This window comes from Micromonospora sp. WMMA1923, from assembly GCF_049179195.1.
Classification (GTDB): domain Bacteria; phylum Actinomycetota; class Actinomycetes; order Mycobacteriales; family Micromonosporaceae; genus Micromonospora; species Micromonospora yangpuensis.
The window spans coordinates 1541582-1597133 of sequence record NZ_JBMHLZ010000001.1; the positions used below are offsets into that span (position 1 = coordinate 1541582).

Genomic DNA, 55552 nt, shown 5'->3' on the forward strand with positions numbered 1-55552 from the left:
GGTGGGCGGCGATGTCGGCGACCGTCGGCGAGCGGCCCAGGGTCTGCAGCAGCTGGCTGTTGGCGTCGGAGATCGCCAGGCGCAGCTCCTGCAGGCGGCGGGGGACCCGGATGTCCCAGGTGCGGTCCCGGAAGTGCCGCTTGAGCTCGCCGATGATGGTGGGGATCGCGTAGCCGGCGAAGTCGACACCACGGGTGGGGTCGAACTTGTCGATGGCCTTGATCAGCCCCACGGCGGCGGTCTGGGCCAGGTCGTCGGTCGGCTCGCCACGCCCGCTGTAGCGGTGGGCGAGGTGGTTTGCCAGCGGCAGCCAGGCCTCGATGGCCCGGTCCCGCAGGGACGTCCGGGACGGGTGGCCCGCCGGCAGCGCGGCCATGGCGTTCAGCAGGTCGCTGGCGCTGTCGGTGAGCGACCGGGGGTCCAGCTTCTCCGGCCGGGTCGCGGTGGCTCTCGTGGCCTGCTCGTGAATCGTTGGCGCGGTCATGGTGGTCCTCCCTGCACCTCGTCCGCGGATAAAGACGTGACGCGTTTGGTTTAACTTGAGATGTCCGTTCGGGAGCAACCTTAGCCTGATCGGGCCCGTGAAATCCAGCCGAAAGGCTGATGTACTTAAGTGATTTCAACTCACTAAGCGGTCATATCGGGCGTTTGGCTTCGGATGGTCACCAGGTTCCGGCGAGTCGAGCCCGGAGCGGACGGCCATCCGGGTCGTAGAACAACCGGTAGGCGGGCAGCGCCCAGGCCCGGGTGTGCCAGGGCAGTCGCCGCGGGCGGTGTGGCCGCAGCCGGCCGGGTGGACGGGGTCCGACCCGCCCGCCGTCGTACCACCGTTGCAGGGCCTCGGCGGCCTCGCTGATCGCCCGCACCGCGCGCTCCGGGGCCAGCAGGTCGGCGTCGTCGGCGCCGTCCGGGTCCCGGTCCAGGTGCTCGCGCCACAACCGCAGCCGCAGGTCACGGGCGAAGGTCCGGGCTCCGTCACCCCGCCCGGCCGGATCGTGAGGACTGCGGGTGTCCCGGGTGTCGTCGAGCACGGCACAGGACAACTCGCTGTCGTGGGTCCAGGATCGGCGGTTGAAGTTGTCACTGCCCACGCTGGCCCAGACGTCGTCGACCACGCAGACCTTCGCGTGCACGTAGACCGGGGTCCCCTCGTGGTTCTCCACGTCGAAGACGTGCACCCGGTCCGGGGCGGCCTTCTCGCACAGCGCCAGCGCCTGCTCGCGCCCCACCATGTTCGGCGGCAACGCCAGCCGGCCGTCCACGTCCGGATGGCGGGGGACCACCGCCACCAGGTGCAGCCTCGGATTGTCCCGCAGGGCGTTGGCGAACAGGTCGGCCACCTCGGTGGACCAGAGGTACTGGTCCTCCAGGTAGATCAGCCTGCGGGCCCGGCGGACGGCCTTGGTGTAGCCCCGGGCCACGGTGCGTTCCCCGTCGGGGGCGAAGGAGTACCGGGGGCGCACCGCCGGATAGGTGCGCAGCACCTGGACCTGGTGCGGGCCGCAGGGCGGCGGGTCGGCCGGCTGGTCGGGCAGCGGGTCGGGGCGCAGGTCCGCCCCGCGCAGCCGGTCCCGTAGATAGGCCATCGGGTTCTCCGAGTCCAGCGGCATCGGGTCGGTCCACCGCTCCCGGAAAGCGGTGTCCAGCGCGCCGACCGCCGGCCCCCGGATCGCCAACTGCACGTCGTGCCACGGGGGACGGTCGCCGTAACGGGGCGACATCCGGATCGCCTGTGGGTCGCCGTGGTGCTCCGCGTCGTCCCGCCGGCTGTGGCAGAGGTCTATCCCACCGGCGAACGCGATGTCCCGTTCCGGGGCGTTCGGATGGCGCAGCACCACCAGTTTCTGGTGGTGCGACCCGCCGCGGCGGACCCGCTGGTCGAGCAGTACCTCCCCACCGGCGGCCGAGACCGTCTCGCTGAGGCTGCGGTTCTCGTGGTGGCTGTAGGCCAGGACGTCCAGGTGCGAACGCCAGATCAGGCCCTTGACCACCACCTGGCGCTGGGCGGCCCGGGCGAACACCTGGGCCACCGTCGGGCCGTCCGGGCGTAGCCGCTGGTCCGGGTCGCCCCGCCAGTCGGTGAAGAAGAGGTGGTCACCGGCGGTCATCGCGTCGACCGCACGGGCCAGGCGATCGAAGTACGCCGCGCCGTGAATCAGCGGCTCGGCCAGGTTTCCGCTGCTCCAGACGGGTAACCCAGAGGCCGGGTTGGCGCGTTCGGCAGCAGTGAGAAACCAGTCCTGCGTCGGCACGTTCCAGCCTCCAGAGGTCGACACCGTCCTCACGGTAGGACCCCCGCCGTGGGCCCGCACGCTGACCGGCGTCTGCGCCTGATCGTGCCCGCCCGTCGGCGGCCACCCGACGCGACAACCGAGGAGGCCCCACCATGCCCATGGAAACCACTCCCAACCCGACGACGGCGGTGACCGAGGAGCCCGAGCAGGCGGTGGAGAGCGAGGGCGGCGCCCTGGTGGCGGTGCTGCTGATGGTGATCCTCGGGGTGGCCGGGATCTTCGCCGTCTCCTGACCCCAGCCGGCGGGCGCCCCGGGGATCCGGGCCGCCCGCCCACGCAGATCGGCAGGTCAGGGGCGGGAACCCTGGCCGCCGGTGTGCGGCAACCGCTCGGCGGGCACCACGCCGAGCTTTCCGGCCTGGAAGTCCTCGACGGCCTGGATCAGCTCCGCACGGGTGTTCATCACGAATGGCCCGTAGTGTGCCACCGGCTCCCGGATCGGCTGACCGCCCATGATGTACAGGTCCAGCGCCGGGGTGTTGCCGTCCTGCCGGTCGTCCGCGGTGACCCGTAGTGCGTCGCCTGGGCCGTGTACCGCCAACTGTCCGGTGTGCACCGGACGACGGTCGGTGCCGACGGTGCCCCGACCGCCCAGCACGTAGACCAGCGCGTTGAAGTCGGCGCGCCAGGGCAGGTCCAGCTGCGCGCCGGGCTGGAGGGTGACGTGGGTGATGGTGATCGGGGTGTGCGTCGAGCCCGGCCCCCGGTGCCCGGCGATCTCCCCGGCGATCACCCGGATCAGCGCGCCCCCGTCCGGCGTGGTGAGCAGTGCGGACTCCCGGCCCCGGATGTCCTGGTACTTCGGTTGGCTCATCTTGGCCACCCGGGGCAGGTTGACCCAGAGCTGGAGGCCGTGGAAGAGGCCCCCGCTGGTGACCAGGTGCTCCGGCGGCGCCTCGATGTGCAGCAGGCCGCTGCCGGCGGTCATCCACTGGGTGTCGCCGTTGGTGATGGTGCCGCCGCCACCGTGGGAGTCCTGGTGGTCGAAGACGCCGTCGATGATGTAGGTGACCGTCTCGAACCCGCGGTGCGGGTGCCAGGAGGTGCCCTTGGGCTCACCAGGGGCGTAGTCCACCTCGCCCATCTGGTCCAGATGGATGAAGGGGTCCAGCTCGTGCATGGGCACGCCGGCGAAGGCCCGGCGGACCGGGAAGCCCTCGCCCTCGTAGCCGCTGGGCGCGGTGATCAGCCGGGTGACCGGCCGGTAGTCGGTGGCCTCGTCGAGGCGGGGCAGCCGGGGCAGGACGAGGACGTCGTCGACGGTGACAGCGGGCATCGTGATCACTCCTGACGTGTGGTGGTCGACGCGTCGCGGGCGGCGCGCAGGCGGTTGCCGAGTCGGGTGAAGACCCGGGTGAGGCAGGCGATCTCGGCGTCGTCGAGGTCGTCCATCAGGTGGTGCCGGACCGAGGCCAGGTGGTGCGGGGCGGCCTCGCGCAGGGTGAGCAGACCGGCGGCGGTGAGCACCGCCTCACTGCCCCGACCGTCCTCGGCGCAGGACTGCCGGGCCACCAGGCCGCGCCGGGACATGGTGGAGATCTGGTACGTCAACCGGCTGGGTGAGAAGACCAGCCGGCTGGCCAGGTCACCCATCCGCAGGCGTTGCCCGGGTGCCTCGGAGAGCAGCACCAGCACGTGGTAGTCGGCGAAGCTCAACCCGCTGTCGGCGCGCAGATCCTCCTCCAACTGGGTGGAGAGTCGCTGGCTCGCCTCGATGTAGGCGCGCCACGCGGCCATCCGCGCACTGTCCAGGCTCTCGGTCATGTGGGCTACAGTAGCACTCTTTCAAATTTTGACAACCCCGCTGCCGTGAGCGTGAGCTGGGCCACGGGAAGATGACGGGGAAGCTTTCTTGCACTTTGAAAGGTGCCGGCGGACCCCGGGACATCCGAGGTCCGCCGGCCGGTCGGGCGCGGGTCAGCCGGTGGGCTGCTGGTGCAGCCGGCCCAGCAACTGCCGGGCCTGGTCGGCAACCTGCGCGTCGACGGTGACCGCGTACTGACCGGCACGCAGTGAACTGGCCGAGGTGAAGTCGCGCTGCCCACCGGACATCGCGTGCGCCACCGCGCCGAACACCGCGCCCCAGATCGCCCCGATCACCAGCCCGACCAGGATCACCGCCAGCCAGTTGCCGACCGTGAAGATCCCGAAGAGCAGGCCGATGAAGAGACCGAACCAGGCGCCGGTACCGGCGCCGATCAACGCCGCCCGGCCGGTGTTCAGCCGCCCGAGCACCGTCTCCACCAGGGTGAGGTTCGTCCCGACGATGGCGGTGTGCTCCACCGGGAACCGATTGTCCGCCAGGAAGTCCACCACCCGTTGGGCGGACGGATAGTCCGGGTACGAACCGATCGTCACCGCCGGTGCGCCGACGTCGGGTCCGTGCCCGTTCCCACTGGGCGCGCTGGGCCAGCCCGCCGGCCCGGACGGAAGGTTGGTGCCGCCGGGCTGCCAGGCCGTTCTGGTTGTCGGGCCACTGGTCATGAGCAACCTCCTTCGGTCCCGCGTCGCCTTCCCGCCCGGCCCGACGGGGTAACCCGGGGCCGGGGTCGGATGTCGGCCCCCGACCGGGGAATGCTGCCCCGGCGGCCCGGGTAGCCACGCACGTGGACAGCGGACGAATCAGCGAACACGGCTTCCTGGCCGACGGCCGCAGCGCGGCCCTGGTGGACCGGGCCGGGTCGGTGAACTGGTGGTGCCCGGAGCGCTTCGACGCCCCGTCGGTCTTCGGGCGGATCCTGGACGACGACGCCGGTCACTGGTCGATCCGGCCGGTCGACGCCTTCAGCGTGGACCGGTCCTACCTCGACGACACGCTCGTGCTGCGTACCGTCTTCACCACCCGGCACGGGGCGGTCGCGGTGACCGACGCGTTGGCGCTCGCGCCGGACGTACGTGGACACGAGATCGGCCTACGCTCGCCGGGAGTGCTCGCCCGGGTCGTCGAGGGGCTCTCCGGTGAGGTGCCGATGCGGCTGCACTACCGGCCCCGCTTCGAGTACGGCCGGGTCACCGCCTACCTGGTCGGCCGGGACGAGGGCGTGGACCGGCACGTCGCCGGTGCGGTGGGCGTCGCCCGGATCGACGCCACCGCGGGGGCGGCCCGCCTGACGCTGCGTGGCGAGGTGCCGATGACCTGCGGCGAGGGGGAGGCCACCGCCGAGTTCACCGTCTCGGCCGGACAGCGGTACCGGTTCAGCCTCGGCTACGCGCCCACCTACGACGGTGGGCCGCCCCCCATGCCGGACGCCGGGCAGGTGGTCGCGAACGCGACGGCCGGCTGGCGGTCGTGGGCCGGGCTGCACGACTACCGTGGGCGCTACCGTGACCAGGTCCGGCGCAGCGCGATGGTGGTGCAGGGAATGACGTACCAGCCCAGCGGCGCGGTGGTGGCCGCCGCCACGACCAGCCTGCCGGAGCAGCTCGGCGGGGACCGCAACTACGACTACCGCTTCGTCTGGGTCCGCGACTTCAGCCTCACCCTGCAGGCGCTCTGGCGGGCCGCCTGCCCGGACGAGGCCAACCGGCAGTTCTCCTGGGTCGCCCGGGCGATGGGCCGCATCGGCGACGAACCGGTGCCCATCATGTACGGCGTCCAGGGCGAACGCGACCTCACCGAACACCGGCTGGACCACCTGCGCGGGTACGCCGACAGCCAGCCCGTCCTCGTCGGCAACGACGCGTGGCGGCAGCGGCAGACCGACGTACTCGGTGAGGTGCTCGACGCGGCCTGGTTGATGCGGCACTACCTGGACCCGATGGAGCCCGAGGTACGGCAACTGCTGCGGGCACTGGCCGACCAGGCGACCCGGGCCTGGCGGGAGCCGGACGCCGGCATGTGGGAGGCGCGCGACGCCAACCGGCACTACGTGTCCTCGAAGGTGCAGTGCTGGACGGCGCTGGACCGGGCGGTACGTTTCGGTCCCCGGCTCGGCGACGCCGGTGAGGTCGCGGGCTGGGCGGCGGCGCGCGACGAGGTTCGCGACGCGGTGCTGACCCGGGGGTGGCACGCGCCGCTCGGCGCGTACACCGGGGCCTTCGACTCCGCTGAGCTGGATGCCTCGGTGCTGCTCATGCCGCTGGTGGGTTTCCTGCCCGCCGACGACGACCGGATGCTCTCCACCATCGAGGTGATCGAGCGGCGACTGTCCCACGACGGCTTGCTCCGACGCTTCGACGGCGATCCGGCCGGCTTCGTCATCTGCTCGTTCTGGCTGGTGGGCTGCCTGGCGCTGGCCGGTCAGCGGGACCGGGCCGGCCGGCTCTTCGAGCAGTTGGCCGCCCGCACCAACGACCTGGGCCTCTTCGCCGAACAGATCGACCAGGTCACCTCGGAACAGCTCGGCAACTTCCCGCAGGCGTTCAGCCACATCGGGCTGATCAACGCCGCGGGCCGACTGACCGAGGCGGACGAACAACCCGTGCCGGTCGGTGCGGGTCGGAGGGAAGGAGCACGCCGATGACCGGACGACTGGACGGACGGACCGCGCTGATCACCGGTTCGGACTCGGGGATCGGGCAGGCGACGGCGATCGAGTTCGGCCGGGAGGGCGCCGACGTGGTGGTGCACTACCTGCACGACCACGACGGTGCCAACCACACCCGGCAGCAGGTGGAGGCCGCCGGCCGGCGGGCCACGGTGATCCAGGGTGACATCAGCGACGAGGCTCAGGTGGAGGCGATGTTCGACGAGGCGTTGGACTCCTTCGGCAGCCTGGACATCCTGATGAACGACGCCGGGGTGGACGCCTCCGGCATCCAGGTGGCCGACCTGGACACCGAGACCTGGGACCGGGCCATCCGGACCAACCTGTACGGCACGTTCTTCTGCTCGCGGCGGTTCGTACGGCACCGCCGGGACCAGGGCGGCCGGGGCAAGATCATCAACATCACCTCGGTGCACCAGGAGGTGGCCCGGGCCGGTGGTGCGGACTACGACTCCAGCAAGGGTGCGATGCTCGAGTTCGCCAAGAGCCTGGCCCTGGAGGTCGCCCCGATGCACCTGAACGTGAACAACATCGGTCCCGGGATGGTGCTGACCCCGTTCAACCAGGAGGCCATCGACAACCCGAAGTACCTGGACGAGCAGGTGCAGAGCATCCCGTGGAAGCGGGCCGCGCAGCCGCAGGAGATCGGTAGGTTGGCGGTCTTCCTGGCCAGCGACGACGCCGACTACGTCACCGGCTCGACGTACTTCATGGACGGCGGGCTGATGCAGAACCAGGGTCAGGGCGCCTGAGGGCGGCCCCCTGTCGTCGCGACCGCGACGACAGGGGGCCGACGGTCAGCCGCAGGTGCTGCCGTTGAGGGTGAAGCTGCTCGGAATGGGCACGTTGGCACCGGACTGGTTGCCCTGGAAGCCGATGGAGACGGTGCCGCCGGTGGGCAGGCTCCCGTTCCAGGCCACGTTGCGGGCGGTGATCCGGTTGCCCGACTGGCTCCACTCACCGTTCCAGCCGCTGGTCAACTGGACCCCGGCGGCGACGTCGAAGGCGAGCGTCCAGCCGTTGATCGCGGCGGACCGGTTGGTCACCCGCAGTTCGGCGGTGAACCCGCCGTTCCACGAGTTGGGCGTCCAGGTCACCGCGCACCCACCCGCCGCCGGCGGGGTGGTCGGGGGAGTCGTCGGCGGCGTCGTGGGTGGCGTGGTCGGGGGCGTCGTCGGCGGCGTGGTGACCGGGCCGGCGGCGACGGCCAGGTCGTACGCCCGCTGCGGGACGAACTGGCCGGCCGGCCCGATGCAGCCGTCGGACTCGCCGGGCAGCTTGATCCAGAGGAACGCGTCGATCGCCGAGTCGCCGGTGGCGGTGGTGCTCGGCGTGCCGATCGCCCGGCCCGGCGGGTCGCACCACTCGGAGCCGGCCGGCCCGTTGCCGTTGCGGCTGGTGTCGATGACGGCCTTGAGCCGGTTCACCCCGGTCGCCGCGATGACCTGCCTGGCCCAGGAGACCGCCTCGGCGGTGGTGCGGTAGTTCGACACGTTCACCGAGATGCCGTCGGCGCTGTTGGCGATGTCGGCGCCGTTGAGCCGGTTGGCGGCCTCCGAATGGGTCAGCCAGGCCGAGTGGCCGGCGTCGAAGTAGACCTTCGCCTGGCCCGAGCCGGCCTTGAGCTTCTTGCCCGCGTACGCCATCGACGCTCGGGTCTCGGTCTGCTGGGCGGGCGTCTGGCAGCTGGTCATCAGCGGCAGCACGTCCGGTTCCAGCACGATGGTCGCCGGTCGGCCGGCCAGGCCCGCCGCGACCTGGTCCACCCACTGCCGGTACGCGTTGTGGTTGGGCGCGCCGCCGCTGCTGGCCCCGCTGCAGTCGCGGTTGGGGATGTTGTAGACCACCATGATCGGGATCTTGCCGGCGGCCGCTGCCGCGCCGACGAAGGCGTCCACCTGGGACCGTACCGTGCTGGTGTTGGTAGTGGTGTACCAGCGGGCCTGCGGCACGTTGGCGATCCGGTCGCGGATCACCGCCGCGCGGGGGTCGTTGGGGTTCTGCGCCACCCAGGTGGCGGCGCCGGTCTGCGGGTCGACGTAGAAGGCGGAGTCGGCGGCGGCCGCCGCCGGTTGGCCGAGCGCGACCGCACCGGCGGTCGCCAGCACGGCGACGGCGCTGGACGCGACGGCCGCGACCAGCCCTGACTTTCTCCTCATCAGTGCTCCTCGTTCGAGTGACATCGACGTTCGCCCTTGGAAGCGCTCCCACGCCCGCGAGGTCAAAACTACGGGCCGGTTGCGGACATGTGAAGACCTCGGCCGGATCCGGTGGCCCGGGCGGACCCCGGCGGCGGGGCGCACCACCGCATACGATCACCGGGTGACGGCGGAGCGGGCGGGTGTGGTGGTGGTCGGGGCGGGCATCGCCGGAACGGCGTGCGCGGCCGAACTGCTCCGGGCGGGCGTACCCGTGGAGGTCCGGGACCGGGCCCGGGTGCCCGGCGGCCGGATGGCGAGCCGACGCCTCGACGACCGGCCGGTGGACCTCGGCGCCGCCTACTTCACCGTCGACGACCCCGACTTCGCCGTGGTGGTGCGACGCTGGCAGGCGGCCGGACTGGCCCGGGAGTGGACCGACACCTTCCTCGCCTACGGACCCGACGGCCGGCGGGAGGTGCGCGGGCCGACCCGCTGGGCGGCGCCCGGTGGGCTGCGGTCCCTGGTCGCCCAGGCGGCGGGGGAGTTGCCGGTGACCCTCGAACGACCGGTCGGGGCGGTCGGACCGGGGCCGACGGTCGACGGTCACCGGCATCGCGCGGTGGCCCTGGCCATGCCGGGTCCGCAGGCGGCGCGGCTGCTCGACCCGGCGCTGACCGAAGCCGGCCGGGTCGCCCGGGGGCAACGGTTCGCGCCGGTGCTCGCGGTGGTCCTGCGCTATCCGGCCCGGTGCTGGCCGGACTTCCACGGCGCGTTCGTCAACGACCATCCGGTGCTCACGCTGGTCTGCGACGACGGTGACCGGCGCGGTGACCAGGCACCGGTGCTGGTCGCGCACACCACCAGCGACTTCGCCGCCGCACACCTGAGCGGGCCCGAGGCGGCCGGGCCGGCCGTCGCCCGGGCCACGGCGGAACTGCTCGGCCTCACCGGAGCCGCCGAGCAGGTCCACGTGCACCGGTGGACCTACGCCAAACCGGTGGCCGGCCCACGGCTCGACGGCCCCGGGTACCACCTCGACGACGAGGGCGTCGGGCTGGCCGGCGACGCCTTCTCCGGTCGGCCCCGGGTGCAGAGCGCCTGGCTCTCCGGCCGCGACCTCGGCCGGGCCCTCGCCGACCGGCTCACCGCCGTCGGGTGACTCCGGCCGCGCCGGTGTGGTTTAGCCGGCCGGCAGGAGGATCTCGAACCAGACGGTCGAGCCCCGTACCGTCGGGTCGGTGCCCCAGGCGTCGCTGAGCTGCTCGATCAGGCCGAGGCCCCGGCCCCGGCTGCTCAGCGTGTCGGTCTGGGCCCGGGTCACCGTGCCCCGGGTGCCCGAGTCGGAGACCGAGACCAGCAGCCGCTCGGCGCTCAGGTCGATCTCCACCCGGGCGGCCGTCCCGGCGTGCAGCAACGCGTTGGTGGTCAGCTCGCTGGTGCACAACACCGCCGCGCCGACGATCGTCTCCGGCACCTGCCACTCGGTGAGCTGCTCGGTCATCCAGTGCCGTACCCGGCTCGGGGCGGTGGGCTCCGCCGGCATCTCCATGGCGGCCGAGCGGCTGGGCCGCACCGCGTACTCCACGGCCAGCACCGCCACGTCGTCCTCGGTGGCCCCCGCGACGGCGGCCGTGGCCACGGCGCAGAGTGCCCGGGGGTCGCCGCTGGTCGCCTCGGCGACAACGTCGGCGAGGCGGGCCAGCCCCACCGAGAGGCTCTGCTGACGTCGTTCCACCACCCCGTCGCTGAACAGCAGCAGCGTGTCGCCGGGGGCGAAGGCCATGGTGGCGGTGCGGGGCCGGCAACCGAGGCCCAACGGTGCCCCGGTCGGCAGGTCGAGGTACTCCGCGCGGGGCTGTCCCGGGGGCGAGCGGCGCAGCAGCGGCGCGGGGTGTCCGGCGCTGGCCAGGGTGATCGACCGGCGGTCGGCGTCGATCACACCGAAGACCACGGTCACGAAGAGCTCGTGGGTGCCGGCCTCGGCACCCAGGCTGGCGACCAGCCGGTCCAGGCCGGTCAGCACCGCGTCCGGACGCGGATCGGCCAGCGCCAGAGCGCGCAGCGCGGCGCGGACCTGCCCCATCCGGGCCGCCGCCTGTACGTCGTGCCCGGCGACGTCGCCGAGGACCACGCCCAGCCCGCCCGTGGGCAGCAGGAACGCGTCGTAGAAGTCACCGCCGGCGGCGTTGCCGTCGACGCCGGGATCGTAGCGGGCGGCGATCCGCAGCCGGGGCAGGTCCGGCAGGTGCTCCGGCAGCATGCTGCGCTGTAGCAGTTGGGCGGTGCCGTGCTGGGTCTCGAACCGACGGGCCCGTTCGGTGGCCTGACCGACCAGCTCCGCCGAGGCCGACAACAGCGCCCGCTCCGCCGCCGACCAGGGATGCGCCTGGTGGTAGCCGACGGCCAACCCGCCCCGGACCACCGCGCTGCGCAGCGGCACCGAGGCCAGGGCCCGTACCTTCTGGTCGTGCCGGTCCACCGCGTGCTCGCGCATCGGTTGACCGTCGGGGGTGAAGATCGGCACCCCGCTGCGCGCGGTCACCGCCAGGGGGGCGGTGGAGTCGCCGGAGACCCGTCGCCACAACGGCGGCAACCGCTCGTCGGCCTCGTCGAGCAGCTCGCCACGGACCCGGCGGACGGTCCGCCAACCACCGGGGTCGTCCACGGCGAACGCCACCCGGTCGGCGTCGAAAGCGTCCAGGGCGTACCGCAGCGCGACCCGGGCCACGTCGTCGAGGGTGAGCGTGCCCGCGAGCGCGGCGGCGAAGTCGCTCAGGCTCTCCAGGTGGTTGGTCACCTGGGTGGTCTGCGCGGCGACCGTCAACACGCCGACGACCCGGCCGGCGCTGTCGCGTACCGGGGAGTGCCCCCGGGTGAAGGTGGCCTGCTCGGCAGCATGGCCGTCGCGTCGGTCGACCGGTAGGACCGCCTCCTTCTCCAGCACGGACTCGCCCTGCCGGTAGGTGCGCTCCAGCACGTCGCCCACCCCGGGCAGATGCCACACGTCGACGAAGACCTCGGCGGCCGGACGGCCGATCGCCGCCGGGTGCCGGTCGCCGATCAACTCGGCGTAGCCGTCGTTGTAGAGCAGCACCAACTGGTCGCCGTAGGCCAGCGCCATCGGCACCGGGGAGGAGAGCACCAGGTCCACCACGGCCCGTACCGCCGGGTCCCAGGAGTCCGGCGGACCGAGCGCGGTGCCGCCCCACGGGTGGCCGAGGATGGCCGACGCCGTGCCGTGGGCGCTGCGGGCCCCCGGAACGGCAGCTGCGGAAGTGGGCACTCGCCCGACCATGCCTGGCATGACCGCAGCCTAGCCCCAGTCGCCCACCGCTGTTATCGATCATGGATGCCGCGGCGCTACCGCACGCGACCTGCGACCTCTTCGCCCTGGTCGGTGTCGATCTGGCGGGCCATGTCCGGAAAAACGGATCAGCCTCTCCGGCGTGCTGCCCCGGCGACCGGGTATGCGGCCGGCGCTAGTTCATGCGACAGGAGGGACATCATGCAGGAAAGCCTCGCGGTCGGGCGACAGAACGCCGTTGGTGACGCCCTGGCCGACATGTGGAGGTCGGTGCTGCTCTTCGTACCGCGGGCCGTCGCGTTCATCGTGATCCTCGTGGTGGGTTGGCTCATCGCCCGAGCCGTCCTCAAGATCGTCGACGCGGCACTGGAACGGGTGGGGTTCGACCGGGCGGTCGAACGCGGCGGCATCCGCCGCGCACTGGAACGCACCAGGTACGACGCCAGTGACATCCTGGCGCGGTTGGCCTACTACGCGGTGCTGCTGTTCACCCTGCAGTTCGCCTTCGGGGTGTGGGGGCCGAACGCGATCTCGGACCTGATCCGAGGGGTGGTCGCCTGGCTGCCCCGGGCGTTCGTGGCGATCGTCATCGTGGTCATCGCCGCGGCCATCGCCAACGCGGTACGGGACCTGGTCAGCGGTGCGCTGGGCGGGCTGTCGTACGGCCGGGTGCTCGCCGACGTGACCGCGATCTTCATCCTCGCCCTCGGCGTGATCGCGGCGCTGAACCAGGTGGGTATCGCCACCACGGTGACCACGCCGGTGCTGATCGCGGTGCTGGCCACGATCGCCGGCATCCTGATCGTCGGGGTCGGTGGTGGTCTGGTCCGGCCGATGCAGAGCCGCTGGGACGGCTGGCTGGACCGGGCCGCCGAGGAGTCCCGGGCGGTCCGGGAACACCGGCAGGGCCGCTCGATGGGCCGCAGCGACTACGAGCGGCAGATGGCCGACCGGGCCGGGGAACCGACCCAGGCCTTCGGGCGGGCCGAGGAGCAGATGACCGGCTCCCGGGGCGGTCCGGGCTACGGCTCGGCCGGTGTCGGCGACGAAACCCAGCAGTTCCGCCGCTGACCGCAGCGGTCCCGGCACCGGGGGCGTCCGCGATCGTCGCGGGCGCCCCCGGCCGTCGACCAGACGACCGGCCGGTGGTCCGTGCGGTCTCAGGCCGGTGCGGGTGGGAGCGGGGCCGTCGGCAGGGAGCGGGCCAGCGCGCAGACCGCGAGCAGGCGGGTGAGCAGCCAGTCCGGCTCGGCCCAGTCGACCGGGCCGGACGACGGCGACCAGCCCGCCTCCCGCGCGGCGTCGCGCAGCCCCTCGGCGTAGCCGGCGAGGGCCGCCGGGGTCAGCGGCTGCCGGTCACCGTCGAGGCTGTCCCGGATCGCCGCGGCGTGCTGGTCGACCACGGCCAGCAGGGCAGGCCGGAGACCGGCCTCGGTGAGCCCGACGGTACCGACGGAGGCGGCGAGACCGGTCAGGGTGGACCGGGTCGACCCGATGGCGGTACCGGTGCTGACCCGGTCGTTCGACGGACGCATGAGCACCGAGGCTAACCACTCGGGCACCGGGGCGCCCTCGGCCACTCGGTGGGTACGGCATCCGCCAGGTCACCGACCCTACCCCGGCCGTGCGACCCGACGGCTAGTCGCCCGAGCGTGCCTGCGCCGGCCGACGGCGCCGACCGGCGTCGTCGGCGATGATGACGGTCGCCACCATCAGCGCCACGCAGAGGCTGAACAGCCACGAGTCGTCAGTGGCGAACCGTGCCGAGACCGGCGCCTGGACGGCGGCGAGCAGGAAGCCGAGCCAGGCCAGCCGACGCTGACGAGGGGTGAGAAATCCGGAGCCCTGATGCATCCCGAAAGTCTTACTCGCCACGCCCATGACGCCGTCCCCCGATCGGCCGATTCTGGATGGGCTGTCCGTTCTTGTGGCCGTCCGGGCGCGGAAAACTGCCGATTAGGGGGAGTCGAAACCCGCTTCCGGTCGTTCCAACGGATGCGGCAGGATGGGAGACCGTGTCCCACTCCACCCCGGTCCGCCCCCGCCCCGCCCTTCTTCTGCTCGCCTACCTCGCCTTCGTCAGCCTCGGCCTGCCCGACGGGCTGATCGGCGTCGGCTGGCCGTCGATCCGGACCGAGTTCGGCGTGCCCACCGAGGCCGTCGGCGTGCTGCTGACCGTCGGCACCATCGGCTATCTCAGCTCCAGCGTGCTCGCCGGGTTCACGCTGGCCCGGCTCGGCGTCGGCCGGCTGCTGGCCGGCAGCACCGTGCTGGCGAGCCTGGCGCTCACCGGGTACGCGCTGTCACCGGGGCTGACCCTGATGGTCGGCTGCGCGTTCCTGCTCGGACTGGGCTCGGGCGCGATCGACTCGGGGCTCAACGCGTACGCCGCCGGCGCGTTCGGCCCCCGGCACATGAACTGGCTGCACGCCTTCTTCGGCCTCGGGGTGGCGATCGGGCCGCTGATCATGACGGCCGCGGTCAGCGTCGGGCCGGGCTGGCGCTGGGGCTACGGCATCGTCGCCGCCGCGCAGCTCGTCCTCGCGGTGGCCTTCGCCCTCACCGTCCGGGCCTGGCTCGCCCCCGTGCCGGTCACCGCCGGCCAGGACGACCGGGACGGGACGAAAAAGCCGGCTCCGGCCGTGGTCCCGGTGTGGCACACGGTGCGGCTGCCGGCGGTGTGGCTCAGCGCGTCGGCCTTCGCCGTCTACGTGGCGATCGAGATGGGTGCCGGGCTCTGGGCGTTCCTGCTGCTGACCGAGGGACGCGGGCTGAGCGCGGCGGCGGCCGGCCTCTGCGTCTCCGGGTACTGGGGGAGCCTCTTCCTCGGGCGGGTGGTGCAGGGTGTGGTCGCGGAGCGGTGGGGCGCGCCCCTGGTCCTGCGGGGGAGCCTGCTCGCGATGGCGGCCGGCGCGGCACTGATCGCGCTGCCCGCCCCGGCCTGGGTCGCGGTGCTCGGCCTGGCGGTGCTCGGGTTCGCGGCTGCCCCGGTCTTCCCGCTGCTCACCCTCACCACCGTCGACCGGGTCGGCCCGGTGCACGTGGACCGGGCCATCGGTCTGCAGATCGGCACCGCCGGGCTGGGCGGTGCCCTGCTGCCGGCCGGCATCGGCGTCCTGCTCAGCCGGATCTCGGTGGAGGCGCTGGGGCCGGCGCTGCTCGTGCTCGCCCTCGGGCTGATCGCCCTGCACGTGGCGGCCCGACGCCGGCCCGCCCCCGCCTGACGGTCACATGTTGTCCGGGCCGGTCCGTCCGGTGGTGGAGGGACGGTAGGCGCGCTCCTCGTCGGTCAGCTCACGGCCGCGTCCGGTCGGGGAGGCACCCCGGTCCACCGCCTCGGGGCCATGGCCGAACATGGCCTCCGCCCCCGCGTCGTTGCCGGTCACGTCGTCGGACTGGCCGTCGCCCGGAGACCGGGCGATCGCCCGGTCCAGCTCCTCCAGCGATGTACGGTCCTCGTCGCGCCACGCGTGGCTGTCGTTGTCGGTCATGTCGCAGCGGTACCCGGCCCCGGAAGTCGCAAACGACGGTAGCCGGCCCGGAAAGCCGCAACCGGCCGCATCGGGGCGACACCGCAGCGCCCGACGGCCAGTCGCCCATCGGGCCGGTCGCCGGGCCCGCCGCACCCCCGACGCGCGAGGGCCGCCGGCGGGATGCCGGCGGCCCTCGTCGGGTCGGTACCGCGATCAGGGCTGCGGCCGGTCGACCTGGCCACGCCAGGCGCCGGTCTCCTGACCGCGTCGCTCGATGAACTGCTTGAACCGGTCCAGGTCGCCCTTGGCCCGGCGCTTCACCACGCCCAGCTTGTCGCCGGCCTGCTCGACGACCCCCTGCGGCTCGAACTCCAGCTGCAGGGTGACCCGGGTGCTGTTCTCGTCGAGGCGGTGGAAGGTCACCACGCCGGCCTGCTGCGAACCGTCCACCGACCGCCAGGCGACCCGCTCGTCGGGCAGCTGCTCGGTGATCTCGGCGTCGAACTCGCGCTTGACCCCGGCGATCTCGACCCGCCAGTGGGTCGTCTTGTCGTCGATCTGCCGGACCTCCTCGACCCCCTCCATGAAGTGGGGGAACTCCTCGAACTGGGTCCACTGGTCGTACGCCGTCCGGATCGGTACGGACACGTCCACGTGCTCGGTAACGCCACTCATCGGGCTTCCTCCTCCTCGTGGGGGTGCGCTCGGCGGGTCGGGGGTGACCCGGTCACCAGCGCGTCGTCTCGTTCTTGTGGCCGAGTGCGGCCCAGACCTCGGAAACCGTCCGGTACGTCGTACCAGCGGGCAGACCTTCCAACGCGGCCACGATGTCGTCGGGGGCGTCGTTGTCCCGGGCGTTGCGTACCAGGGTGTCCCGGTCACCCGGCAGGGCGGACAGCCCGATGAACCGGCCGAGGCGGCTGCGCTCCTCGACGTCACCGGAGGTCATCCCCTGCGGGGAGCCGCTGCGCAGGTCACCCGCCGGTGCCGTGGTGGGCTCCGGCTGGTCCTCGCCGGCCGGCTCCGCCTGGCGGAACTCGTCGACCCGGGACCCGGCGGCGCCCGGCCCCTGGACCAGGCCCTCGACCTCCCGGCTCAGCTGTTCGTCGAGCCGGGGTCCGTGTTTGCTGCTGCCACGTTCCATGCCTTCTGCGCTACCCGGGGCCGACCGCGATAAACCGGAGAAGCGGAGGACGTCGGGGTGCTTTCGATCGACGGGCTTCGCGGGGGCGGCCGGCCAGCTCAGGCGTCGGCCGGCGCGCGGGGCGGCAGGATCCGCTCGGCCGGATCAGGCCCACCTGCCTGCAACTGCCGTCCACGTTGCACCTCCGCGTTGATCTGGACGCCGAACATCAACGCGCAGTTGGACAGGAACAACCACACCAGGAAGGCGATCACCGCGCCGAGGCTGCCGTAGGTGACGTCGTACGAGCCGAAGTTGGTCACGTACAGGCCGAAGCCGAAGGTGACCAGCACCCAGGAGAGCAGGGCCACCGCCCCGCCCGGGGTGAGCCAACGGAACCGGGGCTGCTGGACGTTGGGTGCGATCCAGAACAGCATGGAGAGCAACATCATCATGATCATGGCGAGCACCGGCCACTTCACCAGGCTCCAGGCGGTCCGGGCCAGCCCGCCGGCGCCGATCAGGTCACCGACCGCGTCGGCGACCGGACCACTGACGATCAGCCCGACCGCCACCACGGCGAGCAGGATCAGCGCCAGCCCGGCCAGCCCCATCTGCAGTGGGCGCAGCCGGTAGACCGGCCGCCCCTCGGTCACCCCGTAGATGGCGTTCGAGGCCCGGGTGAAGGAGCCGATGAACCCGGAGGCCGACCAGAGCGCGCCGAGGAGGCCGAAGCTCAACAGCGCCTTCGAACCGCTCTGCTGCTCGACCACGCCGCGTACCACGGCGACGAAGCTGTCGTTGCCGACCACCGACCCGGCACCCATCTCCCGGGCCAGGTCGATCACGGTGTCCACGGTCCGGTCGCCGTCGGAGACCAGCCCGACCAGGGCGACCACCACGATGGTGGACGGAAACAGCGCCAGCACCCCGTAGTAGGTGAGCGCAGCGGCCAGGTCCGCGCAGTTGTCCTTGACGAAGTTCTGCCCGCTGCGCACCAGCACCCCACGCCAGGTGGTCCAGCTCAGCTGCCGGATCCGGGCGGGCAGCCGTACCCCGGTCCGCCGCCGGTCCGTCGTGGGGTCCTGCTCCGTCGCCCCGGCCGGGTCGCCTGTCGTCGTCACGAGCGCTCCCTGTCTCCGGCCGCGAGGAACGGCCCGGATGGTACGCCGGCCGGCCTGGCGGTGCGTCTGTGCGCGGGCGGTACCCGGTGGCGAAAATCGACAAACGCGGCACGCCCGGTGTCCCGGTGGGAAAAGTTTGCCCGAGCCGCTGCGGGGAACGCTCGTTGGCAGTCCAGCGACGCGGAGGAGGACGAGATGCCCGGGCGCGAGGTACTGCCCAGCACGCTGCGGCGCTCTCCGGAGAAGGCTCAGCGTACGTGGGTGAAGACGCACGATTCGGCGGTCGAGACGTACGGCGAGGGTGAGCGGGCGCACCGTGCCGCCTTCGCCGCGGTCAAGCACCGGTACGAGAAGGTGGGCGACCACTGGGAGGACAAGGGGCGCAAGGGGCCCAGTGACCGGCAGGCCGCCGGTGGCGGTCCGGCCCGGCGGGCCCCCACGGCCGGTGGCGTGGACGCCAACGCCAGCAAGGACCACCTGCTCCAGGTGGCCCGCAAGCTGGACGTCAAGGGACGCTCCAGCATGACCAAGGCGGAGTTGGTCAAGGCCATCGAGAAGGAGAACAACCGGCAGACCCGCAAGGCCCGCCAACGCTGACAGGTGTAAGGAAGGGTCCCCTGTACATCAGAAAGCGATAACAGGGGGCCCTTCCTTACCTCACCAGGTGGGGGTGGGGGGTTCCAGGTGGACGGCCTTGGTGGTGGTGAGTTCGTCGAGCAGTTCCGGGCCGTACCCGAAGCCCTGGCCGCTGCCCCGGCGCGGCTGGGCGGCACCCCCGGGCGCGCCCCCGAAGACCGCGTTGACCTTGACGGTGCCCACCGGGAGTTCCCGCCAGGCCCGCTGGGCGTGCCCCATCGACGCGGTGAGCACCGTCGCGGCCAGCCCGTACGGTGACCGGGCGGCCCGCTTGAGCGCCTCGCCGAACGAGTCCACCACCACGACCGGCGCGACCGGCCCGAACGTCTCCTGCCGGACCAGCGCCATCTCGTCGGTGCACCCGGTGACCACGGTGGCCGGGTAGAACGCACCCGGTCCGGCCGGCAGCGTGCCACCGACCCGCAGCCGCGCCCCCTCGGCCACCGCCGCGGTCACCTGACCGTGTACGTGGTCCCGGTGCCGCCGGTCCACCAGCGGCCCCAGCTCGGTCCCCGGATCGCGTCCCGGCCCCATCCGCAGCGCCCCGGCCCGTTCCACCAGCGCCGCCACGAAGTCGTCGGCCAGGTCCCGGTGCACGTAGAGGCGCTCCACCGCCACGCAGATCTGCCCCGCGTTGGCGAACGCCCCCAGTGCCGCCTGCTCGGCGGCCCAGCCCGGATCGACCCCGGCGTCGACGATCAGCGGGTCGCTGCCACCGTTCTCCAACAGCGCCTTCGCCCCGGTCCGGGCGCAGGCCGCCGCGATGGCCCGCCCGGTGGCCGTGGAACCGACGTGCGCCACCACGTCCACCTCCTGCCCGGCCAGCGCCGCGCCCACCTCGGCCCCGCCGGTCAACAGCGACAGCACCCCGCTGGGCAGCGCCTCGTCCAAGGCCCGGGCCAGCAGCCAACCGGTCGCCGGGGTGCGCTCGCTGGGCTTGTACAGCACCACGTTGCCGGTGACCAGCGCCGCGCCGAGCAGCCCGCAGGAGACCGCCACCGGATCGTTCCACGGGGTGATCACGGCCACCACGCCACGCGGCTGCGGCGTCATGAAGTCGATCGCGTCCGTCGCGCCGTGCAGCGTACGACCGCCGCGCAGCGGGCCGAGTTCGGCGTACTGGCGCAGGGTGCCGATCCCGGCGGCCACCCCGCCCCGGGCGTCGTCCAGGGGCTTGCCCATCTCGGCGTTGGTGGCCCGGGCCAGCTCCTCGGCCGCCGCCTCGACCGCGGTGGCCGCTCTGACCAGCGCGGCCGCCCGGTCAGCCGGGGCCGTCGCCGCCCAACCGGGCGCCGCCTCCCGGGCCGCGGCGACCGCCTTGACCACCTCGTCGGCAGTGGCCACCGGCACGGTGCTGACCGGCGTGCCGTCCGCCGGATCGACCACCGTCTGCTGCCCGCCGGTACCGCCCGCGCCCCACACCCCACCGATGAGCTGCTCCACCCGGTACATGGCGCGCAGCATGCCCCGGCCCCGGCCGGACAAACTCGTTTCGCCCGGTGGTCGCGGGGGTAGCCCGATCCGATGACCTCCTCCGGCACGCACACCGTGGACGCCGTCGTCGTCGGCGCCGGCCACAACGGGTTGGTCGCGGCCAACCTGTTGGCCGACGCCGGCTGGGAGGTGGTGGTGCTGGAGGCCACCGGAGCGCCCGGCGGCGCGGTCCGCTCCGCCGAGGTCACCGCGCCCGGCTACCTCAGCGACCTCTACAGCTCGTTCTACCCCCTCGGGTACGCCTCCCCGGTGCTGCGCGGACTGGACCTGGCCCGGTACGGCCTGAGCTGGCGGCACGCCCCGGACGTGCTGGCCCACCTGATGCCCGACGGGCAGGCCGCGGTGATCAACCGGGATCCGGAGGTCACCGCGGCGTCGCTGGAGGCGTTCGCCCCCGGCGACGGCGACCGCTGGCTGCACGCCTACGCGGACTGGCAGCAGGTGGCCGAGCCGATGATGACCGCGATCACCACCCCCTTCCCACCGGTCCGCGGCGGGCTGTCCCTGCTGCGCCGACTGCGCACCGCGGGCGCCCTCCGGCTGGCCCGGCGGCTCGTGGTACCGGTACGCAAGCTGGGCGACGAACTCTTCGACGGTGCCGGCGGGCCGACGCTGCTGGCCGGCTGCGCCCTGCACACCGACCTCGCTCCGGAGGAGGCCGGCTCCGGGGTGTACGGGTGGCTGCTGGCCATGCTCGGCCAGCAGATCGGCTGGCCGGTGCCGGTCGGCGGGGCCCAGCAGATCACCGACGCGCTGGTGGCCCGGCTGACCGCCCGGGGCGGCCGGATCAGCTACCACGCGCGGGTCGACCGCGTCCTGACCGCCCGAGGCCGGGCGATGGGGGCACGTACCGTCGACGGTTCGCTGTGGCGGGCCCGCCGGGCCGTGCTCGCCGACGTCCCGGCCCCCGCGCTCTACCTGGACCTGGTCGGCGCGGCGGTGCTACCGCCCCGGTTGGTCGAGGACCTGGCGCACTTCCGCTGGGACGGCTCCACCCTCAAGGTCGACTGGGCGCTGTCGGCCCCCGTACCGTGGACCAACCGCGCGGTGGCCACCGCCGGTACCGTGCACCTCGGCGCGGACCTGGACGGACTGACCGGGTACGCCGCCGCGCTGGCCCGCTCCGAGCTGCCCCGGGACCCGTTCCTGCTGGTCGGCCAGATGACCACCGCCGACCCGGAGCACTCCCCACCGGGTACGGAGTCCCTGTGGGCGTACACCCACCTGCCCTTCCGCCGGGACTGGCGGGCCGACGAGATCGCCGAGCACGTGACGCGGATGGAACAGGTGCTGGAGGACGCCGCGCCCGGCTTCCGGCAGCTCGTCGTCGGGCGGCACGTGGCCGGCCCCGCCGACCTGGAACGGGAGAACCCCAGCCTGGTCGGCGGCGCGTTGGGCGGCGGCACGGCCGCGGCGTACCAGCAGTTGTTCCTGCGTCCGATCCCCGGCCTCGGCCGGGCGGACACCCCGGTGGACCGGTTGTACCTGGCCAGCGCCTCGGCTCATCCCGGCGGCGGAGTGCACGGCGCACCGGGCGCGAACGCCGCCCGGGCCGCCCTGGCCCGCGACCGGGCGTTGACCGGTGCTGCCTACGCCCGCCTGATCAGCACCGCCAACCGGGCCCTGTACCCCTGACCCTCCCGCGCCCCGTGCCTGCCCGGTCTCGTCCCGTGCTTTGCCTCGTCCCCTGCCCTGCCTCGTCTGTGCTTTGCCTCGTCCCCTGCCCTGCCTCGTCCCCTGCCCTGCCTCGTGTCTCGGCCCTTCTGCAGGATCCGGGAAATGGTGGCCGCTACAGCGGGCGAGGCCACCACATCCGTGTTCGAGCGGGCTGATCTCGGAGCGTGGACAGGTGGGTCAGGAAGTGGGACGGGGTGGGTCGGGGCGTTGCGACGAGGTCACTCCGGGCGGTCGGGACCCGCGTCGACGTCCGGGGTGGACGTGACCGGAGTGGACGTACCCGGGGTGGACGTGCCGGGAATGGACGTACCCGGGTTGGCGACGCTCGCGGCCGGGCCCGACGCCGGGCTCCGGGTCGTCTTGGCGGCGCTGGCGGCCTTGCTGACCGTGGGCGTCTTGGCAGCCGTCGAGGTCTTGCTGCCCGTCGTCTTGCTGCCCGTCGTCCTGGCTGCGGTGGCCGTCTTGGCTGCGGTGGCAGTCTTGGTGGCCTTGGTCGTCGTCGGGTTGGCCGTACCCGTGCTGGCGGAGCGGGACTTCTGGGCGGGGGTGGCCCGCGTGCTCTTGGCCGCCTTGGTGGCCCGGGGAGTCCTGGTCGCCTTCGTGGCCCGGACGGCCCCGGCCTCGACGCGGGCGCCCGGTGCGACCTTCCCCGTCGTGGCATCGTCGGCCGTGACGGTGGCCTTGCTGGTGTCGGCCTCCGTGCTGGTGTCGGCCTCCGTGCCGGTGCCGGTAGCCGTGGTGGCGTCGGCCGCCCGGCCGGTGCCGCCCTCCGGGTTGGCGCCGTCGGCCTCCGGGTAGGCGTCGGTCCCGGTGCTGGTGGCAGACGGACTGGTGGCAGACGGGGCGGCGGGAGCCGTGGTCGCGGGTGCGGCAGTGCGGGACAGGTCCGCCGCCGACGCGCCGGCAGACCCGGTGTCGGCGTCCGTCGCGGCGCCGGCCTGCGATGCGGTGCCGGCCTGCGGTGCGGTGCCGGCCTGCGGTGCGGTGCCGGCGTCCGGTGCGGTGTCGGCGTCCGGTGCGGTGCCGGAGCGCGATGCGGTGTCGGTCTCCGGTGCGGTGCCGAGGTCGCTGGCGGTGGCGGTGGGCGTCCCCACGGGCTCGGCGAGCTGCGGGGTCGCTACGAACGCCTGCCCGGGCTCGCTGTCCGGTGCTACGGGAACGTCGCCCTGCCTGGGTTCGCTGTCCGGTGCCGCCGGACCGGTGCCCTGCGCGGGCTCGTTGTCCGGTGCTACGGCGACGTCGCCCTGCGCGGGCTCGCTGCTCTGGGCTGCGGGCGTGGCGTCCCGCGTGCTCGGGTCGGCCTCGATGTGGCGGTGCCGGCTGCGCAGTTTGAACGGCATCAACGCGCTTTCGATCTTGGTGGCGGTGGTCATCTTCGACGCGCCGTCCCGCCGCTCCTCGAAGCGGATCGGCACCTCCAGGATGGTGTGCCCGAGCTTGGTGGCCAGGTAGTGCATCTCGACCTGGAAGCTGTAGCCGTTGGACTGCACCCGGTCCAGCCCGATGTCGCGCAGCGCGTCGGAGCGCCAGATCTTGAAGCCGGCGGTCAGGTCCCGGATCCGGACCCGCAGCAGGGTGTGCACGTACAGGTTGGCCCAGCCACTGAGCGCCCGACGGTACAACGGCCACGCCTCGTCGAGCTGGCCACCGGGGACGTACCGGGAACCGATCACCACACCGGCCTGGGTGGAGAGCAGCGCGCCGAGCATGCCGGGCAGCGCCTCCGGGGGGTGGGACAGGTCGGCGTCCATCTGCGCCACGTACTGTGCGCCGCCGTCGAGGGCCCGGCCGATGCCGTCGACGTACGCCCGGCCCAGGCCCTCCTTACCGGCCCGGTGCACGACCTCGACGCGGTCGGGGTGCGCGATGGCCAGCTTGTCCGCCACCTCACCGGTGCCGTCCGGTGAGTTGTCGTCGGCGACCAGGACCCGCAACCCGGGAAGGGACAGGGCGAGGAGCCGCTCGACCAGCACCGGCAGGTTGCCCGCCTCGTTGTAGGTGGGGACCACGACGGTCAGGCGCACGTCCCGCCACGGCGAGGGCAACTGCACGGGTTCGATCATGACGGACATCCTCGGTTTGCCGACAGGGTTCACAGAGAGGGTAGCCAGTTGCTCGGAGCCGTTCGCTCAGGCTCCCCAACCCGGCTCAGCGTAGGCGGCGGAGCAGGCCCGTTGCGGCCATCGCCAGCACGGTGCCGGTGACCGCGGCCACCGCGGGCTTGTGCGTGCCGATCCAGAGCGCCGCCGACCGTTGCCGGGCCTGGTCGGTGAAGACCCCCTCGGCACCCCGGTCCTGCTCGTCGTCGCCGGGCCGGTCCAGGTTGTCCCGCCAGGTGGCCGGGTCGATCGGAGTGTCGGTCTGCTGGCTGTCGTACCCGCCACGGGCCAGGCCCCGGTCGAGCAGCCCGGGGAAGAGGATGTTGCCCAGCCGGGCCCGCCAGGTGGGCCCGCCCACGTTGAGCTCACGCGGACCGTGGTCGGCGACCCAGGCCACCGCCCGCGCGGCCAGCTCCGGGGCGAAGATCGGCGGCACCGGCTGCGGGTGCCGGGGCAGTCGGGTACGCACCCAGGAGAACTGCGGGGTGTTGACCGCCGGCAACTGCACCATGGAGAGCTTCACCCCGGGGCAGTCGTGCAGCAGTTCCGCCCGCAGCGAGTCGTTGAAACCCTGCACGGCGTGCTTGCTCGCGCAGTACGCCGACTGCAGCGGAATGCCCCGGTACGCCAGCGCCGAGCCGACCTGCACGATGGCGCCCCGCCCGGCGGCCCGCATGTGCCGCAGCGCGGCCAGCGTGCCGTGCACCGTACCCAGGTAGTTGACCTCGGTGACCCGGCGGAACTCGGCGGCGGGAATCTCCCAGGCCGGCGCGAAGACCGACACCATGGCGTTGTTGATCCACACGTCGATGCCGCCGAAGTGGTGCACCACGTCGTCGGCGGCCTGCTGCACCGCCCCGGCGTCGGCCACGTCGACCTGGTAGCAGCGGACGTCGGCGGCGCCCAGCCCCCGGCAGTCCCGGGCGGCGGCGTCGAGGCCGGCCGCGCCCCGGGCGATCAGCGCGAGGCGGGCGCCCCGCGCGGCGTACCGTCGGGCGACGGCCCGGCCCACGCCGGCACTGGCCCCCGTCACCACCACCGTCTGGCTCACTGGTCGCCCTTCTGTCGGGTCGCGATGTCGGCCAACCGGCGCAGGGTCTCCTTGTTGCGCTGGTGCAACACCAGGTCGTTGAGTTTGGTCCGGACCCACCGCAGTGGCCCGGCGGCGAAGTCCTCACCGAGGCGGATCAGGGTGGCGTCGTCGCCCACCGCCTCCAGGGTGAAGACCACGACCGCCTCACCGGCCGGCCAGAGCCCGGCCCGCAACGTGAGGTGGTACGGCGGTTCGCAGCGCAGCACCGTCGAGGAGTCCTGTAGGGAGATCGGCCACGGCCCGGCCCGGTGGTGCAGTTGGCTGCCGACCCGGGGCCAGGCGTCGTCCACGTCGCGCACGTGCGCCGTGCCGACCACCCAGTCGCTGTACGTCCACCCGTCGGCCAGCACGTCGAAGACCTGCTGGGGGGGAGCTTGGATCACGCGTTCGACGATTGCCACCACCTCTTGCTACCCGGCGTACCGGCCGGGTATGCCCCGGTGCTGGGTTAGCTTCTCCACGGCGGCGGGTAAGGCGCTGACCGGCGGCGGTGCGTGCCGGGTCCTCCGTGCCCGCGACCGCCGGCGGACGCGGCGTCGCGGTGCCGTGCGGATGACGTTTACTCCTCGGGGCCCCGGGAACCCGCCGGCCGTGCGACAGGACCGCAAGGAGCCGGATCAGCGCAGGTCAGCACGGGTTTCCGCCGGTGCTGGTCGGGGCCTGTCCGGCCCGGTGCTCTTCGACGCGGTGCTGCTGGACCGGGACGGCACGCTGGTCGAGGACGTGCCGTACAACGGTGACCCGGAGAAGGTGCGGCCGGTGCCGGGGGCCCGGGCGGCGCTGGACCGGCTCCGGGCGGCGGGGCTGCGCCTGGGTGTGGTGAGCAACCAGTCGGGACTGGCCAAGGGGCTCTTCTCCGGCGACGACCTGGCTCGGGTAAACGCCCGGGTCGAGGAGTTGCTGGGCCCCTTCGACAGCTGGCAGGTCTGCCCGCACGACGACGGTGACGGCTGCCGGTGCCGCAAGCCGGCACCGGGACTGCTCCGGGCCGCGGCGCGGGAGCTGGGCACCGTACCGCGACGCTGTGTGATGATCGGCGACATCGGTGCCGACGTGGTGGCCGCCGGCGCGGCGGGCGCGGCCGGCATCCTGGTGCCCACCGCGACCACCCGACCCGCCGAGATCGCCGCTGCCGGGCAGGTCGCCGGGGACCTGACCGCCGCGGTGGACGACATCCTGTCCCGGATCGAGCGGGTGGGCGCCGACGCCCCGGCCCGCCGGGGTGGCACGGTGCTGGTGGTCCGCAGTGACTCGGCCGGAGACGTCCTGGTCACCGGGCCGGCGATCCGGGCCGTCGCCGCCCACGCCGACCGGGTCGTGCTGCTCTGCGGCCCCCGGGGACGGGCCGCCGCCGACCTGCTGCCCGGCGTCGACGAGGTGCTCGAACACCCGTTGCCCTGGATCGACCCCGCGCCCGGGGCGGTCGACGCGACGGAGCTGACCGCGCTCACCCGCCGGCTGGCCGCCGTCGGCGCCGACGAGGCGGTCGTCTTCACCAGCTACCACCAGTCACCGCTGCCCCTGGCCCTGCTGCTGCGGATGGCCGGCGTCGGACGGGTCAGCGCGATCAGCGACGACTACCCCGGCAGCCTGCTCGACGTACGGCACCGGGTGCCGCCGGGCATCCCGGAACCCGAACGTGCCCTCTCGCTGGCCGCCGCCGCCGGCTACCAGCTGCCGGAACACGACGAGCCCCGGCTGCGGGTCCGGATCGACCGGCCGGCCGCTGACCCGTCGGTGCCGGCCGAGCCGTACCTGGTGGTGCATCCCGGGTCGTCGGTGGATGCCCGCGCCTGCCCGCCGGAGGTGGCGGCCCGGATCGTCGGCGTGCTGAGCGCCGCCGGGTACCGGGTGGTGGTCACCGGTGGTCCGCACGAGAGCGGACTGACCGCCCAGGTGGCCGGGGCCACCGGGATCGACCTGGGGGGCCGGACCGGGCTCGGTGAGCTGGCCGCGGTGATCGCCCGGGCCGGTGCGCTGGTGGTCGGCAACACCGGGCCGGCGCACCTGGCCGCCGCGCTCGGGGTGCCGGTGGTCAGCCTCTTCGCCCCGACGGTGCCGTTCGGCCAGTGGGGCCCGTGGCGGGTGCCCACGGTACGCCTCGGCGACGCCACCGCCGCGTGCCGGCAGAGCCGGGCGGCGACCTGCCCGGTGCCCGGCCATCCCTGCCTGAGTGGGATCGAACCCGGCCGGGTCCTCGACGCGGTACGCCTGCTCGGCGTGCCGGCCGGTCGACCGGGGCCGGAGGCCGTCGTCACCGGTGGCCGGGCGGTGGCGCGCGGCAGTGCCGGGGGCCGGCGATGAACATCCTGCTGTGGCACGTGCACGGCTCCTGGACCACGTCCTTCGTGCACGGCCGGCACGACTACCTCATCCCCACCACGCCGGAGCGGGGGCCGTACGGGCTCGGTCGGGCGCGCACCTACCCGTGGCCGGACTCCGCCCGCGAGATCAGCCCGGACGGGTTGTCCACCGCCCCGGTCGACGTGGTCATCCTGCAACGGCCCGAGGAGCTCGACCTCGTCGAACGCTGGACCGGCCGCCGGCCCGGCCGGGACCTGCCCGCCGTCTACGTCGAGCACAACACCCCGAAGGAGGGCAACGTCCCGCACTCCCGCCACCCGATGGCCGACCGGGACGACCTGCTGGTCAGCCACGTCACCCACTTCAACCACCTCTTCTGGGACACCGGCAGCACCCGCACCACCGTCGTCGAGCACGGGGTCGTCGCCCCCGCGGTCGAGTGGACCGGCGAACTCGACCGGCTCGCCGTGGTGATCAACGAACCCGTGCGGCGCTGGCGGGTCACCGGCACCGACCTGCTGTCGCGTTTCGCCGAGATCGCCCCGTTGGACGTCTACGGCCTGCGGGTGGCCGGGCTGGCCGACCACCTCGGCCTGCCCGCGACCCGACTGAGCAGCCACGACGACGTGCCGCAGGCCCGGATGCACGCCGAGTTGGCGCGCCGGCGGGCGTATCTGCACCTGTGCCGGTGGACCTCGCTGGGCCTGAGCCTGGTCGAGGCGATGACCATCGGCATGCCGGTGGTCGCGCTGGCCGCCACCGAGGCCGGGCGGGCGGTACCGCCGCAGGCGGGTGCGGTCTCCACCCGGATCGACGACCTGCTGGAGGCCGCCGGACGGCTCATCGCCGATCCGGCGGCGGCCCGCCGGGCCGGGGCCGAGGCCCGGGCCGCCGCGCGGGCCCGCTACGGCCTGGACCGTTTCCTCGCGGACTGGGATCGGCTGCTGGAGGAGGAAGTATGCGGATCGCGATGATCTCGGAGCACGCCAGCCCGCTCGCCGTCCTCGGCGGCGAGGACGCCGGTGGCCAGAACACGCACGTCGCGGAACTCTCCGCCGCGCTGGTCGCCGCCGGCCACGAGGTACGCGTCTACACCCGCCGCGACGCCGTCGACCTGCCCGTCACGGTACGGGCCCCGGACGGCTACGACGTGGTGCACGTACCGGCCGGACCGGCCGAACCGCTGGCCAAGGACGCGCTGCTGCCGTACATGCAGCCGTTCGGCCGGTGGCTTGTCGACCGGTGGCGGGGCGGCGACTGGGTGCCCGAGGTGATCCACGCGCACTTCTGGATGAGCGGTCTGGCCGCGCTCTCCGCCGGCCGCGACACCGGGGTGCCGGTGGTGCAGACGTACCACGCCCTGGGTGCGGTCAAACGCCGCCACCAGGGCGTGCAGGACACCAGCCCGGCCCGGCGGATCGGCTACGAGCTCCAGTTGGGACGGTCGGTGGACCGGGTGATCGCCCAGTGCCAGGACGAGGTGGGGGAGCTGGTCCGGTTGGGGGTGCCCCGGTCGCGGATGACGGTGATCCCGTCCGGGGTGAACCTGGGCACGTTCGCCCCGCTGGGCCCGGCCGCCGAGGTCGAGTCGGACCGGGCCCGGGTGCTCACCGTGGGCCGGCTGGTGGAACGCAAGGGCTTCCAGACGGTCGTGCGGGCGATGGCGCTGGTGCCCGACGCGGAGTGCGTGGTGGTGGGTGGTCCCCCCGCCGGGCTGCTGGAGACCGACCCGTACGCCCGGCGGCTGCGGGCGCTGGCCGGGTCGTGCGGGGTCGCCGACCGGGTCCGCCTGGTCGGCGCGGTGCCCCGGGAGGAGATGGGCCGCTGGTACCGCTCCGCAGACGTGCTGGTGGCCGCCCCCTGGTACGAGCCGTTCGGCCTCACCCCGCTGGAGGCGATGGCCTGCGGGGTACCGGTGGTCGGCACCGCCGTCGGCGGGATCAAGGACACCGTGGTCGACGGGGTGACCGGTGACCTGGTCCCGGCCCGGGACCCGCAGGCGTTGGGCACCGCGATCCAGCGGCTGCTCGGCGACCGGATCCGTCGGTTCTCCTACGCCACCGCCGCCCTGGACCGGGCCCGCCGACGCTACTCCTGGGCGGTGGCCGCCCAACGGCTGCTGGAGGTCTACGGCGAGGTCGCCGCGGTCCGCCGGCCGACCCGGGTGGTGGCCTGATGTCGGCCGCCCCGATCGAGCCGGCCGACGCCGGGACCCCGCTGGAGGCACACCTGGCCGGGTTGGCCGCCGCCCTGCTGCCGTACCGCACCTCGGCGCGGGTGCTGGCCAGGTGGGGTGCGGACCTGGCCGGGCACCTGGGGTCGGGCGGGCGGTTGCTGGTGGCCGGCAACGGGGGCAGCGCCGCCGAGGCCCAGCACCTCACCGCCGAACTCGTCGGCAAGCTGCGCGACGAACGCGAACCGCTGTCGGCGATCGCCCTGCACGCCGAGACCTCGGCGCTCACCGCCATCGCCAACGACTACGGCTACGAACAGGCCTTCGCCCGGCAGGTACGCGCCCACGGCCGCCCGGGGGACGTGCTGCTGCTGATGTCGACAAGCGGCACCAGCCCGAACCTGCTCACCGCCGCCCGTACCGGCCGGGACGCCGGCCTGCGCTGCTGGGCCTTCACCGGCCCCACGCCCAACCCGTTGGCCGACGCCTGCCACGAGAGCCTGGCCATCGACTCGCCGGACAGCCAGGTGGTGCAGGAGCTGCACTTGGTCTCCACCCACCTGCTCTGCGAGTACCTGGAACGGGCCCTGCCGGCGGTGTTGGCCGCCCGTGCCGGGGCAACCCCGGCTGGCGCGCGGGCCCCGGCGGGCGGGCCGGTGCGTACCGGGGTCGAGGTGGTCGTCGGCGATCCCACCGAAGCGGAGCCCAGGACGTGACGTGGCCGGCACCGGCGCACGAGACCGACGAGGAGGCGAACGTGGCGGGACCTGTGGTGGTGGTCGGGGACACCCTGCTGGACCGGGACGTGGAGGGGGTGGTGAACCGGCTCTGTCCGGACTCGCCGGTGCCGGTGCTCGACGAGACCGCGTACGTGGACCGACCCGGCGGGGCGGGCCTGGCCGCGGTCTTCGCCGCCGCGGCGGGCGCCGAGGTGGCGCTGGTGACCGCCCTGGCCGACGACGCCGGTGGGGCGCGGTTGAGCAGCCTGCTGCACGCGGCGGGGGTGCAGGTGTATCCCCTCGCGCTGGACGGCACCACGCCGGAGAAGGTGCGGCTGCGGGCCCGAGGGCGGGTGCTGCTGCGGCACGACCGGGGCGGAAGCGCCGGGGAGCCCGGCGAGCCGGGCGAGGCGGTGCTGCGGCTGCTGGCCACCGCGTCGGCGATCCTGGTGAGCGACTACGGCCGGGGGGTGGCCGAGCATCCGGCGGTGCGGGCCGCGCTCGCCGCGACCCGGGCCCCGGTGGTCTGGGACCCGCATCCCCGTGGGCCGACGCCGGTGCCGGGGGTGCACCTGGCCACCCCGAACGAGTCGGAGGTGCGCGAGTTGGCCAAGGTGCCGCCGGGGGCGTCCCGACTGGCCACCGCCGAACGGGGGGCGCAGAGCCTGCGGGAACGCTGGCGGGCCGGCGCGGTCGCGGTGACCCTCGGCGGGGACGGCGCGTTGCTCTGCCACGCCGGTTCGACGCCCCTGATGGTGCCGACGCCGGCCAACGCCGAGGGGGACACCTGCGGCGCGGGTGACCGGTTCGCGGCCACCGCGACGGTCGCCCTGGCCCGGGGGGCGCTGGTCTCCGAGGCGGTGCAACAGGCGGTGGTCGAGGCCTCGGCGTACGTGGCGGGCGGGGGAGTGGCCGGCGCCCTGCCGGGCCCGGTCCGGCCACCGGCACCGACGGGCCGTCCGGCGTCGGTGCCGACCGACGGGGAACGGGTCGGGATCGGCGCGGCCGCCGCCGTGGCGGCCGAGGTACGGGCCGCCGGTGGCACCGTGGTCGCCACCGGTGGCTGCTTCGACCTGCTGCACGCCGGTCACCTGGCGACGCTGCAGGCCGCCCGGGGGCTCGGCGACTGCCTGATCGTCTGTCTGAACTCCGATGCCAGCGTGGCCGGGTTGAAGGGGCCGGACCGGCCGGTGGTGACCCAGGCCGACCGTGGTCGGCTGCTGGCCGCGCTGAGCTGCGTCGACGCCGTGGTGGTCTTCGACGAGTCGACGCCGCACGCGGCGCTGTCCTGGCTCCGGCCGGACGTCTGGGTCAAGGGTGGCGACTACGCCAGCGGGGTCGGTGACGAGCCGGTCCTGCCGGAGGCCGAGATCCTGCGCCGGTGGGGCGGGCACACCGTGGTGGTGCCGTACCTGGCCGGTCGTTCCACCACCGACCTGATCGCCACCGCCCGCGCCACCGGAGTCACCGGACCGGGCCGCGCCACCGGGGTCACCGGACCGGACCGAGCCGTCCCACCGGACCGGGCCGGATCACCGGACCGGGCCGGATCACCCGACGGGGCCGGGCCGCAGCCGGTCGGCCGGCACGCGGAGCGGACCCGGTGAGCGCGGTGACGCCCGGTAGCGGGCCGACCGTGCTGGTCACCGGTGGCTCCAGCGGGTTGGGCGCCGCCGTGGTCGCCGCCGTGGCCCGCTCGGGCGGGCAGCCGTTGGTGCTCGACCGGCAGCCCCCCGGCGACGGGGTGCCCTGGCGGGAGTGCGACCTGGCCGACACCGCCGCCGCCGAGGAGGGCACCCGGCAGTTGGCCGAACACGCCGGTGGCCTGGACGCGGTGGTGACCGCCGCCGGAGTGGACGTGCCCGGCAGGTTGGCCGAGCTGTCCCGGCAGGAGTGGGAGCGGATCGTCACCGTCGACCTGTTCGCCACCGTCGCGGTGGTCCGCGCCGCCCTGCCGTTCCTGGAACGTTCCCGGGGCAGCGTCGTCACGGTCGCCTCCACGTTGGGCGTGAAGGCCGTCGCCGACGCCACCGCGTACTGCGCGGCGAAGTTCGGGGTGGTCGGCTTCACCCGGTCGCTCGCCGCGGAGCTGGCCGGTTCGGTCGGGGTGACGCTGCTGATTCCCGGCGGCATGCGTACCCGGTTCTTCGACGCGCGGGACGAGCGGTACCGGCCCGGTCCGGACGCGGCGCTCAACGAGCCGGCCGACGTCGCGGCGGCGGTGCTCTTCGCGCTCTCCCAGCCGCCCGGTTGCGCGGTCCGTGAGCTGGTGGTCTGTGCCGAGCAGGAGACGTCGTACCCGTGATCCTGGCGCTGCGCGCCCTCGGCGTCGGTGACCTGGCCACGGCCGTGCCGGCGCTGCGTGGGCTGCGGGCCGCCCACCCGGACCGGGAGCTGGTGCTGGCCGCACCGGGCTGGTTGGCCCCGCTGGCCGACCTGGTAGGCGGCGTCGACCGGTTGCTGCCGCTGGACGGGCTGACCGCGCCGGGGCAGTCCGTCGCCGCGGTGGTCGCGGTCAACCTGCACGGCCGGGGCCCGCAGTCGCACCGGTTGCTCGCCGCCGGGCGCCCGCAGCGGCTGCTCGCCTTCCGGTGTCCCGAGGCCGGCCACCACGACGGCCCGCTCTGGCGGGACGCCGAACACGAGGTCCGTCGCTGGTGCCGGCTGCTGCACTGGTACGGCATCCCGGCCGACCCCGACGACCTGGCGCTGCTGCGGCCGGCGGTGCCCGGCATACCGACCGGGGTCACCGTCGTGCACCCCGGCAGCAAGATCCCGGCCAAGCGCTGGCCGGCCGCCCGCTTCGCCGCCCTGGCCCGGGTGCTGTCCCGGCGGGGGCACCGGGTGGTGGTCACCGGCTCGGCGGCCGAGCGGGAGCTGGCCGGGCGGGTCGCGTACCAGGCGGGACTGCCCGACACGGCGGTGCTCGCCGGGCGGACGGACCTGGCCGGGCTCGCCGCCCTGGTCGCCCACGGCCGGTTGGTGGTCAGCGGGGACACCGGCGTGGCCCACCTGGCCACCGGCTACGGCACCCCGTCGGTGGTGCTGTTCGGGCCGGTGTCGCCGCACCGGTGGGGGCCACCGGTGGACCGACCCTGGCACCGGGCGTTGCGCGGCGCACCCGGGGCCGACGCGTCCGCCGGTGACCTCGACGCCCGGCTGGCGGGGCTCGACGTCGCCCAGGTGCTGGCCGCCGTGGACGAGGTGGATCAGGCGGTACGGGGGCCCGGTGCGGTTGCGGCGAAGTGACCCCGGCGGACCGGGGTACGGGCGGCGGCGACGCGGCCGGGGTTGGCTCTTCGTCGACCCGGCCGGTGCGCCGGTGCGCGACGCGGACCAACTGGCCCGGCTGCGGGCGCTGGTGGTCCCGCCCGCCTGGCGGGAGGTCTGGATCTCGCCGTACCCGAACGGGCACATCCAGGCCGTCGGCGTCGACGCCGCCGGCCGGCGGCAGTACGTCTACCACCCGCAGTGGCGACGCAAGCGGGACGAGGCGAAGTTCGACCACGTGCTGGACGTCGCCCGGCGGTTGCCGGTGCTGCGCGAGCGGGTCGGGCGGGACCTCGGCACCCGGGGGCTGAACCGGGACCGGGTGCTGGCCACGGTGACCCGGCTGCTGGACATGGGGATGTTCCGCATCGGCAGCGACCAGTACGCCGCCGGTGACGAACCCACGTTCGGGGTGGCCACCCTGCGTCCCGAGCACGCCCGGTCCCGGCAGGGCTGTGTGGTGTTCGAGTTCCCGGCCAAGGGTGGTCTCGCCCAGGTGCGCCGGGTCGAGGATCCCGAACTGTGCCGGGTGCTCACCAACCTGCGTCGCAGCCGCCGCCGGGCGGACCGGCTCTTCGGCTACTGGGACGGTCGGAGCTGGCGGGACGTACGCAGCGACGAGGTGAACGACTACCTGCGCGACGCCAGCGGCGGGGAGATGACCGCCAAGGACTTCCGGACCTGGCACGCCACCGTGCTGGCCGCGACCGAGCTGGCCACTGCCGAACTGGCCGCGACCGAGCTGCCAAACCCCTGTCGGGCGCGCTCGACGACCGCGCGGCGGCGGACCGTGGCGGCGGTGATGCGCCAGGTGGCCGAGCTGCTCGGCAACACCCCGACGGTGGCCCGGACGTCCTACGTCGATCCCCGGGTGGTCGACCTGTACCACGACGGGGCGGTGGTGCCGGTGACACCGGGGACGTCCCGCCAGGATGCCGAACGGGCGGTGCTCGATCTGCTGGCCGAGGACTGACCGGGCGGGCCGCTCGCCACCGTGCGGCGGCGAGCGCCTCGCCACGGCCCCCCGTTGACGGTCACCCGAACTTGCGGACCGGTGACCGCGATGGACTCAGTCTGCCCTGACCGGGTTGACGGTGGATGCCCGCCGGTTGACGATCCGTGACGAGTCGGACTGCCGGCGGCGCCAGTCCTGCGGGGTGGTGTCGTGGGCGGCCCGGAACGCCCGGCTGAAGTGGGCCTTGTCGGCGAAGCCCCACCGGGCGGCGATCGTGGCGATCGGCCGGCTGTGCAGGGCGGGATCGGCGAGGTCCCGGCGACACCGCTCCAGCCGCAGCCCCCGGATGTACGCCGCCACGGTGGACTGTTCGGCCTCGAAGAGCCGGTGCAGGGACCGCACCGAGATGTGGTGGGCGTCCGCGACGACCTGCGGGCTGAGGGTGGCGTCGCCGAGGTGCTGGTGGATGTAGGACTGCACCTGGGCGAGCAGCGCACGTCGGCGTACCTCGGTGGGCACCGCGTCCTCGGCGACCAGGTGCCGACCGAGCATCGTGGTGACCAGGTCGAGCCCCACCCCGCCGAGCCGGCTGGCGTCGGCGTCGTGGTACTGCTCGGGATGGCTGGTGAGCTGCACCAGGTACTGCGCCAGCAGGGCGCCGATGCCCTCGCTGCCGGACATCCGGCCGGCGAAGAGCGGGACGAGCCGGTCCTGGGACAGCGGAACCGCCGAGTACGGGATCAGCGCCACGATGGACGAGGCGGCGTCGTCGCCGATGCCGTGGTGGCACACCTCGTGCGGGCGCGAGGTGTCGTAGAAGGTGAACTCGCCGGCGGAGATCGCGTTGTACCGGCCGGCCTGGCTCAACGAGCTGTTGCCCCGGATGGTCAGGGCGAGCAGGTAGTGCTCCGGGTCCGACCGGCGGACCAGCAGCTCGTTGCGCTGGGCGTCCAGCGACGGGTACTCGTAGCGCAGGAGTCGGATCGGGCCCAGTTCGGTGACCTCGGCCCAGGCGGCGAAGTCGTGGGCGTGTTCGGTGCGGATGCGCAGTGGCACCGAGGTACGGGCGACCATGTCGAGCCAGAGCCCGAAGCGTTCGGCTGCCGGCACCTGCCGGGTGTCGATGGTGTCTCGGGACAACATTGTCGTTCTGCCTCCCCCAGTGGCGCGAGCCGTCGGGCCCATTGTCCCCATTGGTCAGGTGACCATACGAGACGAGGGCGGTCACCGAACGTGTCGTCCGGTGACCGCCCGGGACCACCCGGACACCGGGGGTCGACGACGGCAGTGGGGTTCAGTCGTTGAGGATCTGGGCCAACCGGTCGCGGAAGCGTCGCTCCGAGGCGCTTACCTGCTCGCCGCCGAGGCCGAGCAGACCGCCGGTGGAGGCCGCCCCCACCACCTGCTCGGCGATCTCCACCAGCCAGTGCTTGTACGCCCCGGCCTCACCCTCGTCGACCTTCGCGGTCAGCAGGGTGGCGGCCTTGCTGGCCCGGTGCAGCACGTCGTCGATCAGCACGCCCGGGTCGGCGGGGGAGACGACCGGTAGCTCCGCGCCGGCCTCCGGGTCACCGACCCGCAGGACGATCTCACCGGCGACCGCGGCCACCAGCGGACTGGCCGAGCCCCGGCCGGCGGAGATGGTCTCCAGCCCGGCCGCGTTCTCGGCCATCGTCCGGCGGGTGCTGTCGGACTCGGCGGCGCTCGCCGCGGTCAGCACCGACTGCGGCAGGCCGACCAGCAGCCCCCATTCCTCGTCGGAGAAGCCGAACCCGGTGTACGCCGGCTGTTCGATCACGACAACGCCCCTCTCACCTGTGACTGCACCTGAAACGTGAGCCCGCCGGAAGCTGTGCGGTGCCGGCGGGCGCGCGCGGGAACACGCTAGCTCAGGGTCAGCAGACCCTGCTCGGACACCACGGGCACGGACAACGTCTTGTACCCGACCTCGTCGAAGAGAACCGTCATCCGGTCCTCCTCGTAGTTGAGCACCATGCCGGGGCCCCACTCCGGGTGGCGGACCTGGCTGTGCACCGGGAACGGGCCGCTCGCGCCGTCATCGGCGACGCTGGTGCCGGCGTGGCAGTTGTCGCAGTGCCCGCACACCTCGGTCATCTGCTCGCCGAAGTAGGCAAGCAGCGCCTGCCCACGGCACCCGGAGGTCTCGGCGAAGGCCCGCATCATGTCGGTCCGGGACCGGGTGACCGCCTGCTGGCGCTCCGTCTCGGCCAGGGCCGCCGCCGCCGCGTCGGCCGGCTGCGGCGCGTACCGGGGGGCGCCGAGGCGTTGCTTCTTGCGCGGCTCGACCGCACCGACCTGCTCCAGCAGGGCCAGCAGCTGGGCCAGCTTGCGGGGGCCGAGGCCGGTGCTGGCCTTGAGGTCCTTCTTGGTCGCCGGCTTGCTGCGCACCAGCGCGGCCAGCTCCTGCAGCTCGGTGACGTTCGGCAGGCCGCCGCTGAAGAAGCGCTGCAACCCGACGTCCTCGGCCCGCCACAGCAGCAGCACCCGGGCCGGCTCGCCGTCGCGCCCGGCGCGACCGATCTCCTGGAAGTAGCTGTCCGGCGAGTCGGGCAGCGCCACGTGCACCACCCAGGCGATGTTCGGCTTGTCGATGCCCATGCCGAACGCCGAGGTGGCCACCATGATCGGCACCTGGTCGGCGAGGAACGCCTCGTGCAGCTCGTTGCGCTGCCCGTTCGGCATCCCGCCGTGGTAGTACTTCGACGGGAAACCCGCGTCGGTGAGCCGGGCGGCCAGCTCCTCGGCGGACCGGCGGGTCGGCACGTAGATGATCCCGGGGCGCCCGTCGTCGCGCAGCAGCGCGATCAGCCGCCGCCACCGGTAGTCCTCGGTGGGGCAGTGCGCCACCTCGAGGAAGAGGTTCGGCCGGTCCAGTCCGGAGACCACCACCTCGGCGTCGCGCAGCCGGAGCCGGGCGATGATGTCGTCGCGTACCGGTGGGGAGGCGGTGGCGGTCAGCGCGACCACCGGCGGGCGGCCGATGCCCTCGATGAGGTGCCCCAGGGCCAGGTAGTCGGGGCGGAAGTCGTGTCCCCAGGCCGAGATGCAGTGCGCCTCGTCGATCGCCACGAGCGCCGGCGCCAACTCACGGACCTCGGCCATCCGGTCCGGGTTGGCCAGTTGCTCGGGGGTGATGAAGAGGAACTCCGCGCGGCCCTCGCGGACCTCGGCGATCGCCTCCGCCTGCTGGCTGGCCGACTCGTTCGAGCTGACCCGGACCGCCCGCAGTTCCGGGCGCTGGCGTTCGTTGAGGGCGGCGATCTGGTCCTGCTGCAGGGCGAGCAGCGGGGAGATGACCACCGTCGGCCCGGGGATCAGGCTGGCCGGGATCTGGTAGATCGCCGACTTGCCGGCGCCGGTGGGCAGCACCACCAGGGCGTCGCGCCGTTTCATCACCGCCCGCATGGCCGCGAGCTGGTTGGGCCGCAGCTGGGTCCAGCCGAAGAGGCTGCGGGCCGCGCGGCGCAGGGTCGTGGAATGCGTCGACAGTTTCATTGCTGGCCGGACGTACCCTGGCCGTTCCGCGACGAAACCGCCGGGGTGTGCGGATTGCCGCACCGGGCGGCGGCGGGGGATCAGCGGCGGCCGAACATCGCCCGGATCGCGGCGAACAGCAGCAGCCCGCCGACCACCAGGCCGAGCAGGCGTACGCCGGGGATCTCGGCCGCGCTGGTGGCGTCGGCCAGGTTGGTGGGCTCCATCGTCGAACTGTCGCACGGTTGCCGGACCGTCGCCACCGGCTAACAGTAAGGTTTCTTGACTATTTCGGGACGCGGTGTGACCATGGCAGGGCCGCGCCGGCGGCGACCGGCGGGGCCGGTGAGGACGGGGGTGCGGACACCGCATGAGCGACGGGATCCTTCCGACCGACGGGCGCACGCCGAGCAGGCGGGAGGCGGCGGCATGACCGCGCCGAACAGCGCGCTGACCGCGCTGGCCGCCGCCGTCCTGCAACCCGGCTTCGTCGGCACCACGCCCCCGCCCTGGGTCTGCCGGTGGCTCGACGAGGGGCTCGGCTCGGTGGTCCTGTTCGCCCGCAACATCGTCGACGGAGCGCAGGTGGCGCAGCTGACCGCGGCCCTGCGGTCGGTGCGGCCCGACGTCCTGGTCGCCGTCGACGAGGAGGCCGGTGACGTCACCCGCTTCGAGTCGGCCCGAGGCAGCTCCCGGCCCGGCAACCTGGCGCTCGGGGTGGTGGACGACCCGGCGCTGACCGAGGCCGTGGCCCACGACCTCGGCACCGAGCTGGCCGCCGCCGGGGTCACCCTGAACTACGCCCCGGACGCCGACGTCAACGCCGACCCCGGCAACCCGGTCATCGGGGTACGCGCCTTCGGTGCCGACCCCGCCCTGGTCGCCCGGCACACCGCCGCCTGGGTACGCGGACTCCAGGCCGGCGGGGTGGCCGCCTGCGCCAAACACTTCCCCGGACACGGCGACACCCGGGTGGACTCCCACCACGACCTGCCGACGATCCACGCCGACCGGGCCCGGCTGGAGCGCACCGAACTGCTGCCGTTCCGGGCCGCCGTGGCCGCCGGGGTGCAGGCGGTGATGACCGGTCACCTCCTGGTGCCGGCGCTGGACCCCGCTCTCCCGGCCACCCTCAGCCGGCGGATCCTGGGCACCCTGCTCCGCGACGAGCTGGGCTTCGAGGGCGTGGTGGTCACCGACGCGATCGAGATGCAGGCGGTCACCCGGCGCTACGGCTTCGCCGGCGCGGCGGTACGGGCCCTGGCCGCCGGCGCCGACGCGATCTGTGTCGGCGGCGAGCACGCCGACGAGGAGACGGCCCGCCACCTGCGCGACGCCGTCGTCGCCGCGGTCGTCGCCGGTGAACTGCCCGAGGAACGCCTGGCCGAAGCCGCCAAACGGGTCGGCCACCTCGCCGCCTGGAGCGCCACCGCGCGGGCCCGCCGTCGGCCGCCGGCCGTCCACCCCGGACCGGCCACCGCACCGGCCGACCGGGCACCGGTCGGGTTGACGGCGGCGCGTCGGGCGGTCCGGGTCACCGGGGCACCCGACGGGCTGCCACTGGCCGGGGCGGCACACGTGGTGGAGTTCGAGCCGCCGCGCAACATCGCGATCGGGCCGGAGACCCCGTGGGGGATCGGCGTCGCCCTCGCCGAGCTGCTGCCGGGCACCCGCACCGTCCGGTTCACCGAGGCCGAGGTGCCCTTCGATCCGACCGCCGGGGCCGCCGGTCGGCCGGTCGTGCTGGTCGTGCGCGACCTGCACCGGCACCGCTGGATGGGGGCAGCCGTCGGGCGGGCGCTGGCCGCCCGCCCCGACGCGGTAGTGGTGGAGCTGGGGGTGCCCGCGCTGGTGGTCGGCGGGGTGCACCTGGCCACCCACGGCGCCACCCGGGTCAGTGCCCGCGCCGCCGCCGAACTGCTCACCGGCACGGCCTGACCGGTTGCCCTGCCCTGCTCAGGGCTCCAGGCGCAGGATCCGGTCGTCGTCGGCACCGGGTGAGCCACGCCCGTCCCGGTTGTTGGTCAACACCCACAGCGAGCCGTCCGGTGCGGGCGCGACGTGGCGCAGCCGCCCGTACTCCTCCACCAGCAGCGCCTGGGCGTTCTGCCCGTCGGTGCCGAGGCGGTACAGCCGTTCCCCACGCAGGCACGCCATCCACACCTCGTCGTCGACGACGGCGATGCCGCTGGGGGAGGCGTCACCGGTGGCCCAGGTGGCCACCGGCGCCTCGTACCGCTCGTCGTCGGAGTCGCCCTCCACCTCGGGCCAGCCGTAGTTGCCGCCGGGGGTGATCCGGTTCAGCTCGTCGTACCGGTTCTGGCCGAACTCGGCCGCGAAGAGGGTGCCCGCCGAGTCCCAGGCCAGCCCCTGCACGTTGCGGTGGCCGTAGCTGTAGACCGGCGAGTCGCCGAACGGGTTGCCGGGCGCGGGCTGCCCCTGCGGGGTGAGCCGCAGGATCTTGCCGCCCAGCGAGTCGCGGTCCTGGGCGCTGTCCCGGTCGCCGGCGTCGCCGGTGCCGGCGTAGAGCATCCCGTCCGGCCCGAAGGCGATCCGGCCGCCGTTGTGCGTCGAGGCCCGCGGGATCCCGGTGAAGACCGGCTCGGGGGTGCCGCCGGCCTGCATCCGGGCGATCCGGTTGTCCTGGGCGGTGGTGTAGTAGACGTAGATCCACCCGTCCTGGGCGTGGTCGGGGGAGACCGCGATGCCCAGCAGGCCACCCTCGCCGCCGGGGGCGGCGTCGGGCACCCGCCCCACCTCCCGGGTCTGGCCGTCGGTCAGGGCGAGGATCCGGGTGCTGTCGCGCTCGGTGACCAGCGCCGAACCGTCCGGCAGGAAGGCCAGGCCCCAGGGTGCTTCGAGACCGGTGGCCAGGACCTCCACATCTCCCGGCCGGGCCTGCGGGGCATCCGAGACCGAGGGATCGGCGAACCACCCCCGCCAGTACCCGAAGCCGGCAACTCCGGCCAGCAGGGCGACGGTCAGCACACCGGCGAGCAGCAGCCGACCTCTTCCGGGGCCCGATCGATCCGTCATCGTCCGACCCTAGCGGGCCGGATCGGGCATCGACGAGCCGCCGCATTTTCAAGATCAGTGGTGGTTCCGGCGTTCGCGTCCGTCTCGTACCCTTGGCGTGTGACGAACTTCCCCCCGAACCCCCTCCGCCGGACCGCCGGGCTGCTGGCCGGTCTCGCCCTCGGCGCCGCCCTGCTCGCCGGGTGCAGCTCCGAGGGGGCCTCCACCGACTGTGGCCTGGACGCGTGCACGGTCACCTTCGACCGGGGGGTGGAGGCCAGCGCCACCATCCTCGGCGTGGAGACCCGCCTGGTCGGGGCCGAGGGCGACCAGGTGACCGTGGAGGTCGCCGGCGAGCAGCTGTCGCTGACCATCGGTCAGCAGGCGGCCGAGGTCGCCGGCTTCTCGGTCACCCTCGACGGGGTCACCGACCAGCAGGTCAAGATCCGCGTCGCCCGCAACCCGGGCAGCTGACGACCCCTGCGGGACACGTTTGGAAATCTCCGCGTTCGGAGATTGATGCGCCATGTCTCTCACCCGGAACGCCGAAGCCACCGCCTCCCGCGCGGCGAACAGCCGGTGGCTCAAACTCCTCGCCCGTGCCGGATTCATCGGTTACGGGGTCGTGCACCTGCTGTTCGCCTGGTTGGCCCTGCAGATCGCCTTCGGCAGCTCGTCCGACGACGGCGACCAGTCGGGTGCCCTGCGTACCCTCGCCGCCCAGCCGATGGGCAAGTTCATCGTCATCGCCATCGCCGTCGGCATGGTGGCCATGGCCCTGTGGCAGGCCACCGAGGCCGCCGTCGGTCACGTCAGCCAGGACGGCAACAAGCGCACCATGGAACGGGGCCTCTCCGCCGCCCGTACCCTGGTCTACCTCTGGTTCGCCTTCACCGCCTACAAGGTCCTCTCCAGCGCCAACTCCAGCAGCGCCGACCAGCAGGAGGACCTCACCGCCTCCCTGATGGAGTCCACCGGCGGCCGTTGGCTGGTCGGGTTCGTCGGTCTGGTGGTCGCCGGGATCGGCATCGGCCAGGCCATCTACGGCATCAAGAAGAAGTTCGAGAAGAACCTCAACACCCACGAGATGAACGCCAAGACCCGCCAGCTCGCCCGCCGGCTGGGCATGGCCGGGTACGCCGCCCGTGGCTCCGCCTTCGCCGTCTCCGGACTGCTGGTCGTGGTGGCCGCGGTGAACTACGACCCGGAGAAGGCCCGGGGCCTGGACGCCGCCCTGCGTACCCTTCGTGACCAGCCCTACGGCAGCATCCTGCTCGTCCTCGTCGCCCTGGGCATCGCCGCCTTCGGCGTCTACTGCTTCATCCAGTCCCGGTACCGCAAGGTCTGATCTGGTCGATTCCGGGTCCACCGGGCACCATTGGGCCTTTGCCCGACGGCCGTCCGGATGGAGGAGAGGAACCCGTGCAGGAGTACCTGACGACGATCGCCGCCGCGCTTGGTGCGGCGGCGATCGCGTTGTTGCTGGTCGAGGTGATGCACCGGGTGTTCCAGCGGCTTGGCCGCCGCTCGGTGCTGCTGGTCGAGCTCACCGAGCACGCCCACCGGTCCATCCAGGTCGCCGGGGCGGTGCTGGCCGTCCAGTTCGCCGTCCGGTTCAGCACCGGGTACGCGGTGGGCACCGCCTGGCGGCAGGCCGTCCTGCACCTGCTCGTACTCTGCGTGATCGCCAGCACGGCCTGGCTGGTCGCCTCGCTGCTGGTGGTGGTGGAGGACACCGCGCTGGCCCGGTTCCGGGTGGACGTGCCGAACAACCGGCACGCCCGCCGGGTGCGTACCCAGGTGGTGATGCTGCGCCGGATCACCATCGTGGTGATCGTGGTGCTGACCGTCGGCGTGATGTTGATGACCTTCCCCTCGGTGCGCGGCATCGGCGCCGGCGTGCTGACCTCCGCCGGTGTCGCCGGTGTGGTCGCCGCCCTGGCCGCGCAGAGCCTGCTCGGCAACGTCTTCGCCGGCCTGCAGCTCGCCTTCAGCGACGCGGTACGCCTCGACGACGTGGTGGTGGTCGAGGGGGAGTGGGGCCGGATCGAGGAGCTGACCCTCAGCTACGTGGTGGTGCAGATCTGGGACGACCGTCGGCTGATCCTGCCCACCTCGTACTTCACCAGCACCCCGTTCCAGAACTGGACCCGGACCGAGGCGGCCGTGCTCGGCACCGCCATGTTCGACGTCGACTGGGCGGTGCCGGTGCAGGCCATGCGGGAGGAGTTGCGCCGGATCGTCGAGGGCACCGACCTGTGGGACGGCCGGGTCTGCGTCCTGCAGGTGGTCGACGCCACCGGCGGCGTGATCCAGATCCGGGCGTTGGTGAGCGCGGCGGACGCCGGCAGCCTGTGGGACCTGCGCTGTGTGGTCCGGGAACACCTGGTGGCCTGGGTACGCGACCAGCGTCCGCACGCCCTGCCCCGGATGCGTACCGAGATCGGCGACGAGGCGAGCGCGCTGCCCTGGCAGTGGGACCGGCCCGACCGCAAGGGCCGCCGGCCGGCCCGACGCCCGGCCGCCGCGAACCCGCCCGACGACGCCCGGATCTTCGGCGGCAGCGACGACGGCGACGCCCGCAGCGAGGCCTTCGTCGGGCCGACCGACGACGATCCCCCGGCCGAGGCCCTCGTCGGCACCGGGGACGCCGAGCAGCCCGCCCCGACCGACGAGCACCACGACCCGGCGTCCGGTGCCTCGAACGGACGGGTCGAGAGCCGGCGCTGAGCCGACCGGGGCGACCCCTTCCGGGTGGTCTGCGCCGGTCGCCGGGTTTGGTCCGGTCGCTGGCGGGGAGGTGCTGCCGGTGCTCCCGCGGGCACCGGCGGTTCGGCGTCCCGGAACGGTCCCGCCGGGCAGGATTGACGGGCGACGACTCCGGGCATACAGCGCGGTGATGACGAAAGGAGGGCAGCATGGCTGACGTGGCGAATTCCCGAACGCCCCGGGGAGAGGTCGAGCCGTCCACCGCCGAGCTGGTGCAGCGGGCCACCGAGCAGGTCTCCCGCCTGATCCGGGACGAGCTGACGCTGGCGCGGGCGGAGTTGACCGAGAAGGGCAAGCACGCGGGCATCGGGGTGGGGCTCTTCGGCGGCGGTGGGGCGCTGGCGCTGTACGGGCTCGGTGCGTTGATCGCCGCCGTGGTGCTGCTGCTGGCCACCTGGATTACCCCGTGGCTGGCCGCGCTGATCGTCGCGGTGGTGCTCTTCGTGGTGGCCGGAATCCTCGCCCTGGCCGGCAAGAAGCAGGTCAGCCAGGCGGTCCCGCCGGTGCCGGCGGCGGCGGTGCACAGCGTCCGGGCGGACGTCGACACGGTCACCGCCGCGGTCAGGGACAGGGGACACCGATGACGGGCAACGGCAACGGCAACGGGACCGGCGATGCCGAGGCGCTGCGGGCGGAGATCCGCCGTACCCGGATGGAGCTCGGCGAGACGATGGAGGCGCTGGCCGCCAAGGCCGACGTCAAGGCGCGGTTGAAGGACTCCGCCGACCAGGCCAAGGAACGGGTACGCGAGCAGGCCGCGCAGACCGTCGCCCGGGTCCGCGGGCAGGCGGCGCAGACCGCCGAGGTGGCGCGGTTCCAGGCGCAGGAGAAGGGTGAACTGGTCCGGCGCAATCCCGTACCGTGGGCGGCGGTCGCGGCCGGTGCGGTGGCGACCGTGATCGTGCTGTTGATCGTCCGGGGGAGGCGCAGGTGAGCAAGGGCATCAACAAGACCGTCTACAAGCCCGTCGGGGTGGTGCTCGGGTTGGCCGCCGGTGCGGTGGCCGGCGCGGTCTTCCGGCAGGTGTGGAAGCTGACCGCCGGTGACGGCGACGCCCCGAACGCCACCGACGAGGACCGTGGCTGGGGTGAGGTGCTGGCGGCGGCGGCCCTGCAGGGGGCCATCTTCTCGCTGGTCCGGGCGGCCGTCGACCGCGGCGGCGCGGTGGGCGTACGCCGGCTGACCGGGCACTGGCCGGACTGACCGGCAGACGGCGTGGACCCCCTTCCCGGACTTCGGTGGAGGGGGTCTTCTCGCGCCCGATGCCTGGCCGTTCAGGCCTCCGTCAGGTCACATGTCGGAGACTTTCATCGGTTAGGCTGTGCGGAGTTTTTGCGCACGTGGTTTGCTGATCCACGCCGTTGACAGTGGCGTGGATCGAGAGAGGTCTCCTTACCTGGAGCCGCCTCGGAGCACCGCTGCTCGAAAACGGCCAATCGGCCGCACGGCGTGCTCGGCCGCCAGTTTTAGAAGGAGATACACATGGCGCAGGGAACCGTGAAGTGGTTCAACGCAGACAAGGGCTTCGGCTTCATCACCGTCGACGGCGGGGGTGCTGACGTCTTCGTCCACTTCTCGGCCATCCAGTCCAGCGGCTACCGGTCGCTGGAGGAGAACCAGCGGGTGGAGTTCGAGATCGCGCAGGGTCAGAAGGGCCCGCAGGCTGAGCAGGTCCGGCCGATCTGAGCGACGCCGGCCGACATCCGCCGGCCGCCGAACCGATCCGGCCTGCCGGGTCACGTCGAAGCCCCGCATCCCGACCGGGAGGCGGGGCTTTCCACGTGCCGTGCCGTGCTGCTGCCATACCGGGCCGCTGCCGCTGCCGCTGCCGTGCCGGGCCGCTGTCGGGCCGGCGGGTGGCCGGGCCGGTGGCCTCAGGGGCGGCGCCGGGCACGCATCGCCCACCGGAGCACGACCAGACCGACCACCGTCAGGACCGGGCCGATCACCGCCCAGATCAGTTGGTCGCTCATGATGCTGCCGCCGACGTAGCCGAGGCCCTGCACCGTCCACAACGCGCCGACGACCACCACCAGCAACCCGAGCGTCAGCGGGAGCCAGCCCCTCATCCGATCCTCCCTCCCGGCGGTGGCGGCCACCGCGCCGTCCCGGTCAGCCTGCCCCGGCCCGCCGTCGCCGGGGGGCACCACGCCGGAGGTGTTCACCACCGGTCGTGCACCTGCGGCCGGACCAACTCGTCGTAGGTGTCCCGGACCGCCGCGAGTTCCGCCTCGGACAGCGGCGCCAGCTTCGCCGCGGCGGCGTTGAGCCGGGCCTGGTCGGCGTCCCGGGCGCCGGGAATGACCACAGTGACGCCGGGCTGGTCGATGATCCAGCGCAGGGCGAACTGCGCCATCGTCCGGTCCGGGCCGAGCAGCGGTACCAGTCGACGCACCACGGCCAGCCCCCGGTCGAAGTCGACGCCGGAGAAGGTCTCGCCGACGTCGAAGGCCTCGCCGTGCCGGTTGAAGGTGCGGTGGTCGTCGGCGGGGAAGGTGGTCTGCTCGTCGTACCGGCCGGAGAGCAGACCACTGGCCAGCGGCACCCGGGCGATGATGCCGACACCGGCCGCCGCCGCGGCCGGCAGCACGCGCTCCAGCGGCTTGAGGCGTACCGCGTTGAGGATGATCTGCACGCTGGCCACCCCGGGCCGGGCGATGGCGGTGAGCGCCTGGTCGCAGGTCTCGACGCTTACCCCGTACCCGGCGAGGCGCTCCTCGGCCACCAGGGTGTCCAACGCGTCGAAGACCGCGTCGTCGGCGAAGACCGCGGTCGGCGGGCAGTGCAGCTGGACCAGGTCGAGCCGGTCCACGCCGAGGTTGGCCCGGGACCGGTCGGTCCAGGCCCGGAAGTTCTCCAGGGTGTACGCCTCGGGTGTCTGCGGCACCCGGCGGCCCATCTTGGTGGCCACGGTCAACCCCGCGTCGCCACGTTCGCGCAGGAACCGACCGATCAGCTGCTCGCTGCGCCCGTCACCGTAGACGTCGGCGGTGTCCAGGAAGGTGACCCCGGCGTCCACCGCGGCACCCAGCACGGCCGACGCGGTGTCGTCGCTTACCTGCCCCCAGTCGGCACCGAGCTGCCAGGCCCCGAGGCCGACCACCGAGACGGACCTACCGAGTCGCGTGAGGTTTCGTTGTTCCATTCAACAGAGCCTAGTGATGCGCTCGTGGTCCGCGCACCACGAGCCGGTCCGGAGGTCGACGGGACGCCCCGTCCGGGACCCGGCGGGTAGGCTGCTGCACCGCAGAGAGGAGCGTCCCGTGACCGACCTGACCACCTTCATCGCCGGACTGCCCAAGGCGGAGCTGCACGTGCACCACGTCGGCTCCGCGTCCCCGCGGATCGTGGCCGAGTTGGCCGCCCGGCACGAGGGCCGCAGCCCGGTGCCGGCCGATCCGGACGCGCTCGTCGACTACTTCGCCTTCCGCGACTTCGCCCACTTCATCAAGGTCTACCTGAGTGTGGTGGACCTGATCCGCGACCAGCAGGACGTCTGGCTGCTCACCCACGAGGTGGCCCGCGAACTGGCCCGGCAGCAGGTCCGCTACGCCGAGTTGACCGTCACGCCCTACTCCCACGTGCGGCGGGGCATCCCCGCCCCGGCGTTCTGCGAGGCCATCGAGGATGCCCGCAAGAGCGCCGAGGCCGACTTCGGGATCGTGCTGCGCTGGTGCTTCGACATCCCCGGCGAGGCCGGGCTGCCGGCCGCCGAGGAGACCCTGCGGATCGCCCTGGACGAGCGGCCGGACGGGTTGGTCAGCTTCGGTCTGGGCGGTCCGGAGATCGGGGTGCCCCGGCCGCAGTTCAAGCCGTACTTCGACCAGGCCAGGGCGGCCGGGCTGCACAGCGTGCCGCACGCGGGGGAGACCACCGGGCCGGAGACGATCTGGGACGCGCTGCGTCATCTGGGCGCCGAGCGGATCGGGCACGGCATCTCCGCCGCCGCCGACCCCGAGCTGATGCGGCACCTCGCCGAGCGGCGGATCGTGCTGGAGGTCTGCCCCACCTCCAACGTCCGGACCCGGGCGGTGGCCGACCTCGCCGAGCACCCGCTGTCCCGACTGGTCGAGGCCGGTGTTCCGGTCACCATCAACTCCGACGACCCACCGATGTTCGGCACCACGCTCAACGACGAGTACGCGGTGGCTGCCCGCCTGCTCGACCTCGGCCCGCAAGGGGTGGCCGCGCTGGCCGAGGAGGCGGTGAACGCCTCGTTCCTCGCCCCGGCCGAGCAGCAGCGGCTGCGCACCGAGATCGCCGGCTACCTGGCCACCGCTGCCGGCTGAGCCGGACCGGTGGTGGGCACCCAGCCGTGAAACCTGTCGCGGGCGTTGCCCGCGCGAGCCGGAGTGTTGCTGGCGCGCGCGACGGGAGCAGGTGTGGGGGACCGCGCTCCCGCCGCGCGCACGGCTGCACCGGCCGGTGGGTGACAGGCCGTTGGCCGGTGGAACTGATGGGTTCTCGAAGATCCTGTCACCGAGACCGGGCCGGCGGACGCCGGTTAAGCCGGATCTAAGAAAGACTTGCGTTACCGCACAACGAGCGCTCGCCGCACCGCACCACGAGCGGTGGTCCTCAGCGTCCGGACGGGCGCTGCCGGGGCCAGCGGCGGCCGGCGGACTTCTGCTCCCGGGCCTCCCGCGTCATCCGGCCGACCAGGCCGAACCGGTTGACCTGCCGGGGGGTCGCCTCCGGATCGGTAAGCAGCATCACCACGCTGGCCCCGCCGAGCCGGGCCCGGTCGATGCTCACCGAACCGTTGGCCTGCAACGCCACCCGCTTGGCGATGTCCAGCCCCAGGCCGGTGGAGCCCTGGTCGCTGGCCCCCCGGCGCAGCGCCCGGTCCGGGTCGCCGATCCCGGGGCCGGCGTCGTCGATCCGGATCGCCACGTACCCGTCGCGGCGGGAGACGGCCACCTCGAACGCCGTACCCTGCGGGGTGTAGCGGAAGACGTTGCCGATCACCGCGTCCAGGGCGGCGGCGAGTTCGGCGCGGGCGACCGGCGCCGGGATCCGCAGCTGCGCCCCGCTGACCCGGTGCGGCCGGTGCTGGTCGCCGGCGAGTGCCGCCCAGAACACCATCCGGTCCCGCACCACCTCGCTGACGTCACACATCGCCGGTGCGGTCTCCTGGGCGACCGTCTTGCGGGTGGTCTTGATCAGCTCGTCGATCTCGCCTTCCAGGGTGACGATGGCCTGCCGGATCCGGCGGATGCCCCGGCGGCGGTCCAGCTCCGCCTCGCTGAACGCGCCGACGCTGGTGTCGTCGGACTCCAGCGCCTCGGCGTCCAGCCGCAGCACGGTCAGCGGGGTACGCAGCCGGTGCGACAGGTCCGCCACCAGTTCCCGCTCGTCGGTGCGGGAGACCACCAGCCGGTCGGCCATCCGGTTGAACGCGTACCCGGCCTCGGCCAGCTCCCGGGGGCCGCTGGGCTCGATGCGTACCCCGAGGTCGCCGTCACCCACCGCGAGCGCCGCCTTGACCAGCCCCCGGGCCGAGTCGACCGCGCGGGCGGCGACCCGGTCCACCACGATGACCGCGGCGGCCACCAGCGCGGCGGCCACCGCGGCCAGCAGCCACCAGACGTCGGTCACCCCGTCGGTCAGGGCCGCGTCGGGCACGAAGACCTCGACCACCGCGACGGTGTCGCCGCGCACCACCGGATCGAGCCGCACCACGCCACCCTCGACCTGCGCCACCAACGAACGCCGGTCGGCCACGGCCCGCTCCAGGTCCGCCGCAGCCGCCCGCGCACCGGCCGGTTCGGCAGCCAACCCGTGTACGACAGGCCGGGTGGCCGGGTCGCCGCCGGTGGCCGCGACGGCCCGGTCGACCACCGCCGCGTCGGTGCTCACCGCCAACGCGCCGGTGACCAGCGCGCTGCGTCGGGCGGCGTCGGCGATGGCGTCCTCGCGCGCCTGCTCGCGCAGGTTGAGCCCGAGCGGCACCAGGGAGGCCAGTGCGATGAGCGTGCACATGCCGGCCGTGAGCAGGGCCAGCGCGGCCCTCAGTCCGGTGCCACCAACCGGAAGCCGACCCCCCGCACGGTGCGCAGGTATCGCGGCTTCGCCGCGGACTCGCCCATTTTGCGGCGGAGCCAGTACAGGTGAACGTCGATGGTCTGGTCCTCGCCTACCGACGGCTGGCGCCATACCTCCTCCAAGAGTTCGCGCCGGGACACCACCCGGCCGGGCCGGGCGGCGAGATAGGCCAACAGGTCGAATTCCTTGCGGGTGAGCGCCAGCGACGCCCCGTCCAGCTGCGCGCTGCGCTCACCGACGTCGACCTTGAGCCCGCCGACGGTGTGTACGGCCGGGGCGACGGTCCGGCTGGCCCGCCCGGCCCGGCGCAGCACCGTGGTGATCCGGGCATCCAGGTGCGCGCCGGTGAACGGCTTGACCATGTAGTCGTCGGCACCGGCCCGCAGCAACCGGACCACCGACTGCTCGTCGTCCCGGGCGGTGGCGATGATGATCGGTACGTCGGTGATGCCGCGCAGCATCCGCAGGGCGTCGGAGCCGTCCAGGTCGGGCAGGCCCAGGTCGAGCACGACCAGGTCGGGAGCTTCCGCGGCGACCCGCCGCAGCGCGTCCAGCGCCGTACCCACGGCGTGCACGGCGTGTCCCCGGTCGGTGAGGGATCGCAGCATCGCGCCGCGTACGACGTGGTCGTCTTCGACCAGGAGCACGGTGGCCACGTCAAGACGGTACTTCCCGTGGCAAGTCGACCGCGTTGCGGCACACCCGCCGGGCGGGCAAGCTGAACCGGACATGACTTTCACCCTGTTCGCCGACAGCCGCCTGAGCCTGGCCCGGGACGCCCTGGCCGGCCTGTCGGTCGGTGACGCCCTGGGCTCGCAGTTCTTCGTGCCGGGCCGCCACCCGGGGGAGCTGGCCGCCGGGCACCTGCCACCGCCGCCCTGGCAGTGGACCGACGACACCGAGATGGCCTGCTCGGTGGTGGCCGAGTTGGCCGAGAGCGGCCGGATCGACCCCGACCGGCTGGCCCGGGTCTTCGCCGAGCGCTGTGAGCCGTACCGGGGGTACGGGCCGGGCGCGGTGACCGTCCTGCGCCTGATCCGTACCGGCACGCCCTGGCCGGTGGCCGCCGCTGCCGCCTTCGACGGGCAGGGTTCGTGGGGCAACGGCGCGGCGATGCGGGTCGGCCCGCTCGGCGCGTACTTCGCCGACTCGACAAGCCGGGCCGCCGCGCAGGCCCGGGTCAGCGCCGAGGTGACCCACGCCCACCCGGAGGGGATCGCCGGCGCGGTGGCGGTCGCCGTCGCCGCCGCCCGGGCCCGCCTGGACGGCGACCGCCCGACGCCGGCCCGCCTGCTCGCCGCGGTGGCCGCCGCGCTCGACCCCACCACCCGGGTCCACCACGGGGTACGCCGAGCCGTACCGCTGCTGGGTCGTCCGGTCGCCGAGGCCGCCGCCGTACTCGGCAACGGCGCCCGGGTCACCGCCCCGGACACCGTCCCCTTCACCTGCTGGGTCGCCGCCACCTTCCTGGACGACTACCCGGCGGCGATCCGCTCCTGCGTCGAGGCGGGCGGCGACGTCGACACCACCGCCGCCATCGTCGGTGCAGTGGTGGCCGGGTACACCGGGGTGGGCACCCCCGGCGGGGTGCCCACGGAGTGGGTGGCCCACCGGGAGGCGTTGCCGGCCTGGGTGGCCTGAGGCCTCACCGGGCGACGGCCGCCTCGCCGGCGGGGGCTGTTCCCGGGGCGGCGGGGGTCGCCTCCGGGCTGGCGGGAGCGGCTTCCGCATCGGCTGGGGTTACCGTGTCGGCCGGGGTTACCGGCTCGGCCGGCGTGGCTTTCGTCTCGGCGGGGGTCGCTTTCGTGTCGGCCGGGGTCGTCGCCGTGTCGGCTGGGGTCGTTGCCGTGTCGGTCGGGGCTGCTTTCGGGTCGGCTGGGGTCGTTGCCGTGTCGGTCGAGGCGGTCTCCGCCGTGCTGCCCGCGGCGGTGCCTTCGTCGTTGCCCTGCGTCTCGCCGCTCTTCGGGTCGTCTTCGCCGGTGGTGTCTCTTCTACGCCGCAGCCAGCGGGTGCCCAGCCAGCCGGCTGCGGCCCCGCCGCCCAGGCCGGCGACCAGCCCGCCGCCGAGCAGCAGGTCGGCGGTCAACCAGCCACCCTCCTCCGGCTCGTAGAGGGCCGAGCCGCCGTACTCGTGCGGCTCGGCGAGGCGGGTGCTCAGCGTGGGATGGGCGCCGTGTCCGCCACCGGTGTCGGCCCCACCACCGGTATCGGCCCCGCCGCCGGGTGCCGCCGGAAGCAGCGCCAGCACCGGTGCCGGGTGCGCACCGCCGGCCGGGTCGGCCCAGCGCACCACCGTCTTGTCGGAGTAGGTCTGCACCACCTCGAAGGTCATCCGTTCGGCCTGTGGCAGCGGCCCCATCGAGACCGCGAACCGGCTCGGCCCGGTCGTCGCCGAGCCGACCCGGGTCCAGGTCACCGCAGCGGTGACCGTGTCCACCAGGGGGCCGTGGATGCTCGCCACCGGCTCGTCCAGCTTCCGGGTGGTGATCTGCGGCGCCCACCCGTCGACCGACATCGGGTACGCCTCACCGATCGGGTACGCCGTCGGCAGGCGCAGCTCCACCTTGCTGGTCCGGGCTCCCGGGCGCTCCTCGGGGACGACGATCTCGAACTTCACCGGGTCGCCCTGCCTGGCCTGTCCGGGCGTGCTCGTGACGTCAGCCGCCCAGGCCGCGCCGGGCCAGCCCAGCACCCCCACCACGGCGACGGCCAACGCGGTCAGCGCCCCGGCCCGGCTCCGCTGGCTGTCGCTACGGGTCATCGTGTTCGGCCTCCCCATCGGTGTCCAGGCGGGGCGTACCGACTCCGGCCCCACGAGGTAGTTCGGATGGCGGGCCCGAAAGGTTCAATCGCCACCCCGACCCGGTGGGTCAACGCTGGCCCGGTGGGTTGCGCTGGCCCGGTGGGAGGGCTGCCCCGACGTGATGGGTCGCCCCGGCGCGGCAAGTCGCCCTGGCGCGGTGAGAAGGGTGCCCCGCTATACCGGAAGCGTTAACAGGGGACCCTTCCTTTCAGGGGAGGTGGAGGACCCAGCGGTAGGCCTGGACCAGGCCGGTGTCGAAGCCGGCGGCCGAGCCCCAGAGGAACAGCCGGAACCGGCGGTACAGCGGATCGCCCCAGCGTTGGACGATCTCGTCGCGGGCGGCGTCCAGCCGCCGGGCCCACTCCCGGCAGGTCAGGTGGTAGTTGTGCCGGTCGTCGGCGATGCTCAACAGCTCGAAGGGGGAACGTGCCACGTGCCGCAGGTACTGGTGCAGCAGCAGCGGGGTGGACGAGCCGGGGTAGATGTAGCGCTTCATGAAGGTCGACGCGCTGTGCTTGCGGCGCATCGCCAGCGCGTCGCAGTAGACCCGCCCACCCGGGCGCAACGCGCGGGCGTACGCGCGCAGGGTGCGGCGGTAGTCGGGCAGGTGCTCGGTGACCCCCATGTTGACCACCGCGTCGTAGCGCCGGTCCGGGGTGTGGCCCAGCAGGTGCTCCCGGATCACCCGGACCTCCAGCCCCTCCCGCTCGAACAACGAGTTGAGGAACCGTTCCGACTCCACCGACAGGGTCAGCGTGGTGACGTTGATCCCCCGGCGGGCGGCGTGCTCGGCGAACGCCCCCCAGCCACCACCGACCTCCAGCACGTGGTCACCCGGTCCGACCCCGATCGCCGTCAGGGCGAGGTCCAACTTGCGGGTCACCGCGTCCTCCAACGGCTCGTCGTCGGCGGCGAAGACCCCCTCGGTGTAGCAGCGGTGCCGGGTGTCGAGGAACGTCAGGAAGAAGTCCGGATCCTCGTCGTAGTGGTGCGCGATGTCCCGGTCGTCGGCGGCCTGCCGTCGGCCGGGGCGCAGCAGTGCCGGGGCGAAGCGGGCCGCCCAGGCCAGCGGGTGCAGGTCGGTGAAGAAGTCACGCATCCGCAGCGCGGCGGCCACGTCGCCGTCGACGTCCAGCCACCCCCGCAGGTACGACACGGCGACACCGAACTGGTCCAGGCTGGCCAGCGCCCGCGCGCCCCGGGCGTCGGCGACGGTGATGGTGAACGCCGGCTCGCCCGCCCCGATCACGTGCCCCGGCCCGCCGTCGGAGGTGATCGCGAACGGGGTAGCCGGGCGGCCGGCGGCGTAGGAGCGGTACCGGCGTTCCAACACGCCGCGCACATCCGTGGTGGTCACGTTACCGAATGTAACTCCGACGGCGGCCCCGGCGGTGCCGGAACCGGCGACCGATAGCATCTCTAGCGGCCGATCACCGGCTGCCACCGTCGCCTGTCCCTGGAGGAGTCACCGTGTCCGCACCCCGTACCCCCGTAGTGGCCGACCCCGTCGTCGTCGCCGCCGGGACGACGGCGGCCGACGCGGTGGCCGCTGCCGGGCTGCCCGCGAGCGGCCCGAAGGCGATCGTGGTGGTCCGCGATCCGCAGGGCCAGCTACGCGACCTGGACTGGGCCCCGGCCCAGGAGACCACCGTCGAGCCGGTCGCCATCGACACCCCGGACGGGTTGGACGTGCTGCGCCACTCCACCGCGCACGTGCTCGCCCAGGCGGTGCAGGACGTCTTCGCCGACGCGAAGCTCGGCATCGGTCCACCGATCGAGAACGGCTTCTACTACGACTTCGCCGTGGACAAGCCGTTCCAGCCCGACGACCTGGCGAAGATCGAGAAGCGGATGCAGGAGATCGTCAAGTCCGGGCAGCGGTTCCGCCGCCGCCGCTTCGACAGCCTGGACCAGGCGCGGGCCGAGTTGGCCGCCGAGCCGTTCAAGCTGGAGTTGATCGAGGTCAAGGGCGAGGGACTGGACACCGCCGAGGTGATGGAGGTCGGCGGCGGCGAGCTGACCATCTACGACAACCTCGCCGCGAACGAGGAGAAGGTCTGCTGGTCGGACCTGTGCCGGGGCCCGCACCTGCCGAACACCCGACTGATCGGGGCGTTCAAGCTGATGCGCTCGGCCGCCGCGTACTGGCGCGGGTCGGAGAAGAACCCGCAGCTGCAGCGGGTCTACGGCACCGCCTGGCCGACCCGGGACGCGCTGAAGGCGTACCTGAAGCTGTTGGAGGAGGCCGCCCGGCGCGACCACCGCAAGCTCGGCGCGGACCTGGACCTGTTCAGCTTCCCCGACGAGCTGGGCTCCGGCCTGCCGGTCTTCCACCCCAAGGGCGGCATCATCCGCCGGGAGATGGAGAACTACTCCCGGATCAAGCACGAGCAGGCCGGGTACGCCTTCGTCAACACCCCGCACATCACCAAGGGCAACCTGTACGAGGTCTCCGGGCACCTCGACTGGTACGCCGACGGCATGTTCCCGCCGATGGAGGTCGACGGCGCGAACTACTACCTCAAGCCGATGAACTGCCCGATGCACGACCTGATCTTCCGCTCCCGGGGCCGGTCCTACCGGGAGCTGCCGTTGCGGATGTTCGAGTTCGGCACGGTCTACCGGTACGAGAAGTCCGGCGTGGTGCACGGCCTGACCCGGGTCCGGGGCATGACCCAGGACGACGCGCACATCTTCTGCACCGAGGAGCAGATGGCCGGCGAGCTGAAGTCGCTGCTCGCCTTCGTCCTCGAACTGCTGGGCGACTACGGCATGGACGACTTCTACCTTGAGCTGTCCACCCGCAACCTGGCGAAGTCGGTAGGCACCGACGAGAACTGGGAGCGGGCCACCGAGGCGCTGCGCTCGGCCGCCGAGGAGTCCGGGCTGGCCCTGGTGCCCGACCCGGAGGGTGCGGCCTTCTACGGCCCGAAGATCTCCGTGCAGGTCAAGGACGCCATCGGGCGGACCTGGCAGATGTCCACCATCCAGGTCGACTTCAACCTGCCGGAGCGCTTCGGCCTGGAGTACCAGGCCGCCGACGGCAGCCGGCAGCGGCC

At 73.5% G+C, this 55552-nt stretch carries 53 protein-coding genes and 2 pseudogenes (2 of these 55 cut by a window edge); 27 read left to right on the top strand and 28 right to left on the bottom strand.

Annotated elements, in window-relative coordinates; translation table 11 throughout:
- On the bottom strand, positions 1–484 hold the 5' portion of the coding sequence (locus ACN28G_RS06945) for a SigB/SigF/SigG family RNA polymerase sigma factor (RefSeq protein WP_091436355.1). Its footprint begins 344 nt before the window's first position; the window shows 484 of its 828 coding nt (coding positions 1–484); it begins with the start codon at positions 482–484; its stop codon lies beyond the left edge, outside the window.
- A gap of 178 nt (positions 485–662) precedes the next feature.
- Positions 663–2252, bottom strand: coding sequence for a phospholipase D family protein (locus ACN28G_RS06950; protein ID WP_421480873.1), 1590 nt, complete (start codon positions 2250–2252; stop codon positions 663–665).
- A gap of 134 nt (positions 2253–2386) precedes the next feature.
- On the opposite strand from ACN28G_RS06950, the gene ACN28G_RS06955 reads away from it, so the two are divergent.
- Complete coding sequence (locus ACN28G_RS06955) at positions 2387–2527, top strand: hypothetical protein (RefSeq protein WP_189021538.1); 141 nt, start codon at positions 2387–2389, stop codon at positions 2525–2527.
- Between the two features lie 56 nt (positions 2528–2583).
- On the opposite strand, the gene ACN28G_RS06960 is transcribed toward ACN28G_RS06955, so the two are convergent.
- The 3 genes from ACN28G_RS06960 to ACN28G_RS06970 form a co-directional block, all read right to left on the bottom strand.
- On the bottom strand, positions 2584–3570 hold the full coding sequence (locus ACN28G_RS06960; RefSeq protein ID WP_091446250.1) for a pirin family protein: 987 nt from the start codon (positions 3568–3570) through the stop codon (positions 2584–2586).
- 5 nt (positions 3571–3575) lie between these two features.
- Positions 3576–4058, bottom strand: a complete 483-nt coding sequence (locus tag ACN28G_RS06965; protein WP_421478722.1) for a MarR family winged helix-turn-helix transcriptional regulator — start codon at positions 4056–4058, stop codon at positions 3576–3578.
- A 153-nt stretch (positions 4059–4211) separates the two neighbouring features.
- Positions 4212–4778 carry a general stress protein gene (locus tag ACN28G_RS06970; RefSeq protein WP_421478723.1) on the bottom strand — a complete coding sequence of 189 codons (567 nt, stop codon included), beginning with the start codon at positions 4776–4778 and terminating at the stop codon, positions 4212–4214.
- Positions 4779–4900: 122 nt separating this feature from the next.
- On the opposite strand from ACN28G_RS06970, the gene ACN28G_RS06975 reads away from it, so the two are divergent.
- Together ACN28G_RS06975 and ACN28G_RS06980 are read left to right on the top strand one after the other, a co-directional pair.
- Entirely contained in the window at positions 4901–6757 is a 1857-nt protein-coding gene (locus ACN28G_RS06975; protein ID WP_421478724.1) for a glycoside hydrolase family 15 protein, read from the top strand.
- Complete coding sequence (locus ACN28G_RS06980) at positions 6754–7533, top strand: glucose 1-dehydrogenase (RefSeq protein ID WP_091436367.1); 780 nt, start codon at positions 6754–6756, stop codon at positions 7531–7533. Before ACN28G_RS06975 ends, ACN28G_RS06980 begins: the two co-directional genes overlap by 4 nt.
- 45 nt (positions 7534–7578) lie before the next feature.
- Here ACN28G_RS06980 and ACN28G_RS06985 read toward each other — a convergent pair whose 3' ends face one another.
- Positions 7579–8940: a glycoside hydrolase family 6 protein gene (locus tag ACN28G_RS06985; protein ID WP_421478725.1), complete on the bottom strand. Its 1362-nt coding sequence runs from the start codon at positions 8938–8940 to the stop codon at positions 7579–7581.
- A 184-nt stretch (positions 8941–9124) separates the two neighbouring features.
- Here ACN28G_RS06985 and ACN28G_RS06990 point away from each other — a divergent pair, with 184 nt between their 5' ends.
- Positions 9125–10081: an NAD(P)/FAD-dependent oxidoreductase gene (locus ACN28G_RS06990; RefSeq protein WP_421480874.1), complete on the top strand. Its 957-nt coding sequence runs from the start codon at positions 9125–9127 to the stop codon at positions 10079–10081.
- Between the two features lie 21 nt (positions 10082–10102).
- Here the strand turns inward: ACN28G_RS06990 and ACN28G_RS06995 are convergent, their stop codons facing one another.
- A complete protein-coding gene (locus ACN28G_RS06995) occupies positions 10103–12226 on the bottom strand; it encodes a SpoIIE family protein phosphatase (RefSeq protein WP_421478726.1) in 2124 nt (707 codons plus the stop codon).
- A gap of 201 nt (positions 12227–12427) precedes the next feature.
- On the opposite strand from ACN28G_RS06995, the gene ACN28G_RS07000 reads away from it, so the two are divergent.
- Entirely contained in the window at positions 12428–13297 is an 870-nt protein-coding gene (locus ACN28G_RS07000) for a mechanosensitive ion channel family protein (protein ID WP_091436375.1), read from the top strand.
- A gap of 89 nt (positions 13298–13386) precedes the next feature.
- Here ACN28G_RS07000 and ACN28G_RS07005 read toward each other — a convergent pair whose 3' ends face one another.
- Entirely contained in the window at positions 13387–13761 is a 375-nt protein-coding gene (locus ACN28G_RS07005) for a DUF6401 family natural product biosynthesis protein (protein WP_421478727.1), read from the bottom strand.
- A gap of 103 nt (positions 13762–13864) precedes the next feature.
- Positions 13865–14080, bottom strand: coding sequence for a hypothetical protein (locus ACN28G_RS07010; RefSeq protein WP_091436377.1), 216 nt, complete (start codon positions 14078–14080; stop codon positions 13865–13867).
- A gap of 161 nt (positions 14081–14241) precedes the next feature.
- On the opposite strand from ACN28G_RS07010, the gene ACN28G_RS07015 reads away from it, so the two are divergent.
- The gene (locus ACN28G_RS07015) at positions 14242–15450 is read left to right on the top strand and encodes an MFS transporter (protein ID WP_421478728.1); all 1209 of its coding nucleotides are present in this window, start codon (positions 14242–14244) and stop codon (positions 15448–15450) included.
- Between the two features lie 3 nt (positions 15451–15453).
- Here the strand turns inward: ACN28G_RS07015 and ACN28G_RS07020 are convergent, their stop codons facing one another.
- The 4 genes from ACN28G_RS07020 to ACN28G_RS07035 form a co-directional block, all read right to left on the bottom strand.
- Entirely contained in the window at positions 15454–15717 is a 264-nt protein-coding gene (locus ACN28G_RS07020; protein WP_091436381.1) for a hypothetical protein, read from the bottom strand.
- A 195-nt stretch (positions 15718–15912) separates the two neighbouring features.
- On the bottom strand, positions 15913–16374 hold the full coding sequence (locus ACN28G_RS07025; protein WP_091436383.1) for an SRPBCC family protein: 462 nt from the start codon (positions 16372–16374) through the stop codon (positions 15913–15915).
- A 52-nt stretch (positions 16375–16426) separates the two neighbouring features.
- Positions 16427–16843, bottom strand: coding sequence for a DUF2795 domain-containing protein (locus ACN28G_RS07030; RefSeq protein WP_091436385.1), 417 nt, complete (start codon positions 16841–16843; stop codon positions 16427–16429).
- A gap of 98 nt (positions 16844–16941) precedes the next feature.
- Complete coding sequence (locus tag ACN28G_RS07035; RefSeq protein WP_421478729.1) at positions 16942–17946, bottom strand: YihY/virulence factor BrkB family protein; 1005 nt, start codon at positions 17944–17946, stop codon at positions 16942–16944.
- A 195-nt stretch (positions 17947–18141) separates the two neighbouring features.
- Between ACN28G_RS07035 and ACN28G_RS07040 the strand changes: the two genes are divergently transcribed.
- Positions 18142–18543, top strand: coding sequence for a ChaB family protein (locus ACN28G_RS07040; protein ID WP_091436388.1), 402 nt, complete (start codon positions 18142–18144; stop codon positions 18541–18543).
- Between the two features lie 60 nt (positions 18544–18603).
- Here ACN28G_RS07040 and ACN28G_RS07045 read toward each other — a convergent pair whose 3' ends face one another.
- Positions 18604–20034 (bottom strand): aldehyde dehydrogenase family protein, encoded by a 1431-nt coding sequence (locus ACN28G_RS07045; RefSeq protein ID WP_421478730.1) that lies wholly within the window; start codon positions 20032–20034, stop codon positions 18604–18606.
- A gap of 72 nt (positions 20035–20106) precedes the next feature.
- On the opposite strand from ACN28G_RS07045, the gene ACN28G_RS07050 reads away from it, so the two are divergent.
- Positions 20107–21711 carry a phytoene desaturase family protein gene (locus ACN28G_RS07050; protein WP_091436391.1) on the top strand — a complete coding sequence of 535 codons (1605 nt, stop codon included), beginning with the start codon at positions 20107–20109 and terminating at the stop codon, positions 21709–21711.
- A gap of 1343 nt (positions 21712–23054) precedes the next feature.
- Here ACN28G_RS07050 and ACN28G_RS07055 read toward each other — a convergent pair.
- The 3 genes and pseudogenes from ACN28G_RS07055 to ACN28G_RS07065 form a co-directional block, all read right to left on the bottom strand.
- Positions 23055–23816, bottom strand: a pseudogene (locus ACN28G_RS07055) (polyprenol monophosphomannose synthase); the annotation flags it as partial.
- A gap of 85 nt (positions 23817–23901) precedes the next feature.
- Complete coding sequence (locus ACN28G_RS07060; protein ID WP_421478731.1) at positions 23902–24903, bottom strand: SDR family oxidoreductase; 1002 nt, start codon at positions 24901–24903, stop codon at positions 23902–23904.
- Entirely contained in the window at positions 24900–25328 is a 429-nt protein-coding gene (locus tag ACN28G_RS07065; RefSeq protein WP_308472677.1) for an SRPBCC family protein, read from the bottom strand. The genes ACN28G_RS07060 and ACN28G_RS07065 overlap by 4 nt, the downstream gene beginning before the upstream one ends.
- Before the next feature lie 208 nt (positions 25329–25536).
- On the opposite strand from ACN28G_RS07065, the gene ACN28G_RS07070 reads away from it, so the two are divergent.
- The 8 genes from ACN28G_RS07070 to ACN28G_RS07105 are packed head-to-tail and all read left to right on the top strand — an operon-like array spanning position 25537 to position 34384.
- Entirely contained in the window at positions 25537–27249 is a 1713-nt protein-coding gene (locus ACN28G_RS07070) for an HAD-IIIA family hydrolase (protein ID WP_421478732.1), read from the top strand.
- Positions 27246–28223, top strand: coding sequence for a glycosyltransferase family protein (locus ACN28G_RS07075; protein ID WP_091436398.1), 978 nt, complete (start codon positions 27246–27248; stop codon positions 28221–28223). The genes ACN28G_RS07070 and ACN28G_RS07075 overlap by 4 nt, the downstream gene beginning before the upstream one ends.
- The gene (locus tag ACN28G_RS07080) at positions 28208–29425 is read left to right on the top strand and encodes a glycosyltransferase (protein WP_091436401.1); all 1218 of its coding nucleotides are present in this window, start codon (positions 28208–28210) and stop codon (positions 29423–29425) included. Before ACN28G_RS07075 ends, ACN28G_RS07080 begins: the two co-directional genes overlap by 16 nt.
- Positions 29425–30138 carry a D-sedoheptulose-7-phosphate isomerase gene (locus tag ACN28G_RS07085; protein ID WP_421478733.1) on the top strand — a complete coding sequence of 238 codons (714 nt, stop codon included), beginning with the start codon at positions 29425–29427 and terminating at the stop codon, positions 30136–30138. Before ACN28G_RS07080 ends, ACN28G_RS07085 begins: the two co-directional genes overlap by 1 nt.
- Before the next feature lie 41 nt (positions 30139–30179).
- Complete coding sequence (locus tag ACN28G_RS07090) at positions 30180–31748, top strand: PfkB family carbohydrate kinase (protein WP_421478734.1); 1569 nt, start codon at positions 30180–30182, stop codon at positions 31746–31748.
- Positions 31745–32446, top strand: coding sequence for an SDR family oxidoreductase (locus ACN28G_RS07095; protein WP_091436407.1), 702 nt, complete (start codon positions 31745–31747; stop codon positions 32444–32446). Before ACN28G_RS07090 ends, ACN28G_RS07095 begins: the two co-directional genes overlap by 4 nt.
- Positions 32443–33390: a glycosyltransferase family 9 protein gene (locus tag ACN28G_RS07100; protein ID WP_421478735.1), complete on the top strand. Its 948-nt coding sequence runs from the start codon at positions 32443–32445 to the stop codon at positions 33388–33390. The genes ACN28G_RS07095 and ACN28G_RS07100 overlap by 4 nt, the downstream gene beginning before the upstream one ends.
- On the top strand, positions 33371–34384 hold the full coding sequence (locus ACN28G_RS07105) for a DNA topoisomerase IB (RefSeq protein WP_421478736.1): 1014 nt from the start codon (positions 33371–33373) through the stop codon (positions 34382–34384). Before ACN28G_RS07100 ends, ACN28G_RS07105 begins: the two co-directional genes overlap by 20 nt.
- Positions 34385–34480: 96 nt before the next feature.
- Here the strand turns inward: ACN28G_RS07105 and ACN28G_RS07110 are convergent, their stop codons facing one another.
- From ACN28G_RS07110 to ACN28G_RS07125, 4 genes are all read right to left on the bottom strand, one after another.
- Positions 34481–35509, bottom strand: a complete 1029-nt coding sequence (locus tag ACN28G_RS07110) for a helix-turn-helix domain-containing protein (RefSeq protein WP_091436416.1) — start codon at positions 35507–35509, stop codon at positions 34481–34483.
- Between the two features lie 151 nt (positions 35510–35660).
- Positions 35661–36164 (bottom strand): hypothetical protein, encoded by a 504-nt coding sequence (locus ACN28G_RS07115; RefSeq protein ID WP_091436418.1) that lies wholly within the window; start codon positions 36162–36164, stop codon positions 35661–35663.
- A gap of 86 nt (positions 36165–36250) precedes the next feature.
- Positions 36251–37882: a RecQ family ATP-dependent DNA helicase gene (locus tag ACN28G_RS07120; RefSeq protein ID WP_421478737.1), complete on the bottom strand. Its 1632-nt coding sequence runs from the start codon at positions 37880–37882 to the stop codon at positions 36251–36253.
- 80 nt (positions 37883–37962) lie between these two features.
- Positions 37963–38088: a hypothetical protein gene (locus ACN28G_RS07125; RefSeq protein WP_268239678.1), complete on the bottom strand. Its 126-nt coding sequence runs from the start codon at positions 38086–38088 to the stop codon at positions 37963–37965.
- 202 nt (positions 38089–38290) lie between these two features.
- Between ACN28G_RS07125 and ACN28G_RS07130 the strand changes: the two genes are divergently transcribed.
- A complete protein-coding gene (locus tag ACN28G_RS07130) occupies positions 38291–39799 on the top strand; it encodes a glycoside hydrolase family 3 protein (RefSeq protein WP_421478738.1) in 1509 nt (502 codons plus the stop codon).
- 18 nt (positions 39800–39817) lie between these two features.
- Here ACN28G_RS07130 and ACN28G_RS07135 read toward each other — a convergent pair whose 3' ends face one another.
- The gene (locus tag ACN28G_RS07135; RefSeq protein ID WP_091436424.1) at positions 39818–40897 is read right to left on the bottom strand and encodes a PQQ-dependent sugar dehydrogenase; all 1080 of its coding nucleotides are present in this window, start codon (positions 40895–40897) and stop codon (positions 39818–39820) included.
- Between the two features lie 99 nt (positions 40898–40996).
- Between ACN28G_RS07135 and ACN28G_RS07140 the strand changes: the two genes are divergently transcribed.
- From ACN28G_RS07140 to ACN28G_RS07170, 7 genes and pseudogenes are all read left to right on the top strand, one after another.
- Complete coding sequence (locus ACN28G_RS07140; RefSeq protein ID WP_091436426.1) at positions 40997–41350, top strand: hypothetical protein; 354 nt, start codon at positions 40997–40999, stop codon at positions 41348–41350.
- A 52-nt stretch (positions 41351–41402) separates the two neighbouring features.
- Positions 41403–42224 carry a DUF1206 domain-containing protein gene (locus tag ACN28G_RS07145; RefSeq protein WP_091436428.1) on the top strand — a complete coding sequence of 274 codons (822 nt, stop codon included), beginning with the start codon at positions 41403–41405 and terminating at the stop codon, positions 42222–42224.
- Between the two features lie 74 nt (positions 42225–42298).
- Positions 42299–43504 (top strand): annotated as a pseudogene (locus ACN28G_RS07150) (mechanosensitive ion channel family protein); the annotation flags it as partial.
- Positions 43505–43794: 290 nt separating this feature from the next.
- A complete protein-coding gene (locus tag ACN28G_RS07155) occupies positions 43795–44229 on the top strand; it encodes a phage holin family protein (RefSeq protein WP_091436434.1) in 435 nt (144 codons plus the stop codon).
- Positions 44226–44579 carry a DUF3618 domain-containing protein gene (locus tag ACN28G_RS07160; protein ID WP_091436437.1) on the top strand — a complete coding sequence of 118 codons (354 nt, stop codon included), beginning with the start codon at positions 44226–44228 and terminating at the stop codon, positions 44577–44579. The genes ACN28G_RS07155 and ACN28G_RS07160 overlap by 4 nt, the downstream gene beginning before the upstream one ends.
- Positions 44576–44848 carry a DUF4235 domain-containing protein gene (locus ACN28G_RS07165; RefSeq protein WP_091436439.1) on the top strand — a complete coding sequence of 91 codons (273 nt, stop codon included), beginning with the start codon at positions 44576–44578 and terminating at the stop codon, positions 44846–44848. The genes ACN28G_RS07160 and ACN28G_RS07165 overlap by 4 nt, the downstream gene beginning before the upstream one ends.
- Positions 44849–45127: 279 nt before the next feature.
- Complete coding sequence (locus ACN28G_RS07170; protein ID WP_088962828.1) at positions 45128–45331, top strand: cold-shock protein; 204 nt, start codon at positions 45128–45130, stop codon at positions 45329–45331.
- A 188-nt stretch (positions 45332–45519) separates the two neighbouring features.
- Here ACN28G_RS07170 and ACN28G_RS07175 read toward each other — a convergent pair whose 3' ends face one another.
- Together ACN28G_RS07175 and ACN28G_RS07180 are read right to left on the bottom strand one after the other, a co-directional pair.
- A complete protein-coding gene (locus ACN28G_RS07175) occupies positions 45520–45714 on the bottom strand; it encodes a hypothetical protein (protein ID WP_421480875.1) in 195 nt (64 codons plus the stop codon).
- 92 nt (positions 45715–45806) lie between these two features.
- Complete coding sequence (locus tag ACN28G_RS07180) at positions 45807–46790, bottom strand: aldo/keto reductase (RefSeq protein ID WP_421478739.1); 984 nt, start codon at positions 46788–46790, stop codon at positions 45807–45809.
- Between the two features lie 118 nt (positions 46791–46908).
- Between ACN28G_RS07180 and ACN28G_RS07185 the strand changes: the two genes are divergently transcribed.
- On the top strand, positions 46909–47934 hold the full coding sequence (locus ACN28G_RS07185; RefSeq protein ID WP_421478740.1) for an adenosine deaminase: 1026 nt from the start codon (positions 46909–46911) through the stop codon (positions 47932–47934).
- Between the two features lie 289 nt (positions 47935–48223).
- Here the strand turns inward: ACN28G_RS07185 and ACN28G_RS07190 are convergent, their stop codons facing one another.
- Both ACN28G_RS07190 and ACN28G_RS07195 read right to left on the bottom strand, forming a co-directional pair.
- Positions 48224–49627 (bottom strand): HAMP domain-containing sensor histidine kinase, encoded by a 1404-nt coding sequence (locus ACN28G_RS07190; protein ID WP_421478741.1) that lies wholly within the window; start codon positions 49625–49627, stop codon positions 48224–48226.
- A gap of 29 nt (positions 49628–49656) precedes the next feature.
- Complete coding sequence (locus ACN28G_RS07195; RefSeq protein ID WP_091436450.1) at positions 49657–50346, bottom strand: response regulator transcription factor; 690 nt, start codon at positions 50344–50346, stop codon at positions 49657–49659.
- Between the two features lie 73 nt (positions 50347–50419).
- Here ACN28G_RS07195 and ACN28G_RS07200 point away from each other — a divergent pair, with 73 nt between their 5' ends.
- Positions 50420–51331, top strand: a complete 912-nt coding sequence (locus tag ACN28G_RS07200) for an ADP-ribosylglycohydrolase family protein (RefSeq protein WP_421478742.1) — start codon at positions 50420–50422, stop codon at positions 51329–51331.
- Positions 51332–51335: 4 nt separating this feature from the next.
- Here ACN28G_RS07200 and ACN28G_RS07205 read toward each other — a convergent pair whose 3' ends face one another.
- Both ACN28G_RS07205 and ACN28G_RS07210 read right to left on the bottom strand, forming a co-directional pair.
- Positions 51336–52451, bottom strand: a complete 1116-nt coding sequence (locus ACN28G_RS07205; protein WP_421478743.1) for a DUF1775 domain-containing protein — start codon at positions 52449–52451, stop codon at positions 51336–51338.
- Positions 52452–52701: 250 nt separating this feature from the next.
- Entirely contained in the window at positions 52702–53850 is a 1149-nt protein-coding gene (locus ACN28G_RS07210; RefSeq protein ID WP_229688304.1) for a class I SAM-dependent methyltransferase, read from the bottom strand.
- Between the two features lie 113 nt (positions 53851–53963).
- Here ACN28G_RS07210 and thrS point away from each other — a divergent pair, with 113 nt between their 5' ends.
- A protein-coding gene (gene thrS / locus ACN28G_RS07215) for a threonine--tRNA ligase (RefSeq protein WP_421478744.1) crosses the window boundary here: on the top strand, positions 53964–55552 show its 5' portion. It continues 409 nt past the right edge of the window; the window shows 1589 of its 1998 coding nt (coding positions 1–1589); it begins with the start codon at positions 53964–53966; its stop codon lies beyond the right edge, outside the window.

Excerpts from the sequence above, each read along its gene's own strand:
- ACN28G_RS06955 (WP_189021538.1), top strand. The coding sequence starts at position 2,387 with ATGCCCATGGAAACCACTCCCAACCCGACGACGGCGGTGACCGAGGAG.
- ACN28G_RS06960 (WP_091446250.1), bottom strand. The coding sequence starts at position 3,570 with ATGCCCGCTGTCACCGTCGACGACGTCCTCGTCCTGCCCCGGCTGCCC.
- ACN28G_RS06965 (WP_421478722.1), bottom strand. The coding sequence starts at position 4,058 with ATGACCGAGAGCCTGGACAGTGCGCGGATGGCCGCGTGGCGCGCCTAC.
- ACN28G_RS06970 (WP_421478723.1), bottom strand. The coding sequence starts at position 4,778 with ATGACCAGTGGCCCGACAACCAGAACGGCCTGGCAGCCCGGCGGCACC.
- ACN28G_RS06980 (WP_091436367.1), top strand. The coding sequence starts at position 6,754 with ATGACCGGACGACTGGACGGACGGACCGCGCTGATCACCGGTTCGGAC.
- ACN28G_RS06985 (WP_421478725.1), bottom strand. The coding sequence starts at position 8,940 with ATGAGGAGAAAGTCAGGGCTGGTCGCGGCCGTCGCGTCCAGCGCCGTC.
- ACN28G_RS06995 (WP_421478726.1), bottom strand. The coding sequence starts at position 12,226 with ATGCCAGGCATGGTCGGGCGAGTGCCCACTTCCGCAGCTGCCGTTCCG.
- ACN28G_RS07000 (WP_091436375.1), top strand. The coding sequence starts at position 12,428 with ATGCAGGAAAGCCTCGCGGTCGGGCGACAGAACGCCGTTGGTGACGCC.
- ACN28G_RS07005 (WP_421478727.1), bottom strand. The coding sequence starts at position 13,761 with ATGCGTCCGTCGAACGACCGGGTCAGCACCGGTACCGCCATCGGGTCG.
- ACN28G_RS07010 (WP_091436377.1), bottom strand. The coding sequence starts at position 14,080 with ATGCATCAGGGCTCCGGATTTCTCACCCCTCGTCAGCGTCGGCTGGCC.
- ACN28G_RS07020 (WP_091436381.1), bottom strand. The coding sequence starts at position 15,717 with ATGACCGACAACGACAGCCACGCGTGGCGCGACGAGGACCGTACATCG.
- ACN28G_RS07025 (WP_091436383.1), bottom strand. The coding sequence starts at position 16,374 with ATGAGTGGCGTTACCGAGCACGTGGACGTGTCCGTACCGATCCGGACG.
- ACN28G_RS07030 (WP_091436385.1), bottom strand. The coding sequence starts at position 16,843 with ATGGAACGTGGCAGCAGCAAACACGGACCCCGGCTCGACGAACAGCTG.
- ACN28G_RS07040 (WP_091436388.1), top strand. The coding sequence starts at position 18,142 with ATGCCCGGGCGCGAGGTACTGCCCAGCACGCTGCGGCGCTCTCCGGAG.
- ACN28G_RS07045 (WP_421478730.1), bottom strand. The coding sequence starts at position 20,034 with ATGTACCGGGTGGAGCAGCTCATCGGTGGGGTGTGGGGCGCGGGCGGT.
- ACN28G_RS07050 (WP_091436391.1), top strand. The coding sequence starts at position 20,107 with ATGACCTCCTCCGGCACGCACACCGTGGACGCCGTCGTCGTCGGCGCC.
- ACN28G_RS07075 (WP_091436398.1), top strand. The coding sequence starts at position 27,246 with ATGAACATCCTGCTGTGGCACGTGCACGGCTCCTGGACCACGTCCTTC.
- ACN28G_RS07080 (WP_091436401.1), top strand. The coding sequence starts at position 28,208 with ATGCGGATCGCGATGATCTCGGAGCACGCCAGCCCGCTCGCCGTCCTC.
- ACN28G_RS07085 (WP_421478733.1), top strand. The coding sequence starts at position 29,425 with ATGTCGGCCGCCCCGATCGAGCCGGCCGACGCCGGGACCCCGCTGGAG.
- ACN28G_RS07110 (WP_091436416.1), bottom strand. The coding sequence starts at position 35,509 with ATGTTGTCCCGAGACACCATCGACACCCGGCAGGTGCCGGCAGCCGAA.
- ACN28G_RS07120 (WP_421478737.1), bottom strand. The coding sequence starts at position 37,882 with ATGAAACTGTCGACGCATTCCACGACCCTGCGCCGCGCGGCCCGCAGC.
- ACN28G_RS07125 (WP_268239678.1), bottom strand. The coding sequence starts at position 38,088 with ATGGAGCCCACCAACCTGGCCGACGCCACCAGCGCGGCCGAGATCCCC.
- ACN28G_RS07130 (WP_421478738.1), top strand. The coding sequence starts at position 38,291 with ATGACCGCGCCGAACAGCGCGCTGACCGCGCTGGCCGCCGCCGTCCTG.
- ACN28G_RS07135 (WP_091436424.1), bottom strand. The coding sequence starts at position 40,897 with ATGACGGATCGATCGGGCCCCGGAAGAGGTCGGCTGCTGCTCGCCGGT.
- ACN28G_RS07145 (WP_091436428.1), top strand. The coding sequence starts at position 41,403 with ATGTCTCTCACCCGGAACGCCGAAGCCACCGCCTCCCGCGCGGCGAAC.
- ACN28G_RS07155 (WP_091436434.1), top strand. The coding sequence starts at position 43,795 with ATGGCTGACGTGGCGAATTCCCGAACGCCCCGGGGAGAGGTCGAGCCG.
- ACN28G_RS07160 (WP_091436437.1), top strand. The coding sequence starts at position 44,226 with ATGACGGGCAACGGCAACGGCAACGGGACCGGCGATGCCGAGGCGCTG.
- ACN28G_RS07170 (WP_088962828.1), top strand. The coding sequence starts at position 45,128 with ATGGCGCAGGGAACCGTGAAGTGGTTCAACGCAGACAAGGGCTTCGGC.
- ACN28G_RS07175 (WP_421480875.1), bottom strand. The coding sequence starts at position 45,714 with ATGAGGGGCTGGCTCCCGCTGACGCTCGGGTTGCTGGTGGTGGTCGTC.
- ACN28G_RS07180 (WP_421478739.1), bottom strand. The coding sequence starts at position 46,790 with ATGGAACAACGAAACCTCACGCGACTCGGTAGGTCCGTCTCGGTGGTC.
- ACN28G_RS07190 (WP_421478741.1), bottom strand. The coding sequence starts at position 49,627 with ATGTGCACGCTCATCGCACTGGCCTCCCTGGTGCCGCTCGGGCTCAAC.
- ACN28G_RS07200 (WP_421478742.1), top strand. The coding sequence starts at position 50,420 with ATGACTTTCACCCTGTTCGCCGACAGCCGCCTGAGCCTGGCCCGGGAC.
- ACN28G_RS07205 (WP_421478743.1), bottom strand. The coding sequence starts at position 52,451 with ATGACCCGTAGCGACAGCCAGCGGAGCCGGGCCGGGGCGCTGACCGCG.